This window comes from Chryseobacterium sp. IHB B 17019 (genome assembly GCF_001456155.1).
Lineage (GTDB): Bacteria > Bacteroidota > Bacteroidia > Flavobacteriales > Weeksellaceae > Chryseobacterium.
Genome location: NZ_CP013293.1, coordinates 2532236 through 2589906, shown reverse-complemented (window position 1 = coordinate 2589906; position 57671 = coordinate 2532236). Strand labels below are relative to the sequence as shown.

General features: G+C 34.9%; 58 protein-coding genes and 1 tRNA gene (1 of these 59 cut by a window edge). 42 read left to right on the top strand and 17 right to left on the bottom strand.

What is annotated here, in order from left to right; genetic code table 11:
• Positions 1 to 128 precede the first annotated feature (128 nt).
• Entirely contained in the window at positions 129 to 725 is a 597-nt protein-coding gene (locus tag ATE47_RS11965) for a hypothetical protein (RefSeq protein WP_062162187.1), read from the top strand.
• Positions 726 to 821: 96 nt separating this feature from the next.
• Here the strand turns inward: ATE47_RS11965 and ATE47_RS11960 are convergent, their stop codons facing one another.
• Positions 822 to 3512: a tail fiber domain-containing protein gene (locus ATE47_RS11960; protein WP_082632584.1), complete on the bottom strand. Its 2691-nt coding sequence runs from the start codon at positions 3510 to 3512 to the stop codon at positions 822 to 824.
• A gap of 250 nt (positions 3513 to 3762) precedes the next feature.
• Positions 3763 to 5448, bottom strand: a complete 1686-nt coding sequence (locus ATE47_RS11955; RefSeq protein ID WP_062162185.1) for a tetratricopeptide repeat protein — start codon at positions 5446 to 5448, stop codon at positions 3763 to 3765.
• Between the two features lie 961 nt (positions 5449 to 6409).
• On the opposite strand from ATE47_RS11955, the gene ATE47_RS11950 reads away from it, so the two are divergent.
• Together ATE47_RS11950 and ATE47_RS11945 are read left to right on the top strand one after the other, a co-directional pair.
• Entirely contained in the window at positions 6410 to 6787 is a 378-nt protein-coding gene (locus ATE47_RS11950; RefSeq protein WP_062162184.1) for a hypothetical protein, read from the top strand.
• Between the two features lie 362 nt (positions 6788 to 7149).
• Positions 7150 to 7341 carry a cold-shock protein gene (locus tag ATE47_RS11945; protein WP_062162183.1) on the top strand — a complete coding sequence of 64 codons (192 nt, stop codon included), beginning with the start codon at positions 7150 to 7152 and terminating at the stop codon, positions 7339 to 7341.
• Positions 7342 to 7431: 90 nt separating this feature from the next.
• Here the strand turns inward: ATE47_RS11945 and ATE47_RS19535 are convergent, their stop codons facing one another.
• Positions 7432 to 7584 carry a helix-turn-helix domain-containing protein gene (locus ATE47_RS19535; protein ID WP_442857067.1) on the bottom strand — a complete coding sequence of 51 codons (153 nt, stop codon included), beginning with the start codon at positions 7582 to 7584 and terminating at the stop codon, positions 7432 to 7434.
• Between the two features lie 448 nt (positions 7585 to 8032).
• Between ATE47_RS19535 and ATE47_RS11940 the strand changes: the two genes are divergently transcribed.
• The 17 genes from ATE47_RS11940 to ATE47_RS19255 all read left to right on the top strand — a co-directional run bounded on the left by ATE47_RS11940 (position 8033) and on the right by ATE47_RS19255 (position 23489).
• Positions 8033 to 9625: a T9SS type A sorting domain-containing protein gene (locus tag ATE47_RS11940; protein ID WP_062162182.1), complete on the top strand. Its 1593-nt coding sequence runs from the start codon at positions 8033 to 8035 to the stop codon at positions 9623 to 9625.
• A 10-nt stretch (positions 9626 to 9635) separates the two neighbouring features.
• Positions 9636 to 12452 carry an RHS repeat protein gene (locus tag ATE47_RS11935; protein ID WP_062162181.1) on the top strand — a complete coding sequence of 939 codons (2817 nt, stop codon included), beginning with the start codon at positions 9636 to 9638 and terminating at the stop codon, positions 12450 to 12452.
• A gap of 5 nt (positions 12453 to 12457) precedes the next feature.
• Entirely contained in the window at positions 12458 to 16270 is a 3813-nt protein-coding gene (locus tag ATE47_RS11930; RefSeq protein WP_082632581.1) for a DUF6443 domain-containing protein, read from the top strand.
• Between the two features lie 7 nt (positions 16271 to 16277).
• Positions 16278 to 16643, top strand: coding sequence for a hypothetical protein (locus ATE47_RS11925; protein ID WP_062162179.1), 366 nt, complete (start codon positions 16278 to 16280; stop codon positions 16641 to 16643).
• 83 nt (positions 16644 to 16726) lie between these two features.
• Entirely contained in the window at positions 16727 to 17248 is a 522-nt protein-coding gene (locus tag ATE47_RS11920; RefSeq protein ID WP_062162178.1) for a hypothetical protein, read from the top strand.
• Positions 17249 to 17260: 12 nt separating this feature from the next.
• On the top strand, positions 17261 to 17608 hold the full coding sequence (locus ATE47_RS11915) for a hypothetical protein (RefSeq protein WP_062162177.1): 348 nt from the start codon (positions 17261 to 17263) through the stop codon (positions 17606 to 17608).
• A 223-nt stretch (positions 17609 to 17831) separates the two neighbouring features.
• Complete coding sequence (locus ATE47_RS11910) at positions 17832 to 18263, top strand: hypothetical protein (RefSeq protein WP_062162176.1); 432 nt, start codon at positions 17832 to 17834, stop codon at positions 18261 to 18263.
• On the top strand, positions 18230 to 18859 hold the full coding sequence (locus ATE47_RS11905; RefSeq protein ID WP_062162175.1) for a hypothetical protein: 630 nt from the start codon (positions 18230 to 18232) through the stop codon (positions 18857 to 18859). The genes ATE47_RS11910 and ATE47_RS11905 overlap by 34 nt, the downstream gene beginning before the upstream one ends.
• Positions 18860 to 18877: 18 nt before the next feature.
• Positions 18878 to 19339, top strand: a complete 462-nt coding sequence (locus ATE47_RS11900) for a hypothetical protein (protein WP_062162174.1) — start codon at positions 18878 to 18880, stop codon at positions 19337 to 19339.
• Positions 19340 to 19381: 42 nt separating this feature from the next.
• A complete protein-coding gene (locus ATE47_RS11895; protein WP_062162173.1) occupies positions 19382 to 19843 on the top strand; it encodes a hypothetical protein in 462 nt (153 codons plus the stop codon).
• Positions 19844 to 20219: 376 nt separating this feature from the next.
• A complete protein-coding gene (locus ATE47_RS11890; protein WP_062162172.1) occupies positions 20220 to 20633 on the top strand; it encodes a hypothetical protein in 414 nt (137 codons plus the stop codon).
• A gap of 37 nt (positions 20634 to 20670) precedes the next feature.
• The gene (locus tag ATE47_RS11885; RefSeq protein WP_062162171.1) at positions 20671 to 21150 is read left to right on the top strand and encodes a hypothetical protein; all 480 of its coding nucleotides are present in this window, start codon (positions 20671 to 20673) and stop codon (positions 21148 to 21150) included.
• Between the two features lie 10 nt (positions 21151 to 21160).
• The gene (locus tag ATE47_RS11880; RefSeq protein WP_150114826.1) at positions 21161 to 21622 is read left to right on the top strand and encodes a hypothetical protein; all 462 of its coding nucleotides are present in this window, start codon (positions 21161 to 21163) and stop codon (positions 21620 to 21622) included.
• A 474-nt stretch (positions 21623 to 22096) separates the two neighbouring features.
• Positions 22097 to 22441: an RHS repeat-associated core domain-containing protein gene (locus tag ATE47_RS11875; protein WP_062162169.1), complete on the top strand. Its 345-nt coding sequence runs from the start codon at positions 22097 to 22099 to the stop codon at positions 22439 to 22441.
• Between the two features lie 116 nt (positions 22442 to 22557).
• Complete coding sequence (locus tag ATE47_RS19265; RefSeq protein ID WP_185097091.1) at positions 22558 to 22719, top strand: hypothetical protein; 162 nt, start codon at positions 22558 to 22560, stop codon at positions 22717 to 22719.
• 26 nt (positions 22720 to 22745) lie between these two features.
• Complete coding sequence (locus tag ATE47_RS19260; protein ID WP_185097090.1) at positions 22746 to 22922, top strand: hypothetical protein; 177 nt, start codon at positions 22746 to 22748, stop codon at positions 22920 to 22922.
• Between the two features lie 420 nt (positions 22923 to 23342).
• The gene (locus tag ATE47_RS19255) at positions 23343 to 23489 is read left to right on the top strand and encodes a hypothetical protein (RefSeq protein WP_185097089.1); all 147 of its coding nucleotides are present in this window, start codon (positions 23343 to 23345) and stop codon (positions 23487 to 23489) included.
• A 164-nt stretch (positions 23490 to 23653) separates the two neighbouring features.
• Here ATE47_RS19255 and ATE47_RS11870 read toward each other — a convergent pair whose 3' ends face one another.
• Complete coding sequence (locus ATE47_RS11870; protein WP_062162168.1) at positions 23654 to 24751, bottom strand: S41 family peptidase; 1098 nt, start codon at positions 24749 to 24751, stop codon at positions 23654 to 23656.
• Positions 24752 to 25502: 751 nt separating this feature from the next.
• Positions 25503 to 25573 (bottom strand) — tRNA-Gln (locus ATE47_RS11865).
• A gap of 284 nt (positions 25574 to 25857) precedes the next feature.
• Between ATE47_RS11865 and der the strand changes: the two genes are divergently transcribed.
• Both der and upp read left to right on the top strand, forming a co-directional pair.
• Positions 25858 to 27168, top strand: coding sequence for a ribosome biogenesis GTPase Der (gene der, locus ATE47_RS11860; protein ID WP_062162167.1), 1311 nt, complete (start codon positions 25858 to 25860; stop codon positions 27166 to 27168).
• Positions 27169 to 27401: 233 nt separating this feature from the next.
• The gene (upp, locus tag ATE47_RS11855) at positions 27402 to 28055 is read left to right on the top strand and encodes a uracil phosphoribosyltransferase (protein WP_062162166.1); all 654 of its coding nucleotides are present in this window, start codon (positions 27402 to 27404) and stop codon (positions 28053 to 28055) included.
• 67 nt (positions 28056 to 28122) lie between these two features.
• Here the strand turns inward: upp and ATE47_RS11850 are convergent, their stop codons facing one another.
• Positions 28123 to 28809 carry an alpha/beta fold hydrolase gene (locus ATE47_RS11850; protein ID WP_062162165.1) on the bottom strand — a complete coding sequence of 229 codons (687 nt, stop codon included), beginning with the start codon at positions 28807 to 28809 and terminating at the stop codon, positions 28123 to 28125.
• Positions 28810 to 28951: 142 nt separating this feature from the next.
• Entirely contained in the window at positions 28952 to 29605 is a 654-nt protein-coding gene (locus tag ATE47_RS11845) for a ComF family protein (RefSeq protein ID WP_062163541.1), read from the bottom strand.
• Positions 29606 to 29722: 117 nt separating this feature from the next.
• Between ATE47_RS11845 and ATE47_RS11840 the strand changes: the two genes are divergently transcribed.
• From ATE47_RS11840 to ATE47_RS11820, 5 genes are all read left to right on the top strand, one after another.
• Entirely contained in the window at positions 29723 to 30112 is a 390-nt protein-coding gene (locus tag ATE47_RS11840) for an acyl-CoA thioesterase (RefSeq protein ID WP_062163540.1), read from the top strand.
• An 80-nt stretch (positions 30113 to 30192) separates the two neighbouring features.
• Positions 30193 to 30639 carry a 6-carboxytetrahydropterin synthase QueD gene (gene queD, locus ATE47_RS11835; RefSeq protein WP_062162164.1) on the top strand — a complete coding sequence of 149 codons (447 nt, stop codon included), beginning with the start codon at positions 30193 to 30195 and terminating at the stop codon, positions 30637 to 30639.
• A gap of 18 nt (positions 30640 to 30657) precedes the next feature.
• On the top strand, positions 30658 to 31449 hold the full coding sequence (locus ATE47_RS11830) for a UDP-2,3-diacylglucosamine diphosphatase (RefSeq protein WP_082632577.1): 792 nt from the start codon (positions 30658 to 30660) through the stop codon (positions 31447 to 31449).
• Positions 31450 to 31623: 174 nt separating this feature from the next.
• Positions 31624 to 32604, top strand: coding sequence for a LuxE/PaaK family acyltransferase (locus tag ATE47_RS11825; RefSeq protein ID WP_062162163.1), 981 nt, complete (start codon positions 31624 to 31626; stop codon positions 32602 to 32604).
• Positions 32605 to 32754: 150 nt separating this feature from the next.
• Positions 32755 to 33300: a hypothetical protein gene (locus tag ATE47_RS11820; protein WP_062162162.1), complete on the top strand. Its 546-nt coding sequence runs from the start codon at positions 32755 to 32757 to the stop codon at positions 33298 to 33300.
• 97 nt (positions 33301 to 33397) lie between these two features.
• Here ATE47_RS11820 and aqpZ read toward each other — a convergent pair whose 3' ends face one another.
• Positions 33398 to 34132, bottom strand: a complete 735-nt coding sequence (gene aqpZ, locus ATE47_RS11815) for an aquaporin Z (RefSeq protein WP_062163538.1) — start codon at positions 34130 to 34132, stop codon at positions 33398 to 33400.
• Positions 34133 to 34348: 216 nt separating this feature from the next.
• On the opposite strand from aqpZ, the gene ATE47_RS11810 reads away from it, so the two are divergent.
• From ATE47_RS11810 to ATE47_RS11760, 11 genes are all read left to right on the top strand, one after another.
• Positions 34349 to 34969 (top strand): DUF5715 family protein, encoded by a 621-nt coding sequence (locus ATE47_RS11810; protein WP_062162161.1) that lies wholly within the window; start codon positions 34349 to 34351, stop codon positions 34967 to 34969.
• A gap of 80 nt (positions 34970 to 35049) precedes the next feature.
• The gene (locus tag ATE47_RS11805; protein ID WP_062163537.1) at positions 35050 to 35778 is read left to right on the top strand and encodes a hypothetical protein; all 729 of its coding nucleotides are present in this window, start codon (positions 35050 to 35052) and stop codon (positions 35776 to 35778) included.
• 20 nt (positions 35779 to 35798) lie between these two features.
• Positions 35799 to 36413 carry a hypothetical protein gene (locus ATE47_RS11800; protein ID WP_062162160.1) on the top strand — a complete coding sequence of 205 codons (615 nt, stop codon included), beginning with the start codon at positions 35799 to 35801 and terminating at the stop codon, positions 36411 to 36413.
• The gene (locus ATE47_RS11795) at positions 36359 to 37192 is read left to right on the top strand and encodes a sensor histidine kinase (RefSeq protein WP_228376271.1); all 834 of its coding nucleotides are present in this window, start codon (positions 36359 to 36361) and stop codon (positions 37190 to 37192) included. Before ATE47_RS11800 ends, ATE47_RS11795 begins: the two co-directional genes overlap by 55 nt.
• The gene (locus tag ATE47_RS11790; protein WP_062162159.1) at positions 37161 to 37838 is read left to right on the top strand and encodes a response regulator transcription factor; all 678 of its coding nucleotides are present in this window, start codon (positions 37161 to 37163) and stop codon (positions 37836 to 37838) included. The genes ATE47_RS11795 and ATE47_RS11790 overlap by 32 nt, the downstream gene beginning before the upstream one ends.
• A gap of 138 nt (positions 37839 to 37976) precedes the next feature.
• Positions 37977 to 39320 carry a T6SS phospholipase effector Tle1-like catalytic domain-containing protein gene (locus tag ATE47_RS11785; RefSeq protein WP_062162158.1) on the top strand — a complete coding sequence of 448 codons (1344 nt, stop codon included), beginning with the start codon at positions 37977 to 37979 and terminating at the stop codon, positions 39318 to 39320.
• A gap of 214 nt (positions 39321 to 39534) precedes the next feature.
• The gene (locus tag ATE47_RS11780; protein ID WP_062162157.1) at positions 39535 to 40044 is read left to right on the top strand and encodes a hypothetical protein; all 510 of its coding nucleotides are present in this window, start codon (positions 39535 to 39537) and stop codon (positions 40042 to 40044) included.
• A 131-nt stretch (positions 40045 to 40175) separates the two neighbouring features.
• Positions 40176 to 42110, top strand: a complete 1935-nt coding sequence (locus tag ATE47_RS11775) for an ABC-F family ATP-binding cassette domain-containing protein (RefSeq protein ID WP_062162156.1) — start codon at positions 40176 to 40178, stop codon at positions 42108 to 42110.
• A 231-nt stretch (positions 42111 to 42341) separates the two neighbouring features.
• A complete protein-coding gene (locus tag ATE47_RS11770; protein WP_062162155.1) occupies positions 42342 to 42698 on the top strand; it encodes a hypothetical protein in 357 nt (118 codons plus the stop codon).
• Positions 42699 to 42912: 214 nt separating this feature from the next.
• Positions 42913 to 45297 (top strand): TonB-dependent receptor, encoded by a 2385-nt coding sequence (locus ATE47_RS11765; protein WP_062162154.1) that lies wholly within the window; start codon positions 42913 to 42915, stop codon positions 45295 to 45297.
• 50 nt (positions 45298 to 45347) lie between these two features.
• On the top strand, positions 45348 to 45938 hold the full coding sequence (locus tag ATE47_RS11760; RefSeq protein ID WP_062162153.1) for a hypothetical protein: 591 nt from the start codon (positions 45348 to 45350) through the stop codon (positions 45936 to 45938).
• A 198-nt stretch (positions 45939 to 46136) separates the two neighbouring features.
• On the opposite strand, the gene ATE47_RS11755 is transcribed toward ATE47_RS11760, so the two are convergent.
• Positions 46137 to 46676: a hypothetical protein gene (locus ATE47_RS11755; protein ID WP_062162152.1), complete on the bottom strand. Its 540-nt coding sequence runs from the start codon at positions 46674 to 46676 to the stop codon at positions 46137 to 46139.
• Positions 46677 to 46712: 36 nt separating this feature from the next.
• Entirely contained in the window at positions 46713 to 48170 is a 1458-nt protein-coding gene (locus tag ATE47_RS11750) for a hypothetical protein (RefSeq protein ID WP_062162151.1), read from the bottom strand.
• A gap of 497 nt (positions 48171 to 48667) precedes the next feature.
• Here ATE47_RS11750 and ATE47_RS11745 point away from each other — a divergent pair, with 497 nt between their 5' ends.
• Both ATE47_RS11745 and ATE47_RS11740 read left to right on the top strand, forming a co-directional pair.
• The gene (locus ATE47_RS11745; protein ID WP_062162150.1) at positions 48668 to 50002 is read left to right on the top strand and encodes a trigger factor; all 1335 of its coding nucleotides are present in this window, start codon (positions 48668 to 48670) and stop codon (positions 50000 to 50002) included.
• 115 nt (positions 50003 to 50117) lie between these two features.
• On the top strand, positions 50118 to 50810 hold the full coding sequence (locus tag ATE47_RS11740) for a hypothetical protein (protein WP_062162149.1): 693 nt from the start codon (positions 50118 to 50120) through the stop codon (positions 50808 to 50810).
• Between the two features lie 90 nt (positions 50811 to 50900).
• Here the strand turns inward: ATE47_RS11740 and ATE47_RS11735 are convergent, their stop codons facing one another.
• Positions 50901 to 51485 (bottom strand): DUF3109 family protein, encoded by a 585-nt coding sequence (locus tag ATE47_RS11735; RefSeq protein WP_062162148.1) that lies wholly within the window; start codon positions 51483 to 51485, stop codon positions 50901 to 50903.
• Between the two features lie 6 nt (positions 51486 to 51491).
• Positions 51492 to 52397 (bottom strand): DUF6427 family protein, encoded by a 906-nt coding sequence (locus ATE47_RS11730; RefSeq protein WP_062162147.1) that lies wholly within the window; start codon positions 52395 to 52397, stop codon positions 51492 to 51494.
• 42 nt (positions 52398 to 52439) lie between these two features.
• Here ATE47_RS11730 and ATE47_RS11725 point away from each other — a divergent pair, with 42 nt between their 5' ends.
• Positions 52440 to 52673: a DUF6341 family protein gene (locus ATE47_RS11725; protein WP_062162146.1), complete on the top strand. Its 234-nt coding sequence runs from the start codon at positions 52440 to 52442 to the stop codon at positions 52671 to 52673.
• Positions 52674 to 52755: 82 nt separating this feature from the next.
• Here ATE47_RS11725 and ATE47_RS11720 read toward each other — a convergent pair whose 3' ends face one another.
• From ATE47_RS11720 to ATE47_RS11700, 5 genes are all read right to left on the bottom strand, one after another.
• Entirely contained in the window at positions 52756 to 53193 is a 438-nt protein-coding gene (locus ATE47_RS11720; protein WP_062162145.1) for a universal stress protein, read from the bottom strand.
• A 59-nt stretch (positions 53194 to 53252) separates the two neighbouring features.
• Complete coding sequence (locus ATE47_RS11715) at positions 53253 to 53858, bottom strand: fumarylacetoacetate hydrolase family protein (RefSeq protein WP_062162144.1); 606 nt, start codon at positions 53856 to 53858, stop codon at positions 53253 to 53255.
• A 291-nt stretch (positions 53859 to 54149) separates the two neighbouring features.
• Positions 54150 to 54548: a putative signal transducing protein gene (locus ATE47_RS11710; RefSeq protein ID WP_062162143.1), complete on the bottom strand. Its 399-nt coding sequence runs from the start codon at positions 54546 to 54548 to the stop codon at positions 54150 to 54152.
• Position 54549: 1 nt separating this feature from the next.
• Complete coding sequence (locus tag ATE47_RS11705) at positions 54550 to 55314, bottom strand: 3'-5' exonuclease (protein ID WP_062162142.1); 765 nt, start codon at positions 55312 to 55314, stop codon at positions 54550 to 54552.
• A gap of 87 nt (positions 55315 to 55401) precedes the next feature.
• The gene (locus tag ATE47_RS11700) at positions 55402 to 56115 is read right to left on the bottom strand and encodes a CDP-alcohol phosphatidyltransferase family protein (RefSeq protein ID WP_062162141.1); all 714 of its coding nucleotides are present in this window, start codon (positions 56113 to 56115) and stop codon (positions 55402 to 55404) included.
• A 147-nt stretch (positions 56116 to 56262) separates the two neighbouring features.
• Here ATE47_RS11700 and ATE47_RS11695 point away from each other — a divergent pair, with 147 nt between their 5' ends.
• On the top strand, positions 56263 to 57671 hold the 5' portion of the coding sequence (locus ATE47_RS11695; RefSeq protein ID WP_062162140.1) for an LTA synthase family protein. The gene runs 523 nt beyond the window's last position; the window shows 1409 of its 1932 coding nt (coding positions 1-1409); its start codon is at positions 56263 to 56265; its stop codon lies beyond the right edge, outside the window.

Sequence of the window (57671 nt, the reverse complement as noted above, 5' to 3'; positions counted from 1 at the left end):
TTTTAACGAAATATATTAATGAGACAGTAGAGATACTGTCTTTTTTATGTGGTTTTTTCAATTTTTAACCCTTAAAACTAGGGTTAATTTAAATAAAATATATTTTTGTCAGCAAAAACAAATCAAACATGACAAAAAAATTATTCCCTTCCTTATTTCTATTGGTCGGTTCTTTCGCTTTTGCCCAGGTTGGCTTTAATACAAACAGCCCGAATGCTACTTTAGATGTAGTTGGAAATCCTTCAGATACCAGCAAATTTGATGGTATCATTGGCCCGCGAATTTCAGGGGATCAGCTAAGAACGAAAACCTATACTGCGTCTCAAACCGGTGCTTTGGTATTTGTAACAGCAGCGGATTCTGCACCGGCAGGGCAAACGCTGGAAGTAACGACACCTGGATATTATTATTTTAATGGGAGCCGATGGATAAAAGTTGTTGTTTCTGCCGATCAGAAAATCAGGACTTTAGCCTCAGGATCTGTTGCCGGAAATGATTATACGGTTCTTGTCGGAGGAAATATTGCTCTTCCGGCCGCAAATATTTCAAATATGGGAAAAATCTATAATCTGATCAACGATACCAACGGAAATGTGACAATATCAGGTACTTTCAGAATGAATGGCGGTAATTTTTCTAATTACGGTCTGAATAATAATGATCTTGGAAGAGGAGTTGTGGTACAGAGTACTGGTTCTGCTTGGGCTGTGATTTCGAGATATTAATTTAACTGAATTTCAAATACTAAAACCATCCTCAAAAAAGGATGGTTTATTAGTAATCAAAAAAATAGATTAGTTATGAAAGCTGTTGCAGTTGAGTTATTTATTTTTCTTTAATTCTTCAATTTCCTTTTTAAGGGTATTGATCTGTATTTGCTGTTCCTGTATTGCTTTTGTAAGTATCACGGTCATTTCAGCATAATTTACTCCAAGTGTTTTCATATTATCATCCGCAGTAGTAACAAGTTCGGGCATTGCAGCTTTTATTTCCTGAGCTATAAATCCTATTTTTTTGTCTTTACTCAATTCTTCATCTTTATATTTATAGTTAATAGTTCTCAGATTTAAAACTTCTTTTAAGCCATAAGTATTGTCTGTAATATCTTTTTTTATTCTTATATCTGAAGGAGTGATAGTTCCGGATGCCAGAATATTTCCTATAACGTGAAGTTTCTGTGTTGGAGTATTTGTACCCATTCCCACATTTCCACCATTTTTGATAATCATACGATCTACATAAGTCCCACCATTTGATGATTTGAAAATAAAGTCAGCATCTCCAAGCGCGGTGCCATCAAAAAATTGTGAGCCTATTGCCCAATGAGCATACCCTCCTGCTATTGTATTAGGATTAAATCCAACTAAAATATTTTGACCCACGGCCGGAGTTGGGTTATTTCCTGCAAATCTTATTCCCAGGCTCCCAGTATTAACGTTGGAAGTTACCACTTCCAGAGTAGTAGTGGGTGATGCTGTATTTATCCCTACATTTCCATTCTGGTCTATTCTCATTCTTTCTCCTGTTGTCGGCATATTACCGCTGGTAAAAAAACGAAGAGAAGTAAGATTATTGGTTCCATTACCTTCATAAGCAGCATACAAACCTGTTCCATTGTTATAAGGAGAGGCAGTGTTATTGAAATAAGGTGTAAACTCAATAGCTCCAATATGATCTCCGTTTTGAAGATTTGCCGGTGCTGCTACTGTACCACGTGCCTTATGGATACGGAATGCATTGTATTTATTGGTTGTTCCTCCATAATCATCAAAATGATACTCATTCAAGACATCATTGTTTTCTGAAACTACATGGAGTCTTGCTGTAGCTATGTTATTTGTACCGATGCTAAGATTACCCGTGTTAGATATTACGACGTCATTTCCTTGCTGAATCTCAGTAGGAATTCCTGTAATCGGATTGTCTGCCGCGCCGTCCACATGAAATGTCCGTTGCGGGTTAGGTGTTTTAATACCGATATTACCGGTACGGGCTGCGAGAGTTCCATTGATACCGGTTCCAAAAAGGACACTTCCGATATTTAGCTGGTTGTTGCCATTTTGTAAAGAAGCCTGTCTTCCTATTATTATATTTCCATCTCCTGATGTAAGTGACACGCCACCTGTTCCTTCATTTCCTGCATTTTGTCCAATACCAATATTACTAAGCCCAGTGGTTAATCCTATTAACGATGCATATCCAAGTGCTGTGTTAAAATTACCGGTAGCATTATTTAAAGAAAAGTGTCCCACCGCGGTATTACTACCTCCGGAAACCATATTAGCAAGGGCTACTGTACCAACCGCTGTGTTGCTTGCTCCTGTAATATTAGCAACGAGAGCTTGTGCTCCAAATGCAGAATTACTGCTACCTGAAATATTGGCAGAAAGAGCTTGGTGCCCAAAAGCTGATCCGCTTACGCCTCCCGTAGTATTGCCTAAAGCATTGATACCAAAAGCAGTGCTGCCAATTGCAGCAGATGTAGGTGGCAACGAAGAAAGACCGAACGCGGTATTTATAGCGCCTAGAAATCCTGACTGTATATTGTTTCTTTTAAAAGTAAGATTTTGATTATCTAAAGTACCAATAAAATTGGTGGTCTGATTTGTTCCCAAGTTTCCGGCAAGCTGCCAGTTACTATTACTGTTATTGGCAGATGAAAGAATGGCTGTCCATTTTGTCCCATCAAAATAATAATACCCCGTTGAGGTAACATCAATGGCAGTGCCTGCAGCAGTGCCGGTGGAAATATCATTGATGTATACCAATGTGGAATTGGGGACAGCAGTCATGGATTGAGCCCGTTGACGATCTATTCGAGGAATCAGCAAACCTTCCACATTGGTTGTTGTTCCGGTGGGATTTATTGCAGTAATGTCAAGGGATGATGCAGGAACTGATGTACCAATTCCCACTCTCCCCTGTATGATTGCCCCATTTGTTGGTGCAACTATTCCTACATAAGCATTACCTACTGATGCATTACCGTTTACAGTAAGGTTATTTGCTGCATTATATATATTATTTATTCCTAATTTTCCGGAACGTGCAAGAACCATTGCAGCACCTCCAGCATCAGCACCGGCATTATCTGTGACTCTTTGAAAGTTTAAAATAGGCTCAGTACTGTTCATAGAATAATTAATTTTCAAAAGTCTACTGCCAACGGGAGCATTAACATTTTCAAGGTAAAAACCGGGTCCTGTTGCTCCGCCAGCAGCGCTACCACTTCCTGTAATTGCAATTCCTGAAATAAAGCTGTTGGTAATAGCACTTACTATATTGGGCTCGATAATATGCAGCTGCTGTTTGGGCAGTATAGTCCCTATCCCGACATAGCCTGAACTAAGTACTGTAAGGTCATTAGATTCCTGTGCACCATTAGGAATGCCTGTAACTGGATTGTCTTTGGCTCCGTCAATATGGAATATACCTTGTGGATTGGGCGTATTTATCCCTACTTGAGCCATAGCAAAATTGCTCATTAATAAGAGTAAAAAAAATTTTTTCATGATTTAATTATTTGGTGTTATTTGGTGTTATCTAAATAGCATTTTTATTTGGATACATCATTTTAGGTGAACTAAATTATAGTATTAGTTTTTGCTTTTTTTAACGTAATACAAAAATAATTTAATTCAAAACGCTTATTTTATTTAAAAATATTTACTAATAAAAAATTAAAATTAAATTTGATTAATTTGTTATAAATCAATAACTTATTGATTTTGTAATTAATGTTTTTAGATACCTAACATTACATTAAATGGTTTTCAAATAAGTATCCAGGCTTGTTTCCCTGTCTAATCCAATTTTGGTTTTGATTTTTGTTTTATACACTCTAATGGTATTTGGAGTCGTATTTTCAAATGAAGAAATTTCTTTTGAAGAAAGGTTTAATCTGAAGTACATACAGAGCTTAAGTTCCAGATTCGTCAGGTTCGGAACCTTTTCGGATAATTGATTGACGAAATATTCGTTTTGTAATGTACATTCACTTATTAAGTCATAATTTCTCTTGTCTACCTGAATCAGATTATTTACTTTGAGGAGAAGATCTTTCAACACCTCTTCGGTTTGGAAGTTGTTTTGTTTTTTTATGTTTTTAAGGCTGTTGAGGAAAGCTTTTTCGGTTTCGATTTTCAGGTTGAGACTGTGATAAAGGCTTTTAATTTTTTCATTTTGAAGTTTAATATCTTTTTCCAGCATTTTTTTATTGTTTTCTAAAATCATTTTTTGCCTTTCGAGGCTGTCGTGTTTCCTTTTATTTCGGTTCTTGATATTCAGAATAAAAAATGCAAAAGTTATGATTGCCAAGAAGATAACAGATGTTAATAATATATTTTTTCTTTTTTGATAAGCATATTGCTGGTTTATATTTTTAATGATAAAATTATTCAGACGGTCTGATGTTTCGCTTAATTCATGTGTTGTTTTGCTCGTATTTTCATCGTTCAGTTGACTGAGTCTTTCGGAATAAATTTTTAAATTTTCCAGATTATTGATGCCGGCATAATATTTCTGAAATATCTTATTTATTTCAATTCTGTCCGTTGTTTTTGAACGAGATTCGGCTTCCTTTAAAAAATTGATCAGCTTTTTCAAATGTTCTTTGTCATTTGTGATTGTATAAAGCTCAAATAATTGTTTTGAAGGATTAATCATTTCACTTGAATAATTCTCAGTAATGTAAAATTTAAGCTCTTGGGATAACAGCTTTTCTGCTGAACTATAATCTTTTAGCTTAAAAAAATACCCACCCAGATTTCCTTTGATAAAATACAGAAAAAGTCTTTCTTCTTTAGTTTTGGAAGGCTTATTTTCCAATATATTAATTGCCTTTCGTGTCTTCTCAATTGCTAGTTTGGTATTATTCATTTTATCAAAGCATAACCCAAAATTATTGTGCATTGAAGCGACGTAGAGTGTTTCTTTCCTATTTAAATTCTTTAAGCATTCATTAAAATAGAAAAGTGCTTTTCTATAATTTTTCTTATTGTAGTACCATCTCCCTTTTTGATGATATAGATGTGGCAGGAAATATTTTTCGCCTGATCTTTCATCCAGCTGAATAGCTTTGTTCAGAAATTGTAAAGCCAGTTCCGGTGATGAAAATTCAAACTGTAACGCCAGGTTATAATTACATGCAATTGAAACGTAATCATATTTATCATTATTCAGTTTTAGAAGTTCATATACTAATATATGCTTGTCTTTTTTGCGGAGGGAAAGCTCAACATACTTACTGCTTATGAGATATTTTTTGGTTCGGTATTTTTTGTATTTCTGAAGCTCGCGGGTATAAATTTTTTTAACTTCCTCAGGCTCATCCACTACAGCAGAGACCTCTTTATTGATGGCACAAAAATAATCATCAGGCTTTTCCACAGTTGGAAAGCACGAATTTGTCAGAAAAAAGAGAAATAAAAAAAGTATAAAATTTTTCATGTAGTTAATTTGTGTTTTGTTGTTTGAAAAATTAATACTAATAATAGTAGATATATTGTAATTTCTTTTATCAATTAATAATTACTATGTAAAATTTGAATCGTTTATTCAATGAGCAAAAATATCTTAATAAAATTACCACTAATATGTGAGATAATATTCCCTTTACCGAAAAAAATTCATAGAGTAAATGTTACTAATGCAAATTACTAATGTTTAAATATTTGCATGATATTGATTAACAGGCTTTTATTGACTTATTGCTAATATTTTTTATTTATAAATTCATGAAAATATTAATTTTTTTATGAATTTTCTTCCAAAAATAAAAGATGTTTTTATAAGGAATACAGATTCTTCAGCGACTATAATATTGATTTTTTCAATTGAATTTTTTTAATAAACATATTAAAATTCAATAAAGTGAAAAAAACTAATGGAGTTTCTTTTGATTCACTTTTAGGTGATTTTATTTACTGTTTTTAACCTGTTTTAAACAAAATTTTTTGTAAAAAGCATTAGTAAAAGAATAATTCTTGTTCGTTTTAATGGCCCTGTTTAAGCCGGGACTTATTATTTCTTATGATGATTTCATGTTTTTTTTATTAGTGATCTTCCATGAGTGACTTATAGACTTAAAAAACATTTATTTTTGACATGTAAGCAAAACGATTCTAGACACAAAAAAGAAAAATTATTTTATGAAAATTACCTGTTCCCATTTCAATCATTCCTTGAAATTATTATCGGATAGGAATAATTCAAAGTGATGAGCCAAAAATTAATGTAGACAGTCTGTGATATTAACCGTCAGTTTCCCAACCTATTTTATCGGCTGATTTTATCTACACTGCTGCATGAATACTGATCTGAAAACAGCTCCAACTGAACCGATTGGATGAGCTGTTGTATTCGAAATATTCTGAACCAATACCTATGATCAACTTAAAAATGACGTATTATGAAACTTTTTTTATCAACTATTTCAGGGTTTCTTGCCCTTTCAGTAACAGCATGTAAACATCCGGAAAAAGAAAATAATACTACGGCTGGAAAATCTGTAAAAGCCGACAATATTGTAAAGGAAGTATTTTCCAATGAGCTCGGGGAAGAGATGGAGGTGGCTATTAATAACTCCAAAAATACGGCAATTGTACATCTGGATGGTAAAACATACGAACTGGAAAGAGATTCCGGATTATCGAGCTACACAACTTTTGATGACGAATATGAATATTCTAACGTAAAAGGCGAAATAACTTTTCTAAAAAAAGATTACAACATGGTGCTCTTTTATTATAAGCCAAAATCAAAATATTCCTATTTAAGTTCAAAGTAACTTTTTATTATTAATTATTGGTGAGCTTTTATTAGAGTATATGCTGCGTTCAAATCATCAATTAACTGTACTTATTAATGAAAAATAAATAAATAATTGTTTTTCATTAAATTATGTGTATATTTGTAAAATAATCAGGCTCCTGCCGATGCTTTTTCTGAAATTTTTGAGTTCACTCTTTCCTCTCAGTCTTCGCTTTTTCAGCCGCTAAATTTTTGAAATCATTATAGGTATAGTTTTTTTTAAGGCCTTAAGAATACTAATATCAATTTTGAGCTTAAAAAGATTTATTATTGTTTGGTAAATCCATACAGTAATGGCGTAAGCCAAATAATATTACAATAATTTTATAATACATTACAATGCAACAAGGAACAGTAAAATTCTTTAACGATGCTAAAGGATTTGGTTTTATTACACCATCAAACGGTGGTCAGGATGTTTTCGTACATACCTCAGGTTTAATTAATGAGATTCGTGAAAACGATGTCGTAACATTCGACTTAGAAAACGGAAAAAAAGGCGTTAACGCAGTTAACGTACGCGTAGCATAATTTTGAAAAAAGATTAAATCTTTCTTCAATTTAGAAAAGCAGCAGATAGCATTTATGTTATCTGCTTTTTTATTAGCATTCTACTGTAGCCTAAGTGTTTTTATAAAAAAGGATGAGCGCAATAGTAAAAATATTTGATTTTCCTTTTCCTTTTTTGATTTTATAAAGATATTGTCTGTCTTTCCCAATCATTACCGCCAATTCGGTTTGCGAAAGCTTCTTTTTCTCGCGAAACTTTTTCACCTGGTTGCCTACATCAACCGGGATTCTTGCCTTTAATTCATGATTGTATTTTCTTCCAAATTCTTAACTTATATGAAGTGAAATATAAAATACTGCATTTTTTGTAACCTTATATTACTATATTTAAATATTTGTAAAAAAATAAATAGTTTATGGAACCCCATAATGTATTTATTCTAAAGCTTTTTATTTTTGTTTCCAACCAGCAGCAATAAAAAAGCATCAGTAATATAATACGACATGGTTTGTCGTCCTACGTCTATAAATTTGCTACCGCAGGTCAGTGTAATTATTTAATAAAGAAAACATTTTTAACAAAAAAATAATATAGTATGAAACAGTGTATTCGGGCTAATAAGCATCTTCTTACAATCACAATTCATAATATGAGTTTTCTCCATATTAGGATTTAAAAAATAGTATTAAATTCGCGCATTAATAAACAGGTATGAAAAAAAATTACACATTGGCACTGTTCTTAGGTGCATTTCTGGGTATTTCTGCCCAGGAAACAAAAGTCCTTTGGCAGAAAGACATCAAATCCTCGACCCAGGATTTTCTAAGCCAGGTAACCACAACCATTGATCAGCAGTATTTAATTACAGGAAGCTCTATTCAGAGCAATAAACTTCAAGCTTCAGGCAGTAAGCAGAATAATGGCTACGACTATCATTTGGTCAAATTAAACCAGCAGGGAGAAGAAGTCTGGGAAAAATATTTTTCAGGACAAAACCATGATTTTTTATCTGCAACGGTGAATACTCAGGAAGGAGGCTTCCTTCTCTCCGGAACGTCTTATAGTGGAAAATCTTTAGACAAAAAAGAAGAATCCAAAGGCGGTTCAGATATTTGGCTGATTAGACTCAATGAATTCGGTGATGAATTGTGGCAGAAAACAATCGGTACTCAAGCAGATGAAGAAGCAAGAGCTGTAATTCAAACCACGGATTTTGGATTTTTTGTTGCGGGTAATATTCAAAACTCAGCAAAAGGTTACGGCTCCAAAGATGTTTTGATTGTAAGACTGGATAAAAACGGAGGCATAGCCTCTCAAATTATATTAGGTGGAAAAGGGCTCGATGAAGTAGAGAAAATGATTCCTACCAAAGATGGTGGAGCTTTATTGGGAGTGTATTCACGCAGTGGAAAAGCTGCAACCAACAACCTTTCATCTGCAACCTCAAAACAAACAGAAAACTTCGGTGAAGGAGATTACTGGATCATTAAACTTAACAAAGACGGAAAGGTAGAATGGGAAAGGAACTTTGGAGGAAAAAGTGACGATCATTTGCGAACACTCGCTTTAACATCAACAGGCTTTTTAATCGGAGGAGAATCGAGATCGGAGAGATCAGGAAATAAAACCGTGGGAATTGAAGAAGGAACAGACCTTTGGCTTATTTCACTTAATGAAAAAGGGGAAGAAATCTGGCAGAAATCTTATAATTTCAAGAACAGGGATGTTTTGATGGGAATGAGTGTTATTACAAAGAGCCAGGATACAAGAACCAGGAATCAAGATATTACCACAGGGATATTGCTTGGCGGTTACACCCAGGCAGAAGGAAGAATAGAGAATGAAGACGAAACGTTTTGGATGCTTTATGTAGACCAGAATGGAAATGAGCAGTGGAGAAAGCATGTGAAGGGAGAATCCAGAAAAAAAGAGGAAAGGTTATCTGATATTAAATTAAACAGAGATGGTTCCATTATTCTGGCAGGAACCAGTGCAGAAGAGCTTGGAAAAGAAAACTGGAAGATTGTAAAGCTGGGAGATAAGCAAATTGATCAGCTGATCGAAAAGCAGGATATTAAGATTTATCCAAATCCTGTATCGGACTATGCTTATGTAGAAATAGGTTTTGATTTTAAGGAAGCAGATATTTTGTTGTATGATATGTCCGGAAGACAGTTGCAAAGTTTGAAAACCAAAAACAAGGTAACCAAGATCAATACCCAGCCTTTAATCCAGGGAGCTTATCTGATTACCATTAAAACGGATACCAATAAAACAGCTAACGCTAAATTGATTAAAAAATAAAAAAATGCAAATGAAAATAACTAAAATATTGAGCTTGGGAATGGGAATTCTTTTCCTAACTGCTCATGCTCAAAGTGATTTAAATTTCGGAGACTTTCCTAAACCGGTGCCATCTGTTTCCTCTCTTACAACTTACGCCAATACTCCTGTATCCAGTGCTACAGGGCTTCCGGATATTTCATTCCCTTTACTGGGGTTGCCATCGTATAACAGTGGAGTGAGCTTAAATGTGGGATTATCCTACAATCCCATGAATGTTTCACAAAACGAACCCGCCAGTCAATCTGGTACAGGATGGTCAGTTTTTGCAGGAGGAGTGATTTCAAGAAGCATAGAGAATGATATTGACGAAATGTATGATGATACAAGCAACGGCAATTATTATAAAAACGATTTTGATGATATTTATTATTACAGCTTTCCGGGAGGTTCCGGAAAATTTAAATTTAAGAGAAACCCTTCCACCAATACTTTTGAGTTGATTAATCTTTCTTCAAATAAAATTAAGATTGAATATACCCGTACCAGTAATACCGCAACCCTTATCCTCAATTCGTTTACAATAAGCGATACAAGGGGAATTAAATATTATTTTAATGATTACAGCAGAAGCAATCAGGAACGGAATGTAGGTGTATTGGGAGGTAAAATATACAAATCGGCATTCTTTTTAACCCAAATCAAAGACGCCAATAATGTAGAATTAGCTAATTTTATTTATCAGAAAGATGTAAAATATAAGAACAATTCCAGTATAATAGCCTATGAAACCAGTAAACTAAAAACCATTACCTCCCCGGGTTTCGGAAAGATCGAATTTGATTATTCGTATGATACCTCCATGGAAAATACGATGAATGATCCGTATCAAATTCAAAAAATTACTTTAAAAGATAACTACAATCACACCATTTCCGGATATGCTTTTGAGTATATTTTTTACGGGTATAATTATTCTCCTTCGGGAAATCCTTTTGACAACCAAAATAAAAGAATCCTGACAAAACTTAAAAAATTGGATAAAAATTCCGTTGTTTCTGAAACAACGGAATTTGAGTATGGAAGTTCAATCGCCTCTCAGCCTCCTGGCATAAGCCCTGATACTTTTTGCAACCAGTCAGACATTCCTACAATACCGAAGCAGGCTCACGGAATTTTAAGAAAAGTGATCACCCCTACCAAAGGAGTCGTGGAATATAATTTTGAAGCCAATCAATATTATAAAGATCGCAGTGAACCTAGCTACGTCAGTTCCATTTTAAACGGAAGCAGTTTTACAGATCCGGAAGTGCAGTATCTGGCATCATTCAAGGAGCTGGGTTACAATACCAATCAGGGTACCAATTATTTATTTACAATTTCCGGTACACAAACTAAAAAAATATATCTCGTTTTCGGAGTTGATGAATTATTTCCCGTTCCGCCCATATGGGACACCAATACCCCCGCTTTTGTAGATTATATGATTAAAAGTGGTGGAGAGACTATTTCAGGAAATGTCTGCGGGAATTCTCAGTACGGTAATGTAAGGGAATATGATTTGCCTCCCGGAAGTTATACCTTGACGATAATGGGCTCCGGAGGGAAAGGTATCGCTAACTTCTTTGGAATAGAACACATTGCGCAACCTTTTTCAAACAAGGCTACCGGAAAGGGAATCAGGATTGCCAATATTAAATATTATAACAGTGTAGGATCAGCTCCTGCAAAAATTACAAAATTTGAATATGATAATTTTTCAGACAGCAATTCTTCTTCTGGCTTTCAATTTTTTCCGGAAATTGATACCAATGCGGATAGTTATACATTATATAAAAATGTTAAGGTAACCGGGGCCGATGATGGTAATGGCTATGTAAAATATTATTACAAGAATCCGGATGATTATCCTAAAGTTGGAAATTACTGGCCTTACTATGCCTTTTCCAGTGGAGGGATACTGAATAAGAAAGAAGTATATAATTCACAAAATAAACTGCTGGTATCAGAACAAACCAATTATACTTTTGAAGAAATCCCTGGAATACAGGAACATTTACTTTGGGGTGGTGATGTCTATACTTCTAAACTAGCGTGGCTTAAAAAAACAGCTGTTAGTTCCACATCGTATTATGATAATAATCAAAGTGTGGAAGAACAATCGGAAACCAATTTTAATGTTTTCAATTTTCAAGTGGCATCTACAAAAAAAGTACTGGACGACGGTAGTATAGAGAAGTATTATTACTATCCCGAATCAGGCTATCCCAAATTGGCATCATCTTATATATTAAATACCCCTGTCAGGGTTGAAAATAAAACAGGTGGAGCCCTTGTATCAAAAACTGAGACTAAATTTGATAATGCAAACTCGACCCTGCCAACTTCAGTAATGGTAACAAATATTGCAAATGATACCAGGACAAGTACTATCGACCTGTATGATGATAAAGGGAATGCGATTCAGATAACTTCTCCGGTGGGAATACCAACAACCATAATATACGGTTATGATAAAACCAGCCCTATCGCTAAGATAGAAGGTGCAACCTATGCCCAGGTATCACCTTATATTCAAACCATTATTGATGCTTCCAATGCGGATGCCCAGGATCCCTCCAAGGAAGGCTTACTGCTTGGTACATTAGATAATTTCAGGAAAACGGCTGCATTGCAAAATACTCAGATTACAACCTATACTTATGATCCCCTTATAGGTGTTACAACTACAACTCCGCCTGACGGAATCAGAACAATTTACAAGTATGATGCTAATAACAGGTTACAAAAGATAGTAGATATGAATGGAGTAACACTGAAAGAATATCAATACAATTACAAAAACTAAGCACAATGAAGAAAATAATATTACTACTCAATCTGTTATTGGTTAGTTTTACCTACGCACAAACAAACCTCAGCTCAACAGAAAATTATATCTACGAAAAAAACTGCCTGACGGAAGATTGTACTAAAAAAACAGAATCCGTACAATATTTTGACGGGCTTGGAAGATTACAACAAAGTATAGCGGTAAAAGCAACCCCCAGCGGAAAGGATATTGCTGTGCCAATGGAATATGATGCCTATGGCAGGCAGGTAAAAAGCTACCTTCCCGTTCCACAATCAGGGACACAAAACGGAGCTTTATATGTGGATCCGCTAGCCAGCGCTTCTTCCCAGTATGGCGCTGAAAAAATCTATGCCGAAAAAGTGTTGGAGTCTTCTCCTTTAGGAAGGCCTCAAGAGCAAAAACAAATCGGTAACGACTGGGCTTCCCATCCCGTACAGTTTTCGTATGCAGCAAATACCACGGCAGATAATGTAAAAAAATATACAGTTGCAACGAGCTGGGTTGAAGGAAGGACAAACAGTGTTTTGAGCCTTTCGGGAGCTTATGTTGCAAACACTTTGTACAAATCTAGCGTAACGGATGAAGACGGTATTGTGACTGTCCAATTCAAAAACAAAAAGGGGCAAACTGTTTTAACAAGAAAAAAAGATGGTTCCCAAAATGTAGATACTTATTATGTGTATAATGAATATGATCAGCTGGTATACACTATTCCTCCATTGGCTGCAAGCTCACCGACACTCTCAACTTCTCTTTTGGACAATCTTTGTTACCAATACCGGTACGATGGTTGGAACCGCCTGGTGGAAAAGAAAATCCCGGGAAAAGGCTGGGAATATATGTTGTATGACAGACAAAACAGATTGGTTGGTGCTCAGGATGCAGAACTAAAAAAGAAAGGGCAATGGACATACACCAAATATGACCAGTTCGGGAGAGTGGCCATTACAGGAATCAGCACGGGATCTGATAGAAATACAGAGCAAACAGAAATTAATGGTATAAGCCCAAATAATGTCAATAGAATACCTACAGTATTTTTTAACAGACAGGGAATAGATGTTTATTATGATACACCGGATAGTACTTATCCTAATTCAAGTAAATGGGTAACTTTATTATCATTAAACTATTATGATACCTATCCTAGCTATAGCTTTAATCCGGCCGTACCGTCTGCTATTATGGGGAAAAGTATACTTTCCGATAATTCTACAGTCAATGCGGCAAGCACGAAGGGATTACCCGTATTGAGTTTGGTAAAAAACATCGAAGACGATAACTGGACGAAAAACTACGTATACTACGATCTAAAGGGAAGAGTAATCGGTACCTATTCCATCAACCATTTGGGAGGCTATACCAAAACAGAGTCTGACCTTGATTTCATAGGAGCTCCTCAAAAAAGCAATGTATTTCATGTAAGAAAATCTGGCGAATCGGGAGTAACGATTAAGCAACGTTACGTATATGACAGTAAGAACAGGCTGTTGCAGCATTATCATCAGGTAGATGATAAACCAGAACAATTGTTATCAGAAAGCACTTATAATGAGCTTTCCCAGGTCATCAATAAAAAAGTCGGGAACAACCTTCAAAGCATTGATTATACGTACAATATTCGTGGGTGGCTGACCGATGTCAACAAAGACCAGATGGCCCTTGCTGATCTAGGTGGAAAGTTATTTTCTTATGGGATCAAATACAACCAAAAAAACGGAATTGATAATCCGGATCCCGCACAATTTGCAGGAAAGAATGTTACCCCAAAATATAACGGAAGCATTGCGGAAGTGGATTGGAGAGCTATAGAAACTATTGGCGTTAATCCTTCTTCTACCCCAAAAAGATATGGATATGCCTATGATTCGCTAAACAGGTTGACGGCAGGCTATTACCAGAATCCTAATAACCCTTACAGCAAAGAAAGTACGGAATCATTATCATACGACCTCAACGGGAATATTACTAACCTGTACAGAACTTCGGTAGCAGAATACGGAAGCAATACTGCTACGGTGATTGATAATCTGAACTATACCTACACTGGAAATCAGGCAACAAATATTAATGACGCATCACAAAACTTTGCGGGCTATGAAGGTGGTGGAAATACGATCACCTATGACCAGAACGGTAATATGCTTACAATACCGGATAAGGGAATCAATTCTATACAATACAATTATCTGAATCTTCCTAATTCCCTTAATGTAAATAAGTTTGGATATGAAGATGTTACTATTAATACCAAATACAGGGCAGACGGTACAAAATTAAGAAAAGAAAATACTACCGTTACAACAGGAATTAACGGAAGCACAACAGCAATTGGTGTTACAGATTATCTTGACGGATTCCAGTATTTTTATTCAGGTACTCTGACGCCTCCGGGTGGGGGCTTTGAAATGTTTTCCAAAAGAGCAATGGAACCACAGGCTTTTACCCCGATAACAGTGCAAGACCCAACTATCCAGCCTATCGGAGGAGGTTTTACAGCAACTTTAAAAACTCCTGATCTGAAATTTTTCCCGACAGCAGAAGGGTTTTATGATTACCAGAAAGATCAGTATATTTACAGCTATAAAGACCAGCTGGGAAATGTAAGGGTTTCTTATACAAGAAACAGCACAGGGGCTCTTGAGATTACAGATTCTAATGATTACTATCCATTTGGGATGAATCATTTTAAAACCGGAAATGCTTATTTTGGGCAGGGAAGCTATAAAAACAACAAGTACAACGGTAAGGAATTACAGGAAACAGGCATGTACAGCTATGGCTGGAGAGACTATATGCCGGATATTGCAAGATGGAACGGTATCGACCAGTTAGCTGAAAATTATCTTTCAACAAGTACGTATGCGTATGTTGCGAATAATCCTGTCTCTTACTCGGATGTAGACGGAAGGTGGTTTGATCAGGATGGAAATATTATAGATACTTCGGGTCAGACTTACGGTTTCCTTAATTCATCGGTTAAACCTCATTATGCAAGTAACTATCTTGGGGTAAATCCAAGTGATGGCGGAGGAAGCGGAACATCTGCTCAGGCACTTATTGCTCAGATGTACAGTTTAGGTGGTGATTGGTACAATACAGGAAATGGTTTCACCAGCTCCGAAAATATAGGGCTAGCTTATGATGGAAGCTATACGAGCCTTAACACAGCATTAGATATTCTTATTCCTGAAGTAACAATAAGTGGTAATAGCTTTTTCTGGGGAATGCAGGTACAAGATCAAGTTAATTCTTATGTAGGAAGGTGGAATTCTAGCAATTCAACTTTATGGGCAAAAAATGATGGTCCTGTAAAAATGATAGGGGGAATGGGTGATCCCGTAGGTGCTTTTGATGTTGGGGCTCAGGTAATGAGCAATTGGGAGCCTAAAAACCAATATCTTGCAATGGCTGTGGGAATTATTGGTGCTGTAGCTTTTAAGAAACCAAGTCTAGCTAAAGCTGAAGGAAAAATAATTGGCTTAGGACTGGATGCTGATTTAGTTTTACATAGAGGAACGGGGGCAATAATCTGGAAAGAAGCAAAATGGCAAAAAGAAGGATTAACTTCTGTAGATTGGGGAAAAGCCGTTATTGATAAGTATCACTTTAAATCTTCATTTAAAGAAGCTGCTGAAAATGCAGCAGGAATAAGGTTTGAAGTAACAAATTTTAATCCATTATATCCAAAACCAGGGATGACAAATTTTGAATTTAACCATATACTTAATAATCCTTCACTACTACAAAAAACAACATTTATACAAAATGGAAGTCAGGTTTTTTGGAATGGAACACAATTCATGAAATAAAAATATTATGGAAATAGTAACGGACTTAAGTCAAATAAATAGAATTTTAAATAAATTAAATGGGAGTAAAGCACAATTATGGCTATACGATATTACTCATAAAAGATTGGCAATTAGAATATCAATTAATATGAGTGATGAAGTTGCTTATATAGTAATGGCTAGTTGTGAATATATTCGAGGTAATTTTTCTTGGAATAATCCGAATTTTTCGGTAAATAAATATTACAACGGAAAAAGAATGGAAAATATATATAGTTTAATAGATAATGATACTGATTTTCTTCTAGAAGGTTCATCGGGGATCGTTTTAGCAAAAGGTGTAGAGTCTGAATTTGGAGATTCTTTTGAGAATTTTTTTCAAGAACAATAAAAATAAATAATAACAATGGATGATCTAAAGGATTATCCGTTTTAGTGGAAGCAGCTTCTTTTGGGGAGCACAGATGCAGAGCCATGTTAATTCTTTTGTGGGAGCATGGAATGGTACAGCCGTTACCCACAGGTGGCGGTGCTTCAGCCGGAATTTGGACATCAATTAGAGGTGTATTAGGGGAATTAGCTGGAGGTTTAAGAGCTGGTGTATGGTCTTTACCTTTACTATTAGAAGGTGATATATCACGAAGAGAGCAAAGAATTACGTTGTATAGAGGTGTATATAAAGGACACCCAGATTATAGAAATGCATTAAAAGGTCAAGCTTGGCCATATGATTTAAATGGACATAGTAATCCTGAAGCTCATAATGGAGGTAATTTTAAAAGTAAATTTACATCTTGGACAATGAGTCCTGCTGTTGCAAATTATCATGCAAATAAAAGTGGACAACAAGGTGTAGTTTTGAAAAAAACCTTCCCAATAATAAATACTGTCCCTAGTCCAGATGCTTATGATGAAATGGAAGTATTGGTTCCTGGTATAGTTACAGGTGCAACAGTAACAACACCAACAGGCCCAGGTTCTCCAACTGCTTATTAATAAACTAACAATATGGATTATCAAAATTTAAAATGGCATATTATAAATGAAAAGCCTATTCTTAATAGTATTTTTGAAAATTTTTTTGAAGAGGATAGGTTAATAAAATTATCTGAACCTATTATATTAGAGGCACAGCATGCCCTTAATGTATACTACGATAGATATATGATTCAAAAAAACGTTACAAAAGCCAATGTAATAGGTTACGAGAAGCTGCTCGAAAATTTAAAAAATAGAAAAGATAAAATTTTTATTTATCAGATTAATACAGAAATAGGTTTTATATCTTGTTTTTTTGATAACAAAGAAAAAACATTGTTGGGAGTATTATGGAATCCTAATAAAAAAGGCATATAATTTCAAAATATGTACTTTTAGATTATTGGAGTTGCTAGCTTTTTTGAGACAAAAGGCTTATCCTTTTTATACTCTTAATTAAGATGTTAAATAATTCAGGGTGTTGAAATCAATGCCCTGATTTTTAATTTAGAAAAGTCTTGAAAAAAAACGGAGAAGGCGTTCTTGAAATCGTCTACTACCCATTTGGGATGAATCATTTCAAAACAGGGGAATTCCTACTTTGGGCAGGGAAGTTATAAAAACAACAAGTACAACGGTAAGGAATTACAGGAAACAGGCATGTACAGCTATGGCTGGAGAGACTATATGCCGGATATTGCAAGATGGAACGGTATCGACCAGTTTAGCTGAAAATTATCTTTCAACAAGTACGTATGCGTATGTAGCTAATAATCCTGTCTCTTACTCGGATGTAGACGGAAGATGGTTTGATCAGGATGGACATATTATAGATACCTCCGGACAAACGTATGGTTTCCTTAATTCATCGGTTAAACCTCATTATGCTACCAATTACCTTGGGGTAAATCCAAGTGATGGCGGTGGAGGAAGCGGTTACACTTTTACAGGAAATGCTGCTGCATCCGTTTTCAATTATTTTGCAAATGGGGGGGGGCTATGGACGGAATTTCTTTTGACAACGGATATATGAGTTGGTGGACAAATGTTACGGAGGATTCCGGAACTTTGACTAGTCATATGTTGAAATTTGCTTGGGGAAGTATTGGTGATTTTTTTCAGGATCATTTTGTATTAAAAGGAGAGCTTTCAGGCAGTTTGGGTGTACAAGTTGGAGCAAAATTGGGAGGCCCTTTACAGGCAAATGCAGAAGCTGGTATATTTTCTACTGAGATAGGTAAATTAGGATGGAGTTATGGTGATGGGTTTTATGCAAATTATGGTGATGGAAAGGGTCATAATTTTGCTGCTGCTGGGATAAAAATATTATCAAAACAATTGAGTGTTGGTGGTAAAGTTGATTATGTAACAAACCATGCAATTCCAACTACTGGGGATTTGTTAAAATATTATCCAAATAATGGGCATCTTGAATGGGAAGGGAATATTGGTCCGGGTAAATCCCATTTGTCACCACAAAAAGGTTCAGATGCAGATATTTTAAATATAGGACTTAAAAGTAAATTAAGAGGTAGTAATAAAGAATCCTGTACTTATTGTGCTGATTTAGGAGTTGGATTTAAAGCACTTTTAGGAATAGATGTAAAATTAATAATAGGTTTTAAATAAAGATTTAATGACTAAATAATGAAATATTATGTAGCTTTTTCAAAAAAGTCTATTGACATTAATAGTGACCAAGGCTTAGTTTTTCGTACAATTTGTAAAAACTATTTTTTCAAAAGAAAATATTTTATATATGATAATAAAAATGATTTATTATGTGTTTTTGAAAAGAATGATTTTTTATTGTTTTTTACCAAAACTAAAATTATCACGAACAATCTGAATTACGACTTTTCATATTTTAAAAAAGGGCAAATTAATTTTTTAAAATTAAAAAATGATACTATCTCCTATAAAGAGAATTTTATAGGGTACTTGAAGTCTGAGTTTATGCTTAATAACCAAGTAATAGGTAGTATTAATGAAGAATATGAGTTTCCTAATAATAGAATGAGTTTTAATTTTTATGAAAATAATATAATCAACTATAGTTGTTTGATACTGTTTATAATATCAAGTACTGCTTATTGGGATCCGAACTAGAGTTTATAACAAAAAATATAGAGAATAAATAATTTTATAATAATGAATGATTTTAGTAATTTTGAAATTATACCTATTAAACGAAGATCTCTTTTGCCATGGTGGATAAGGGGCTTTTGCTGGTTATTTATAGCAACTGCTTTTATAGCGATTTTAAGGATGGTTTTATTACTGTTTGACATAAATACTGAATTTGAATTTTACGGGTTAAATGCAAAAGACAATACACTTATTTATGGGATGATTGTTTTTCTCGTATTTATATTACACGGTTTCACAGCATATAGCTTATGGTTTGAAAAGGATTATGCGATAAAATTAGGTGTACTAGATGCTATAATTGGTATTGTCTTATGCTTATTTTCAATGACTGTAAGTTTTTATTATAGTCATTTTACAATAAGATTAGAAATGATACTATTGATACTTTTTTTATTTAAATTGTTGAAAATTAGAGCGAAATGGGATTCAGCTGTTCCTTCCCACGAGCAGAAGTTGGGATGAAAACATCTATGCATAAGAAAATTCATTTGTTGCATAAAGTTTATGAGTTTGATATGTTTCAAAGTATTGTTAGAGTTCCTTTATTAATCAAATTACGAAGTAAGCTTTGAATAAAATAATTAAAAAACAGGTAATCTAAATGGTTACCTGTTTTAGTTTTGCCATCAGAAAGATCAGTATATTTACAGCTACACAGATCAGCTGGGAAATGTAAGGGTTTCTTATGGAAGAAACAGCGCAGGGGGCTCTTGAAATTACAGATTCCAATGATTATATCCATTTGGGATGAATCATTTCAAAACAGGGGAATTCCTACTTTGGGCAGGGAAGTTATAAAAACAACAAGTTCAACGGTAGGGAATTACAGGAAACAGGCATGTACAGCTATGGCTGGAGAGACTATATGCCGGATATTGCAAGATGGAACGGTATCCACCAGTTAGCTGAAAATTATCTTTCAACAAGTACGTATGCGTATGTTGCTAATAATCCTATCTCTTACTCAGATGTAGACGGAAGATGGTTTGATCAGGATGGAAATATTATAGATACCTCCGGACAGACCTATGGTTTCCTTAATTCATCGGTTAAACCTCATTATGCCAGCAATTACCTTGGGGTAAATGCAAGTGATGGTGGCGGAGGTTATACTCTTACTGGAAATGCAGCCTCCTCGATGTTTAAATATCTTGCGAATGGAGGAACTATAGACGATATTTCGTTTACTAAAGAATATGCAACTTGGTGGACAGACGGAGATCAGTTAAGTTACAGTCAAGTTAGATGGTGAAATAGATGTATATGCGCAAGAAAAGATAATTCATAAAATGAAGTTGTATGAAAGGGAAAAGCTGTGGGACGGAGTGACAAAAAAAATGAGTGCTTTAGGTTTTGCTAATGATGTAAAAATACAATTATTTGAAGCTGGTATCAGAAAAAGTGCTGGTTTAACAATAAGCGAGTTTAATGCTCTAAATAAAACGGCACAAGAATTGAGAACTCTGGGAGCACTAGGTTATACTGGAACTAAATATCTTAGTGCGTTTAAAAATTTAGGTGTTGCTGCATCAATTGTCACAACAGCTTATTCGGCTAGTAAGGTTTATAATCAATACCAAGAAGGTGGAGCCAGTGAAGTTTTTAGTCATAGAGATGTTGTTGATACTACTGTCGGATTAGTTGGATTAGGTACTACTGCTTTAGTAGCTGTTGGGCTTATATCAAATCCTGTTGGATGGGCTATTGGTATTGGTGTTTTAGTTTATGGTACTGGAACAATGATTTATGATTTGACAAATGAACCTTAATTCTCAAATAATGCAAGAATATAATATCACAATTTTTAGACAATCAAGAGTTGTATTAAGTCTCTTTTTATTACCTATACTCTTTGTATTGACAATTTTTATAAGTGTTGAAACTCATTCAATTATTATTGCTATTTTATTTATAACTATCTGGATTTTGCTATTTTATTATTTTAGTCTAGGAAGTCTCAAAATAACCATCAGAAATGATGAGCTGTTTTTTGAATGGAAAAAGAAATTCATTTTTAATTATGAGCCAATTAAATCTATAAAAATCAATGATATAAAAGTTATTGTTGTAGATAATGGTGAATTTTTAAAGAAAATTAAAACTAATAATAATACCATATATATTAATAATTCTAGATTTAATGCGAAGGATGCACATAATTTTATAGAAAAATTAGTTAAAAATAATATTAAAGTTATAGATAGTTGGGATGAGTTTGCTGAAAAAGGGTATATTAAATAGCTTATATAATTAATTCAATTTTATTAATTGTCTCAATAATAGTTGTTATACTTTTCACAATTTTAAAAGGTTTTAACCCTGTGTCATTATCTATTCTGTTGTTATTTATCCCGCAAATAATTTTATATCAAAAACAAATTAAAAGTAAAATAAATTATAAAGATTAATTAGTAATATTTTCAGAATTGTTTTATTACTAATAATGAAAATTAACATAAACTATCAAAATGGATAATCTAAATGGTTATTCGTTTTATTTTGTTGGTAAAAAGATCAGTATATTTATAGCTACAAAGACCAGCTGGGAAATGTAAGGTTTCTTATACAAGAAAAAGCACAGGGACTCTTGAAATTACAGATTCCAATGATTATTATCCATTTGGGATGAATCATTTCAAAACAAGGAATTCCTACTTTGGGCAGGGAAGTTATAAAAACAACAAGTACAACGGTAAGGAATTATAGGAAACAGGCATGTACAGCTATGGCTGGAGAGACTATATGCCGGATATTGCAAGATGGAACGGTAACGACCAGTTAGCTGAAAATTATTTTTCAACAAGTACGTATGCGTATGTTGCGAATAATCCTGTCTCTTACTCGGATGTAGACGGAAGATGGTTTGATCAGGATGGAAATATTATAGATACTTCGGGTCAGACGTATGGTTTCCTTAATTCATCGGTTAAACCTCATTATGCCACCAACTTTCTTGGGGTAAATCCTAGCGATGGCGGTGGAGGCGGTGGAAATGGTTACACCTTTATTGGCAATGCGGCAGCATCGTATTCAATTATTTCGCAAATGGAGGAAACATAAACGGAATTTCATTTGATGATGGATGGCAAAATGGTGGTCAGATTTAGGACATGAAAATGAAGGGTACTTGGGGATTTAATATTTGGAGAATGTAGTCTTATGAATATGGTTCGGAAATGCATAAAACTTCACAAGATCTTAGAAAATGGGCGGGATATGCTTTTTCAGCCAATAAGTTTGTTTTTCAACCTGCTGCTGACAGAGCTGTTTTATATGGAGCAGGCGAAGCTTATTCTACTACCAATTTGGTTTTGAAAAAGCATTACCAAAGATATTAGGCTCTAGAAAAATATATGTTCCAATAATGGAAGTAAGTGTTAAGAATGCACAAAGGTTAGCCGCTGGAACTAAAATTGTAGGAAGAGTTTTAGGAGGTGTTGGAATAGGTTTAGCAACCGTTGATATTAGTCAAAATGAGGTAACTACATCTAACTCATTAGATCTTGTAATGTCTGTATTAGCTGTTTCACCAACAGGTTAGGGGCAAGCTATAGCAGGAACTTATTTTATTGCCAATGGGATTACTATGTGAGTAATGGGAAAAGATATAGGGTAGCATATTGAAGGCACTGTGAATAAATACTATAATGATGTTGTAAGAGCAGAAGAACAAAGAAAATTTAACGCAGCCATGGGCTATTAAAAAATAATATGATACTTATTGATTATATATACTATCAGATAACTAATTTTTATCATCATTTTGAAAAAGATGGTACACATAAAGCTTCAGGGATTATAGGAGCTTGTTCCTTACTTTCATTTAATTTGATATTTGTATTGATGTTTTTAGATCATTTTTATGAGATGAACACCTTACCTTCGAATAAATACATAGTAATAATCTATTGTTTACCAATTATTTCACTAATGAGCTTAAGATATTGGAAATTTACTTCCTATGAAAGAGATTAATGAGAAAGTGAAAGGTTTTAGTAAAACAACAAAAATAATAGCTGACATTTTAGTAATTAGCTATGCTATCATTTCATTTTTTGGATTACTTATTTTAAGTCTTTATGTAGGCACATTAAAAAATACATTTTAATTATTATTAAGTTACAATTAGGGCATTGATATTCAATGCCCTAATTAATTTGTAATCCAAACTAGTAAATACTAAAACGACGGAATAAGATTAGAAGAATAGAAAAAATTTAATACAGCCTAGGCTATTAAATTTATATATAATATGTTTTTCCTTGATGAAAACTATCTTTTCATATCTTTTATGATATAATTTATTTTATCCCCTTCCTCCTCATCAATTTTTATGTTGGGTTTCACGCCAATATTATCGATTGGGTTTTCAGGAAGGCGTTTCGAACGTCCAATAGGTATTACCAAGTTGAAATCTTTGCATGGAATATCAAAGTATTGAGCGTTATTGTAGTCTAACATTCCAGCTGAATTTTCTCCGTAAACTTTCACCTTGCTGCTCTGCATCGCGGTTAACAGAAATGATTCTGCAGAACTCGCTGTATTTCTATCAATCAGTATAGCTACTTTACTTGGATATTGATATACAGTATCAAGCCTAATTTCGAAGCTATCTTTTCCGGAAGGATTGACAAACTGATTTGGGTATTGATTCATCAGCTTAATTAAATTAGCTATTAGATCTTTTCCAGCCTGTGGTAGTTCATTATCTTTAAGATTTTTACTTAAGATCTTAATGTTCTCCTTCGAGGAGAGAAATTCATCAGGCTTGATCTTTATTGGATTAGTATAGATGTAAGGTATTAGTCCGCTGAAAGCATAATCAGTTCCTCCATCATTACCCCTTAAATCGATAATCCAGTTCGGCAATTTCTTCAGTCTCTGATCGTAAGCTTGCAGTAAACTATCAATGTTTTTTTTCTCACCCCATTCAAAAGACGGAAATCTTAATAGAACAGTTTCATCATCAAGTATTTTGATATTAGTCCTTGATTCTAACTTTCCTATTGAAATTGAAATGTTCTTTGGTTTAGTAAATCGTCCGTTCAACAACTTTACTGCTTCTGGATACTTCTTTCTATATCTCCAATCAAGCTGGATTCGAAGGTGATTATCTCTGAAATAATTGGTCCATGTTCTAAGGATAACATAGCATGAATCGACATTCTTAGCTTCGATTGATTTTTTTCTTAATGAGGTTGTAAAACTTTCGAAGACATTTTTATTGCCAATTTTAATTTTATCTTTAAAACCTGCGTAATCAGTTTTAACGTGACCAACCATGTAATCAAAATTCAGTAAACAATCGCATTGTTGCGCTGATGATGTAAAAGGAAGAAGTAAAATCAGAATAGGAAGAATTTTTTTCATGTAATTGAGTATATAGTTAATGGCTCATAAATGCAATTTTTGGTTGCATGATTGCTATGTCCTGTCGTTTTAAGGTTTTTATAATTTTTTACTATCCTGTGTTCTAGCTCATCTATACTACAAAGATAGTATGAAAATTTTACCTGACCTTATCACCGATTTTAAAAGCATTCGAGACGTTTACTTTTCCAAGCACAATTGAACTTTTCAGAATGTCATACCTGTCCAACTTTCCATTTACAAAGGCATGCAAAGACTTTTGCCAGGTCAGGAGTAATCAAATGTATCTGGTGATAAAGTATGAAACAAACGCGAATAACGTATTAGATAAAATTGTTCAAAGCGAAATTTTAGAATATATTTAGATTGAAAGAAATTCTAAATTTAAAAAATTATTAAGTTTATAACTTTTGTTAACTAAAAATATTTTTTGTGAGTCTCTGAAAGTTTACAGTGTATAAAACACAGTCTGATGAGGTTTCTGTAATAAGGTAAATATCTTTCTGTTTATGTCCTGTAATAAACATGATTTGAGGTGTTATAAATCATTTGATACCATAAAAGTTAGTGTAAAAATGTGTCACATAATATGAGAGCAACCTGTATCTTGAGTTTCTACAATCTCATTTGTTTAATCATTATTTAGGCATTAATAATATCATTAAATTATTTAAAAATAAACTTATTGGCTAACGATTAACTAGAAAAAAAACAAAACCACTTGAAAATCAAGTGGTTTGTTGTTAAATTGTAGACCCACAGGGATTCGAACCCCAGATGACTGAACCAAAATCAGTAGTGTTACCGCTACACCATGGGTCTGTTTCTATGACGCGAAATTATAGAATTTATTTTAAAAATAAAAATCTAAATTGAAAATTAATTGTATAAAAAAGTCGGGATAAGCCCTTTGTTATTGATAGACAAAGTTTTATTTATAATGTGGAATTCGTGTTCAAATAAAGGTTCATAATGAAGTAATTTTCTGTTCAACTTAAGGCTAATTATTAATTTCCGGGTCATTAAATAAAAACCCTTATCTTTGCAAAAAATTGGGCTCCAAGAGTTGGAGAAACCCATTAATAATTAAATTATTAAACATTTTTATGTCGAATATTGTTGCAATCGTTGGGCGTCCCAACGTAGGAAAATCCACACTTTTTAATCGTTTACTGGAAAGAAGAGAAGCTATTGTAGATTCTACTGCAGGAGTTACCAGAGACCGTCATTACGGAAAATCTGACTGGAACGGAGTAGATTTTACCGTTATCGATACAGGTGGATATGATGTGAATAACGATGACGTTTTTCAGGAAGAAATCTCAAAACAAGTTCAGTTAGCAATCGATGAAGCTACTTCTATCATCTTTATGATGAACGTGGAAGAAGGTCTAACGGACACGGATTACGAAATTTACGAACTTTTAAGAAGAGCAAACAAACCCGTTTATATCGTTATCAATAAAGTAGATTCTGCTAAGGAAGAAATTGATGCTACTGAGTTCTATCAGTTAGGAATTGACAAATATTACACTTTATCGTCTGCAACAGGTTCCGGAACAGGAGAGGTTTTAGATGATATCGTAAGAGATTTCCCGACTACAGATTATAAAGATCCATTTGAGGGGCTGCCTAAAATTACCATTGCAGGCCGTCCTAATGTAGGAAAATCTACATTAACGAATGCCTTATTAGATGCAGACAGAAATATTGTAACGGATGTTGCTGGAACTACAAGAGATAGTATTCAGACTCTTTACAACAAATTCGGACATGAGTTTGTATTGGTAGATACTGCCGGAATGAGAAGGAAATCTAAGGTTTCTGAGGATCTTGAATTCTATTCTGTGATGAGATCTATACGTTCTATTGAATATTCCGATGTAGTAATCATTATGGTGGATGCTACTTTAGGATGGGAATCTCAGGATATGAATATCTTTGGTTTAGCACAGAAAAACAGAAAAGGTATTGTAATCGTGGTGAATAAATGGGATCTTATTGAAGATAAGAAAACCAATACGGTACGTGATTTCGAGCAATCAATTAAAGATAAGATCGGTCAGTTCAGTGATGTTCCAATTCTTTTTGTTTCAGCTTTAACGAAGCAGAGAATTCTAAAAGCCGTTGAAGTAGCGATGGAGGTTTATGAAGCCCGTAAGAAAAAGATCAAAACTTCAAAATTGAATGAAGTAATGCTTCCGATTTTTGAAGGAACTCCACCACCGGCGAATAAAGGAAAATTCATTAAAATCAAATATTGTGTACAGCTTCCAACGCCGTCACCACAGTTTGTATTCTTCTGTAACTTACCGCAATACGTAAAAGAACCTTATAAAAGATTTACTGAAAATCAATTGAGAAAAGAATTCGGGTTTACCGGAGTTCCGATCGAAGTATATTTCAGACAGAAATAAATTACAATCCCTTTTAGATTTTCTAAGAGGGATTTTTTTTTGGCAGCTATTTCCGCCTTCCGTTCCCGCAATTTTATAGTTTTGCCAATGCTTTTCCCCTTCCAAAAACTACAAAATGTGCTCCACTCAAGTCGGGCTGTGCCTTTCAACATGTTTTAAAAAATGCATCACTACTTATTTCTACTACTTATTCAGATTAAAATTTATAAATTAGATTAAAATTTTTTCAAACAATGAACACAGTTGTATTATCAACACAGTTTTCTTTAGTTAATTCCTGGATCAATGAACTCAGAAACGTTGAAATCCAGCACGACCGAATGAGATTTCGCAGAAATATGGAAAGAATCGGGGAAATTGCTGCTTTTGAAATCAGTAAAAGTTTAGAACAAAAAGAAATCGAAATTCAGACTCCTTTGGATACAATCAGGAGTAAAGAAATTGCTGTTCAGCCCGTTATTACAACTATTTTAAGAGCTGGAGTGCCTCTTTTTCAGGGGATTTTAAATTATTTTGATAAAGCGGATTGCGGATTTGTAGCAGCATACAGAAAACATGACGCGAATGATTATTTCTCAATTAAACAGGACTATCTGACCTGCCCGAACATCGACGGAAGGCCACTAATTGTTGCAGATCCCATGTTGGCAACCGGTGCATCCTTAATTGAAGCGATAAAAGATTTATTAACCAACGGAACCCCAACCCAACTCCACATTGTTGCAGCTATTGCTTCAAAACAAGGCGTTGAAACCATCGAAAAAGCATATCCAAACGCAAAAATATGGGTAGGAGCAATTGATGAAAATTTAACGTCAAAAGGCTACATCACACCAGGATTAGGCGATGCCGGAGATTTAAGCTACGGAGAAAAACTTCAGAGATGAGTGAAACCTTTGAGTTCTTAGCTGAGTGTTAACGCCTTTGAACTTTGCGTTAAATTAATCTCAAACATTAATGTAGATTCCAGAAATCCTTCATTAAATTCAACAATAAATTACCCCTTACTTTATCCATCGGATGTTTCGTATTGGGAAGTACGGCCAATTTTGCGTTGGGAAGACTTCTGTAAACCTCCATGCTTTCTTCAAGAGTCACCATATTGTCTTGATCTCCAACCATAATCTGAACCGGAATATTGATTGTTGTTAAGTTATTTTTCAACGGCGGATTCTTACCCAGAGAAATCATCATTTCTGCAATAGCGGGAAGCAGTTGTCGCCATTTTTCACCATGTTGATTTTCCAAAAGAGCAGCATATTTCGGGACTTTTTCAGCAATAACATCCGGATTAAGCATTTTACTTTCTTTTAAAGCCTGTTCCTCCGTCCAGTCGAATTTTGTACCCAAAGTCATGATGGAATTTACATTTTCAGGATGTTGATTGGCATAGCAAAGCGCAACATAACCACCCATGCTGTGCCCGAAAATATAAACATCTTTTAAGTTTTCTTTTTTAATGTATTCTGCCAGTTCTTCAGTATATTTTTCAATAGTTATCCCATTTTCAGGAAGGTCAATATTTCCGTGTCCGGAAAATAAAGGCGTATGAATAATAAAATATTTTGAAAGTTCTTCTATAAAAGGTTCAAAAATTTCGCTGTGACCCAAAGCTCCATGTAGTAAAATAAGATGTAGCATAATCATTAGTTTGTCCCGGAAAATTAAGAAAAAGAATCGGAATTAAAAACATGAAAGCAATGATGGTAGAAGTTTCAACTCATAACTCATAATTCATAACTCATAATTCATAACTCATAATTCATAACTCAAAATTATAACCTTAAACATCCATCGCCATTACCAGAACACTTATTTTATTGTCTCCGGCCTTCAAAATTTCCCATGCAATGGTAGACAAAGTGTTTCCTGTTGTAAAAACATCATCAATCAGCAAAACATGTTTTCCGGATATATTTTTGGTGATGGAAAAATCATTTTTTGTTTCCAGCCGGTGCTGCTTATCTTTTAAAGCTTGAGCTTTGGAATAATGATTTCTTGTAATTAAATCATGATCGAAAGGAATTTTATAAAAATCAGACAACGTTTCGGTGAATAGATGCAATTGATTATAGCCTCTTTCCTTCAATTTTTTTGGGTGAAGCGGAACGGAAACCATCAGATCAGGCTTTTGATCTTCAAAATCCAACTGTTCAGTTACCCAATCAGCTATAATTTTTCCGGTCTTTTCGCGGTTTCTGTATTTTAATTCGTGAATGATTTTCCGGCTCAAATTTTCTTCTTCAAATTGCATCAGGGAAAAAGTATTTTCAACAGGAAAAAGCAGTTTACATTTTTCTTTTACCGGATTATCTTTAAAATAATTAAAATGTGTAAAATGAATTTGCTCAAAGCAAAGACTGCAGACCAACAGGTCGGCATCAATAATCCGGTTGCAATGGATACAACGGTTCGGAAAGAAAGTATCTAAAATCATTTGTGTGTGTTGTACCGCGAAGATAATATAATTGTTGGAAATGGAAACAGCGAAATTATTCATGTTAAAATAACGGTAATTGGAAAAAGAAAATTTAAAAAGTCCCTATCTTTGGATATGAGTTTGATTTACGAAAAAGAATTACAAGTAACAGAAAAGCATATCGATCAGAATAATCACGTAAATAACGTTCAATATGTACATTGGGTGGAAGAAATTGCTGTGGAACATTGGAATTCTGTAAAGCATACTACCGATTATCCCAATGACATTTGGATGCTTCTGGATCATCATATTCAATACAAAAAGCAGGTGTACTTAGGAGATACCATCACGATAAAAACATATCCGAAAACTCCTGAAGGAATTCGGCAGCCCAGAAAAGTTGAGTTTTACTGTAAGGATCAGCTTGTGGTAGATTCGCTTACACTTTGGGTTTTGGTGGATAAAGAAACACAGAAAATTAAAAGGCTGGAAAGTGACTGGCTGGAGAAACTTAATTTTTAAATTCCTTTCTGATTAATCTCACTTTCCAAATCTTTTAATTAATAATTTAATCAAAAGATCGGATTCCTTATCTTTGCAACATGATACGTATTACAAAAATTTTTACATTCGAGACGGCTCATGTGCTGTATAATTATGATGGAAAATGTAAAAATATGCACGGGCATTCTTACAAGCTGTTTGTGACGGTGAAGGGAAAACCTGTCAATGATTTGGAAAATCCTAAAAATGGGATGGTGGTGGATTTTGGTGATATTAAAACGATCGTAAAATCTGAGATTGTAGATGTTTGGGACCATGCAGTTTTGGTCAATGCGCTTTCTCCTCATAAGGATTTGGGTGAAGATCTTGAGCAGAAAGGTCATAAAGTGATTTATTGTACTTTTCAGCCGACCTGCGAAAATATGTTATACGCCATCGCAGCAAAAATAAAATCAAGGCTTCCGGAAGGAATTTCTTTAGCTTACCTTAAACTTCACGAAACCGAAAACTCTTATGGAGAATGGTTTGCAGAAGATAATCAATAATTTTAGAAAACTCAGACGGTGTTAAAAACGATCATCAATTTAGAATCCGGAAAAAAAGTGTACTTCGCTTCAGATCAGCACTTCGGTGCGCCCAATCCGAAGGAAAGCAAAGTGCGTGAAGAGCGGTTTATCCGTTGGATGGATGAGATCAAGCATGATGCACAGGTTTTGTTTCTGATGGGTGATTTATTTGATTTTTGGCATGAATGGAAGCATGTGATTCCCAAAGGATACGTCCGGGTTTTAGGGAAAATTGCAGAATTGAAGGATCGTGGAATTCATATTTATTTTTTTGTAGGGAACCATGATCTTTGGATGAAAGACTATTTGGAAGAAGAAATAGGCTGTACGGTTTTTTATCAGAAACAATATTTTGAGATGGGTGGAAAGCAGTTTCTATTGGCTCATGGTGATGGATTAGGGCCCGGAGATAAAGGGTATAAAAGGATGAAAAAGCTCTTTACCAATCCTATTGCTCAGTGGTTTTTCAAATGGCTGCATCCTGATATTGCCATGAAAATCGCGTTGTATATGTCTCAAAAAAACAAAATGATTTCCGGCGATGAAGACAAAGAGTTTTTGGGCGAGGATAAAGAATTTTTAATTATTTATTCTAAAGAAAAGTTGAAAACGCAGAAGATAGACTATTTTATTTACGGACATCGCCACCTGCCGATGGTGCTTGATTTGGAAGGAAAAGCAAAATATATCAATCTTGGAGACTGGATTTCATATTTCACATATGGTGTTTTTGAACATGATTTTGAATTAAAAATGTTTGAAGAAAACACAAAAAAAATTACCCCATAAGAGGTAATTCTCCGAATGAACCGAAATTCACTCTTGTTTTTAATCCATATTCCGCATTTCTTATTGCAAGAATTCGACCAAAGATTGTTTTAAAAGATTAAAAAAAAATTAAAACTGCATTTTTCTTGTTAACTTATTTGAAATGAGATAGTAAGAATTTAAAATATTTTTGAAGTGGAAAATATATTCGACATATTGACAGAAGAGGACTTTTTGAGCATGTCATTAAAAACATTTCGTTACCAATACGAAAATGTTGAGATCTACAGGCGTTTTGTGGATTATCTGAACATTAATCCGGACAAAGTGGACACTCTGACAAAAATTCCGTTTCTGCCAATTGAGATGTTCAAAAATCATCAAATCCTGGATAAAAATGTAACTGCTGATCTGTTTTTTCAAAGTTCCGGAACGACACAGATGAATTTGTCTAAACATTTCATTGCGGATGAAAACATATATCAGGAAAGCATCTATAAAAGCTTTGAACAGTTTATCGGGAAGCCGGAGGAATATATTTTTCTGGGTCTTTTGCCAAGCTATTTGGAAAAACAACATTCATCGTTAATTTACATGGTAGATTACCTGATGAAAAAATCGGGCAAACCTGAAAACGGATATTTCCTCTACAATCATTCGGATTTATTTGAATTATTAAATGCTTTAAAAGATAAAAAAGTCATTCTCTTCGGTGTTTCATTTGCGCTTTTGGATTTTTTGGATTTTTGTAACATTAATACTCAAACTCTTTCACTCTCTCAGTCTCTCACAGTAATCGAGACCGGCGGAATGAAAGGCAGAAAAGAAGAAATGACAAAAGATGAATTGTTGAAAATTTTACAGCAAGGTTTTAAAACTGATAAAATTTATTCAGAATATTCCATGACGGAATTGCTTTCCCAGGCATATTCTTTAGGAAATAACGAATATCAATGTCCGAATTGGATGAAAATTATGGTAAGAAATGCCGAAGATCCTTTTAATTATGAAAAAGAAGGAAGGACCGGCGCGATAAACATTATTGATCTGGCAAATATTCATTCCTGTTCGTTCATTGCAACGCAGGATTTGGGGAAAATTACAGGCGATAAATCTCAAGTATTAGGAAGAATCGACCACTCCGATATTCGCGGCTGCAGCCTTTTGGTGAGCTAATGAGTGGAGAGTTTTAGGTTTTAAGTTTAATGATTAATGAACTTTGCTTAGTGAAATGAAATATACAGAGGGTTTTAAAACAAGCTTTGAGATCCTTGCGTTTAAAATTAGAGTTAATTTAAAATCCAAAATTTAAATTTAAAATTTAAGGTGTTAAAAATAGAAGAACTTGTTCACGCATTCATTCATTCTCAATGTGATTTTGAGAAGGAAGTTGTGTTGACCAACCACTTTCAGGCAGATTGGGAAGCGGATCTGTTGATTATTGATTTTGACGGATTTAGTCATGAAATTGAAATTAAGCTATCAAAAAGCGATTTTAAAAATGACTTTAAAAAATCCTACACAAATATAAATACAGGTGAAAAATTTTTAAAGCACGACAAAATTTCCTGTGGGGATTATGTCTGTAATGCCTTTAGTTTTTTGCTTCCGATGGGAATGGTTGAGCACTCAGTAATTCCCGAACATTGCGGAATTATTGAATTTTACCATAATGTTGATTCCTGGGAAACAGAGTTTTACCTGATCAGGAAACCAAAAAGAGTGCATGAAGATCCTTATTGGAAGCTGAATGACAAAGATCTTTTTATCCGGAAAATGGCCCTGAATTTATTACAGAGAAAAATGGAAATCAAAGGAAAACATGAAGAGCTTATTTTTAAAAATCCTTTTGATATTAAAAAATTCAAATAGCCATTTAATTTGTCATTTTAAGTTTTAAAGATTGCTAATTATTATGCATAAAAAAATCCCGTCAAACGACAGGATTTTATTTTTTATTTATTGAAGCTTAGTCAGCAACAATTTCATCTGAATCTCTTTGCAGTAAAAATTTGTAGATTAATCCTCCTACAACACCTCCAAGAATTGGTGCTACCCAGAACAGCCAAAGCTGCGACATTGCATTTCCTCCTACGAAAACTGCTTGTGAAAGTGATCTGGCAGGATTCACAGAAGTATTTGTAATAGGAATTGAAATTAAATGGATTAATGTTAAGGCTAAACCAATTGCGATTCCGGCAAATTTTCCGTTGGCGTACTTGTCAGTTGCTCCCATGATGATGATCAGGAAGAAAGCTGTCAATAAAAATTCCGCCAAAAATGCTGCACCCATCGAATAGCCTTTCCCAAAATAGACGGCATCACCATAAAAATTGGTGGCAAAAGCTCCCGGCCCCGAAAAATCCGGAGTACCTGAACCGCTCAAAATGACATATAAAGCTCCCGCTGCTACAACAGCTCCTAAACACTGGGCTACAATGTAAGGGATAAGATCTTTAGCCGGAAATCTTCCTCCTGCCAACAGCCCGAAGGAAACAGCAGGGTTGAAATGTCCTCCCGAAATATGTCCCACGGCATAAGCCATCGTAAGGACAGTAAGCCCGAAAGCCAAAGCAACTCCTATCAACAGAATTCCCAATTGCCCATTCGCTGAGGGGGCGATCTGTGAGGCGAAAATAGCACTTCCACAACCGCCGAAAACAAGCCAAAATGTGCCGAAAAATTCAGCAAAAAGTTTTTTTATCATATTGTTTATTTTAAAATGTTAACCAAATTTAAAATTAAAATCTCAAACTAAGTATATAATTAGTGAAAATATTTCTACAGGTTGTGAAGGATGATTGTGAATTTAATAATTGTGTTTATGTTTAGCAAAGAAAGTATTTTATTAATATTGGTATTATAGTTGATTTTTATAACATAAATTATTATTTTTCGTTTAAATCCTAAAGCCTCATTAATGAAAAAGTTTTTGTTTGTGATTTTTGTGTCTTTTATTTATACTTCTCATTATTCTCAGATGGCAAAAAAAATACTGCCATGCTATGATCTCACGGAGGTTTTAAAAGTTGAGCCAACTGCTCTTTACAAGCCACATCTGGATGCTTCCAAAAGTTTCGGAGTGAAGCTGCTGAAAGATTCTAAGACCGTTCAGAAATATATTAACAGCGGGAAATTTCATAAAATAAAAAAGTCAGGAAAAGGGTATCGTGTCCAAAAGCTTGATTACAGCAGAGGATGGATGGTTTCCAAGGGAAAACTGATGCTGGAAAAAATGGGCGCACGTTTCAGTAAGGAAACAAAAGGGCATACATTCACGGTTTCTTCGATTACCAGGACGCTGGAAGATCAGTGTAGATTACGAAAAATTAATTCTAATGCAGCTTTGGGAATCAGCTCACATAATTACGGCAATTCATTTGATATTTCCTATGTCCGTTTTAATGATGTTTTAAAGTATAATCCTAAGATGGAGGCTGCTCTGGAAAAAGTCCTCAAATATTATTACAATGCAGGGAGAATCTATTACATTAAAGAAAAACAGCAGAGCTGCTATCATGTTACGGTAAGAAATTATTAACAAATTTTCAATTATCGGTGAGATACTTGCACAGGTAGTTTAGTTTATATAATTTTATGGGACTAAAATACCGTGAAAATATGAATACATTCAATACAGAGCAGTGCGAAGTTGCCATTGCAGAGTGGATCAACTGTTGTGGAAACTATACCGCAATTCAAAATCTAATCCCTACCAATTACGTTTTTAATTTTGATGCTGCCCAGATTGGCTGGTTGAAATTACGAAATAAATACAGCAGTTTCTGTGCAGAAATAGGAATTTATGAAGATCAGCTTGTGGCTATTCTTTATCCATTAGACGCTGCAGGTCAGAAAGTGGCTGCTGAAGAATACCCTTATAGTTTTCTGAAAGAATTGGAGCAGGACTTGGTATTGGTGGAAACTGCGGTTTATACGCTCATAAAAAATGCTGTTCTGTCTAGAGATCTTAGAAAAATTGACAATAACTCTGATATGAATTTTCCGGTTTCCAATGCACCAATGATGGAGCAGGATCAAGCCGTAGCAGCTATTGAATCCTGGAGAAATGATGGGATGACGTGGTTTTACAGAGAGTGTGATGAGTTTGCAGGAAACAGGATTTTCAAGAAATTTTATGTGCCCGCAGAGGACCTTACCTTGTCGAAACCGGGACTTACAAACATAATCTGCTCTTTCGGGATGAAGTTTTCTGAAGTATATCAGAGGGTTTTACCTACTTTGATTTTTATTTCTTTCTATGTTGATATTGAAAATACGGGCAGTATTGAAAAAGTTTCAAATACATACGACTGGTCACAGCCTTGTCCGCCGATTTGTAATATTTAATTTTTAAAAATACTCATTAAATGGAGGATGCTTTTAAAGTAATACTTTATTTTAATAACGGTTTTCTTTTTATCAGTGCTCTTATCGGACTTTTAAAATTTAAACGCCTGAAAGATATTGAAAAATGGTATGTTTATTATATCATTTTTCTTTTTTTCATAGAAGCCGCTATTAAAATTTCGATCTATGTTTTAAAATTAAAAAGTATAGATTTCCTGTATCCTCTGTATGTGTCGGGAGAGCTTCTTTTGTTGGGAAGCCTGTTTATAAGGAAGTCAAACCTCTCCAAATATTGGTATATCCCGATTTTTATTCTGGTGGGCTATTTTTTCTTTGTTAATAAAATAGAAACCAATGAGTTTAAAAAAGTATTCTCCAATATAGTAGTTATCAGTTTTACAGGCTATTCACTTTTAATGGAAATCAGGAAAAATGAGACCAATAAGGACAGGTTTATCCTTGTTGATGCGTTTATTTTCCTTTATTATGCTGTTTCTGTGTTTATATTTTTCATGCTGAAACAGTTGAAAACGTTTTCCAATGATGAGGTGTATATGATCTGGAGTATGAATAATATATTGTGCTCATTCCTTTATTTATCAATTATTTATACCTTTTTAAAATTAAAGAAATAACCTTAAATATCAGCTTTTTCATTACACTGATTGTCGTTTTGGTAATCATTGTATCCTTTATTCTGCTTGCCTACAGAAGTTTTATTTTAAGAATTGTTAAAGAAAAAAACGCACAGCACGAAGCGGAAGTTTTACATCAGAAAAGGCTTGTTTTAGAAAATATTAAAGCCCAGGAATCGGAAAGGAAAAGAATTGCCGTAATGATCCATGATGACATCGGAAACCGGCTGAATATCCTTTCATTATGGCTGAATAATCTGGACACGAAAGGCGACGATATTATTAAGAAAAATATCTCAACGCAGATGGGTTCATTGATAGATTCTGCAAGAAGTATCTCACATTCATTATATCCTGTCAATCTGGAATCTGTGGGTTTGGTGTTGTACATCGAAGAGCTGATCGCCAATCTGTCAGGAAGAGTCAATATTTCATTGAATGTAAGCCCGAAATTTCAGAAAAAAGATATTTTCATTGAAGTTCAGTTGTACAGGATCATTCAGGAATTTACCACCAATGTTCTCAAGCATTCGGAAGCATCAAGAGTCTGGATTTATATTAAAGATAACAAGACAAACCTTGCTGTTGTAATCTCGGATAACGGAGAAAGTTTTGAATATGAAGAAGTAAAAAAAGGAATGGGTATCAAAAATATCGAGTCCAGAATAAAATCAATGAACGCGGCGCACAAATGGAAAAATGTATTGAATAAAGGCAGCCGTTTAATTATTAAAATTCCATATAACAATGAATTTCCAAATCAAAATAGCATTAATTGATGATGAACAGCTGATCCTTGAAGGAGTGAAAATGTTATTGTCCTCCGAACAGAATATTTCAGTCGTCTCAACATCAAACAACGGACCCGGCTTTTTGGAAACCTTAGAGAAGACTTCAGGAGAAGATTTTCCGGATATTGCTTTGGTAGACGTTCAGATGCAGCCAATGAACGGTTTTGAGCTTGTAGAGATACTCAAGGAAAAGTATCCCGATCTTAAGATTATCATCCTTTCTTCGCACTACAAAACTACAATTTTAGGGTATATGGTGAAGCTGGGAGTTTCTGCATTTTTGCCTAAAAATTCAAATAGAGAGGCTTTTATAGAGGCGATTACGATGGTTTATAAAAACGGAATTTTCTTCACGCCGGAAGATCACCAGATGATTTTTTCCTACATGAACAGTCCCACGAAAAAAAGAACCCTTTTCGAAATGGACGATGAACTTTCCGATCGTGAAAAAGATGTTGTAAAGCTTATTTGCCAGGAATTTACCAACAACGAAATCGCTGAAAAGCTTTTCATTAGCCCAAGAACGGTAGAAAGCCACAGGCAACGGATTGCTGAGAAAATTGGTGCTAAAAACACCGTTGGAATTGTGATTTATGCCATTATCAACAATATTCATCCCTTAGAAAGAATTTGATTCCGTAGAAATACGGAATTTTTTATTTGGTACTTTTTACTCTATCATCCGGATTTTTTTCATCGTTACTTTGAGGAAGTTCATTCACTTTGTCGAAGTTGAATCTTTGACAAAGTTTAAAAAAAACCACAAAGTGAAATGAAAAACAATATAATCTCTGTCGGAGTTTTTTTCGACGGAACAGGAAATAACGGGATGAACGCCACATCCCCCAAAAAGCCTCAGAAAAACAATGAAAGTTATTATAGCAATACCACAAACATTTTTAAGCTGTTTGAGTTATTTAATGGTGATGAAAAAATTTATATCGAAGGAATAGGAACGGTAACAGGAGCGGAAGACAGCGATTTTGCAATGGCAACCTGCCAGAATCCTGCCGGATATAGCGGATATTCTTCTGATGACAAATTGGAAAAGGCTTTTTCTTTTATTAAAAGTAAAATGTATGACCAGACAAAAGAATATCATTTCTACATTTATGGTTTCAGCAGGGGCTCCATGTTGGCAAGAAATTTCTGTTACGAAATATTGAAGCCGGACTCGGCTTGGGGAGCGGTCAAAGTTAAGTTTTTGGGAGTTTTTGATACAGTGGAATCTGCACCTTTCAATGACTACAATGTGACGGTTTTGCCTGCAACGGAGAGAGCGCTTCATATTTGTGCAGTGAATGAATGCAGATATTTTTTTCCTCTTACAGGTATTTTTGATGACTCTAAAGAAATGGAAGACACAAAATCTGAAACCGAAACCTCCGTCTGGAAAGAAATTTTCGTTCCCGGAGCGCATGCAGATGTAGGAGGTGGATATTTGGAAGGATCGCAATCAGTCTATGTTTCCCCGAATTTTATGAGGAATGATCATCTTAATTCTTATATGGAAAATGCAAAAACGTCAGCCAAAGATGCTGAAGGAAATAAAATCTGGAATTACCTTTTGCAAAATTATAAATTAGATCAGGGTGATGTCTTTTCGCAGGCTTATGTGGCGAGAGATTGGGTGTACAGCGAGCTTTCGAAAGTGTATGGAAAGTTAATGTTGATGGAAACCAATGCCCAAAAACCTATTTTTAAAACCAGTTTTAGTGAATCTGATTTTAAAATCGAAGGAGATGCACATCCGTATGTGGCTGAGCTCTCAAAAGCGTTGGAAAAATATTGCAAAAACCTTTCTCCGGAACAAAAGCCGAATTATAATTATCAGAAATTGGCGGATTACACTCATATTTCAGCAAATTTTGGCTTGTATCATCCTGCCATCCTGCGAAATTCAAAGTCAGATGCCAATGCAGAATTTATTAATAACGGACTGAACGTGCCCAGCAATTCAGATGATCAGTTCAGTGTTAATCAGTCAAAATTAAAATCAGAAATACATCACGTAGAAAATTCTGTGGTGGATTATGCATACGGAACAAACATTCCGAATAACGACAATTGGAACCGTACAATATTAGTTAAAGAGAATTTTTATAATAAATGTTAGTACTTTTTCAGTTTTAAATTTAGGTGTAGGGCTGTCTTGATAAGGCAGCTCTTTTTTATGGTTATCGATTGATTTCCAATTACGTAGAATTACTTAAATCTTAATTTGGTGATTTATACTGTAGGTTTAAAGTTTTTATTGCCGTTACTTTGGGTTGTTAATTCAATGAAGCTTCTGAATAACAAATCATTAACCATAATCAAAATATCAAGTCATGGAATACAGAGATAATGAAGTTTTCTTTGCAGTTACTTCAAACAATTTATCAAAAGGATCATTCACCGTAAATGAATTTTCCATTACAGACGGACAGGATCCTAACGGACACATCTACAAGGGATTTACCGCAAGCTGCGGGAGCGACGGGAAGTTTATCTTTTCAATAGGAAGGAAAGGCTCAAAAAGCGTTGCAGAATGGTTTTCAGCAAGGGTACCGGCCAACAGAACTACCTTCGATCATGACCCCGGAGAATTGAATTTCGCAATGATCGGAACATTAGTGTTGGAAATCGGAAATAAAGTCTGCACATTCTACAATGTGGCGCTTGCACAGGGACACAGCGGAGCCAGCAACAACTGGTGGTTTGGCGGACAGCAGGCAATGTACAACGGCGGCGATACCGTGATCAACGGAGCTTCAAGCAACGGAATCATAGAATTGGTCGAGTTTATGAGAGGAGGCAACACCGTAGATCAGGTGAAGGTTACGCCTAAAACATTTTAAAATAATATAAGTTTTTAATACAATAAAAGCTGTTCTTTTTTAGGGACAGCTTTCTTATTATCCATTCATTCATTTCTTTTCCGTATTTTTGCACCCGAAAATTCATTATTCACAATTAATCATTATTCAACATGCTTTCGGTTCAAGGTTTAGGGTTACATCATTCAGGAAATTATCTTTTTCAAAACGTGAGTTTCACGATAAAAAAGGATGATAAAATTGGTTTGGTAGGTAAAAATGGTGCGGGGAAATCCACTTTATTAAAAATGCTTTCGGGAGAAATTAATTTCTACGAAGGAAACGTGGTTCCGGAAGGAAATATCACAATTGGTTTCCTGAAGCAGGATCTTGATTTTGTGAAGGGAAGAACGGTTTGGGATGAAACCATGCAGGCTTTTGAACAGATCAATGCCTGGAAAAATGAACTTGAGGAAGTAAATCATCAGTTGGCTGTAAGAACCGACTACGAAAGCGATTCTTACACTGATTTGATTAATAAAATGACCGAGCTGAATGATCTCTTAATGAACCACGATGCTTACAATCTGGAAGGCGACATAGAAAAAGTGTTGTTCGGTTTAGGGTTCAGAGCTGATGATTTCCAGAAAATCACCGATGAGTTTTCAGGAGGCTGGAGAATGAGAATCGAGCTGGCAAAGCTGCTTCTTCAGAAAAACGACATCATGCTTCTCGATGAGCCTACCAATCACCTGGACATGGAATCTATCATCTGGCTGGAAAATTTCCTTAAAGATTACCCGGGAGCCATCGTTTTGGTAAGTCACGACAAACAGTTCATGACCGCAGTCTGCAACCGTACGTTTGATATCAATAATAGAAAAGTAGACGATTATAAAGCCAATTATACCAAATATCTCGAATTAAGAAAAGACAGGAAAGAAAAGCTGATTCAGGCAAAAAAGAACCAGGATGCCGAGATAAAACATACTGAAGAGCTGATCAATAAATTCCGTGCAAGTGCTTCCAAAGCGTCTTTTGCACAGTCATTAATCAAAAAGCTTGAAAAAGTAGAGCGTATTGAGGTTGAAAATGAAGATGTTTCTAAATTTAATATCCGTTTCGTGCAGTCTGTTGTTCCCGGAAAAGTAATTTTCGAGGCTGAGAACTTAGGTAAAGCTTATGGGCAGAAACAGATCTTCGATAATGTAGATTTCATTGTTCAGAGAGGTGACAGAATTGCGCTTCTTGGGCAAAACGGACAGGGAAAAACAACGCTGGCTAAAATTCTTGCTGGAGATATTCAGGATTATTCAGGTTCGTGGAATCTTGGGCACAACGTAAACATCGGATATTTTGCACAAAATCAGGAAGAAGTTTTAACACCAAATAAAACGGTTCTGGAAGAAGCGGAAGATGCCGCAACCGAAGAAACGAGACCAAGAGTAAGAGATTTATTAGGATCTTTCCTTTTCCAGGGTGAAGCAGTTACGAAAAAGACAAAAGTGCTTTCCGGGGGAGAAAGAAACCGTCTGGCGCTTTGTAAATTGTTGCTGCGTCCGTTCAACACGTTGATCATGGACGAACCTACCAACCACTTGGATATCCAGTCTAAAGAAATTATCAAGCTGGCTCTTCAGAAATTTGAAGGGACATTAATTGTAATCTCTCACGACAGGGAGTTCCTTCAGGGTCTTTGTGATAAAATCTATGAGTTCCGTGACGGGAAAATGAAAGAATTCTTGGGTGATATCAATGAATATCTGGAATACAGACAAAAGGAAACCATCAGAGAAATTTCAGCTGAGAAAGCGAAACTTCACAGCGATGAGCCGAAAGTTGAGGTTAAGGCTAAGATTGAGGAAAAACCGGCAGCCAACAATAACCAATCTAATGTTATTCTAAGTAAGGAGCAAAAAAACATTCAGAATAAAATCAAAAAAGTAGAAGAAAAAATTTCCGAGCTTGAAAATAAGATTGAGGAATTTGAATCATCTTTTACCAAAGAAAATCCTTCTGATGAGACTTTAGATATCTATAATAAAACTAAGGAAGAATTAGAGCTTGCTTTGCAGGAATGGGAATATCTGGGTTCTCAATTGGGCTAATTTGGGATTAAAAATATAAATAAGATACTTCGACTCCGCTCAGCATGACACAGTTAATAAAGCAGGTTATAATAACAGTTAGTATTAGCGCTGTCATGCTGAGCCTGTCGAAGCATCTCAAATATAATTTGAAATATTGTAACAAAACGACAATCGTTTCTACCAATTCCTCAAAAGCATTTTAATAAAACTTTAATCTAAAACTTAAGATTATTTTCATAATTTTGACAGATGATTTTTAAAGAAAGCAGAAATCTGAAGAATTTTATCTCCAAATTATTGTTTGGGATATATTTTCTTGCGCTGTTTTCTCAAAATTTCCATAATCACAGTTCTGAAGAAGTTTTTAAAAACTTCAGCTTTAAAAAAACAGAAAATACCATTTCCAAAAACGCAGTTAAGGAAAAAGCGGGAGACTGTCTGGCCTGTCATTTCATGGCTACAGGCAGCACCTTAGTTCCTGAAGAATTCAGTTTTTCTTTTGAAAGCTATACTCATGAAGTAGAGCAGATTCTTGCTGTTCAGGAAAAAATATGGTCTCAAACCAAATTTACTTTTCAACTTCGGGGTCCTCCCACAATTTCATAATTTTTAGACTTTTCGGATTTTTAGCTTAAACTTTTTAAGATTTAAATATTTTCTCAAATGGAAAAAAATTAACCATTTAGTAATAATAAGTTTTAGAAAATAGTTTGACGTTTGATTGCAACTATCATTATGTAATTGAATTGTCTAAAAATCCAATCAACAAATTTTTACGAAAAATGTACTTTATAAAGTACACAAATCAATCTATTTAACAATGAAATTGATATATAGCTTAATGCTTATCCTTTGCGGATTTGTATTTACCAATGCACAACGGACTTACACCGTAGAAGGGATCGTTCAGGATTTTCACGATAAAACCATGCTGGAAAATGCAGTTGTAAAAATTGGAGAATTTTCTTCAAAAACGGGTAAAGACGGTAAATTTTCATTCAATAAAATTCCCGCTGGGAAATATATACTCATTGCTAAACATCCTGATTGTAATGATTATACTGAAAATGTAGGAGTTACACAGGATTTGCATTTGACGATCACCCTTGAGCATCACATTCAGGATATTGAAACGGTAACGATTCATGGAAGCCACAAAAGCAATGGTTCTTTGGTAATCAAAACGCTTGATAAGTCTGAAATTGAGAGGAATTCTACCGATAACCTTGGTAATTTATTATCAAAGATTTCAGGAGTTTCTACTTTAAAAACAGGAAATAATATTTCAAAACCCATTATTCATGGGCTTTACGGAAGCAGAATTGCTATTTTAAATAATGGCGTAAAGCTTGCCGAACAGGAGTGGGGAGTAGAACATGCTCCCAATGTTGATATTAATAATTTTCAACATATTGATGTTATCAAAGGAGCGTCTGCTTTGAAGTATGGAAGCGATGCGATTGGCGGAGTTGTCGTAATGGAATCCGAAATTTTTCCTAAAAAAGATACCATTAAAGGATCTGTGAATCTTTCGGGAATTTCTAATGGAAGAGGCTTAGGAGTGGATGTCGACATTGCGAAAGTCTGGAAAAACGGGTGGGCTGTAAAATCCGGTGGAAGCATCAAAAAATTGGGCGATCAGCACGCTCCCGATTATAATCTGATGAATACGGGAATGGATTTCTCATCCTTTAATTTTACGGTTCAGAATAATACTTACGAAAGAGGAATTTCTTTTGATTATTATTTAACGAACCAGAATATTGGGATTTATAGAGGTTCTCACGTTGGAAACAATGAAGATTTTTATAATGCAATCACATCAAGTATTCCAGTATATACGGGAAATTTCAGTTATGATATTAATAATCCAAGACAGGTTATTGAGCATCATATCGCCAAAGTTTCTGCATTCAAAAGGTTTGAAAATATTGGAAAGCTTTCTGCAACATACAGCTATCAGTACAATCACAGACAGGAATATGACATCAGAAGAGGTGATCTGGCTGATACTCCATCGTTGGATTTAGAATTAATGACTCACCAGTTTAACATTAATGATTTATTGGAAAGAGGAAAATGGTCTTTAGAAACAGGAATTGATGCGAGTTTTCAAAATAATTATTCAGATCCGGCAACGAAGGCAAGACGTCTGATTCCGAATTATGATAAATATTCAGCAGGAATTTATTCTGTTTTTAAATATAAAATTTCGCATAATTTCAACGTAGAAGCAGGCGCAAGATATGATTTTAACCGATATGACGTGACCAAATGGTACGATAAAAACGATTGGGAAAGATTGTATGCAGATGCTTATCCTCAGTTTTATGTAAGAGATAAGGAAAACAGAACTTTGACGCGTCCAAAATTGAACTATGGAAATATTTCATTCAATGCGGGATTGGAATATCGTCCGAATGCTAATTTTGATATTAAATTTAATTATGCAAAAGTAGGAAGAACCCCGAATATTGCGGAATTATTTTCAGACGGCCTGCACCATTCTGCGGCGGTAATTGAAATCGGAGACCTTGGCTTGAAAAATGAACAGGGGCATCAGTTTAATTTAACTGTCGATACAAAATTCAATGTATTGAAAGGATTGAATATCTCCGTGAATCCATACTTTTTTATGACTAAAAATTTCATCAACGAGGTTCCTACAGGAGTTCAGAATACGATCAGGGGCGTTTTTCCCGTTTGGTCGTATCAGCAGATTGATGCGAAAATGTATGGGGTAGATTTGGATGTCAACTGGAAACTTACAGACGATCTTACGTATGTAGGAAGGGGAAGTTATGTTTACGGACAGGATGATACCCACAACGTTCCGTTGATATTAATGATGCCTCCGAATTTTTCCAACGCATTGCAGTTCAGTAAAGAAAACTGGAATCATTTCTATCTTACGCTAGAAAATCAAACGTTTTTGAAACAAGACAGATTTCCTGTTTATAATGCTACCGTCCCAATTTATATAAATGGGGAAGAGGTGGTAAAAACAGTGGATTTTAGTACCCCGCCAAACGGCTATTCTCTATGGAATATCCAAACGGGAATCAACATCAGCAAAAATCTTTCTGCAGGGCTTATCGTGAATAATCTTTTTGACGTTTCGTACAGAGATTATCTTAATCGTATGAGATTTTTCGCAGATGAGGCAGGAAGAAATTTTATTTTAAACTTTAGATACAGATTCTAAAGGATTCAAAATTATTTTAAAACAAATTTTACAATCTTAATTTAAAAAAAATGAACAAATTATTTAATACTAAAAATATCATCAAATTATTAGCTGTTTTATTCATCACTATTACTGTTGTTTCTTGTCAGAGAGATGGCTCGTCGGAGGAAGATGATATTCCACAGGAAGATCTTACGAATATTATTCTCAATGTAAAAGATGTGGCAGCAGGAACCACAGCAACATACAATTATAGTATGGGAGCCGGTGGAGCGCAGCCGATTCAATTACAGGATGGTAAAACCTACGAAGTTACTGCAGAGTTCAAAAACGGAAATGACGATGCTACAGGAGAAATAGAAGATGCAAAAGACGAACATTTTTTAGTTTTTAATTTCCCTAATTCTGATATTGTTTTAACCCGAACAGATGGACCTAGTTCTACAAGAGCAGACGGAAAGCGTGTTGGTCTGAAAACAGAATGGGTTGTAAACAAGGCTATTAAAAATCCATCTGCAACAAGCCAGTTGATTTTCACGCTTTATCATGAGCCGTCAAGCGTTACGGAAGATTCTCAGGTAAGCGGAAATGGAGTGATTTACGGAACCCAGGTAGGAGGTGAAACCGATGCTCAGGCAAACTATACTATTATAAACTAATATATTTTTATCTTGTTGAAAAAACCACTGAAATATTTCGGTGGTTTTTTATTTTTTATTAATTATTTTTTATTTTTTATTTTATTAAATTAAAGCTCAAGGCCTCTGAAACAATAAAACCTCCCGGGACAGGAGGTTTTTGGAACAAGTTTTTTATGTTTTTAGAATATATCCGATATCTATTTTGGTTTTATTTAATTATGGCTTCCAATATGACCATTTGCTGCCGTTGAATACAGCCAGGCGTTTTGCCCCTTCTTTGTTGATGTACACCATCATTCCGGCAGACGGGCTGGGAATATTCTGAACATCCTGTACGGTGGGAAGCACCATTGCTTTGGTGGTAGATTCTAAGACCAAAACACCATTGGCCGCACTGGACGCTGCTCCGATGATTACTTTTTCACCAGCTCCTTCCGCTATTTGTGAAACCGTTGGCTGAGTGGCTAAAGCAGCACTTACATCAGCATCCTGACCACTCAGATCAATCCATGCACCGTTGTAATATTTTACACGGGCTTTGGTAGCATCAGTGGCATCAAGAATCAACGTTCCTTCTGCCGGTGCAGTGGGTAATGTTCTTACGTAAGGCAAGATGATTCCTTTATTTTCGTTGGGTGCAAAATCCAGTAAAACAGAGGTTTTTACGGCTGCCGTACCTACAGCATCCCCTACGATAACCTGGGCATTTGAACATACTGCTGTACCTATTAATAATATGGTTAATATATTTTTCATTTTATAATTTTTAAACAGGATTAAATTTTAAAATAATTATGGACAAGTTGGGGTACTGAAGCAGCTCCACTCGGTTCCAATGTATATTTTTAAACATTTTGCAATAGTATCATACACCATCATTCCTTCCTGGGGAGAAACTATGGCTGTTATCTGTGCTGTCGTCATTCTGGAAATGACAAAACCTTTATTGTTGGATTCTAATACGATATGGGCAGATTTCCTGCTCGCGGGCCAGCTTCCGTCATTTGGGATTATTTTTTGAAGGTTAGAAAAACCTACCTTGCTGTCAATCCCTGCTGTTGCTGTATTGGCATCATCGTAGCAGACACATCTTTGTATAGTATAATTATTGGTTTGAGGATAGTAAGTATCTCCGTAAATTGGGGATGAGGTTGAAACAAAATTATTGGTTGAGCCATTGGTTCCCTGTTGTTTGATTTCAAATTTAAAGGTTTCATTGGGCTCATAAACCGTATCATTTAAAGAAGAAATGTTGATTGCAATTCCGTCTTCATCATTATTCGGGCTGGAATATCCGGGAGTTACCCCGCCGTCATAATTTCCTGTAGGTATTGTTACTAAATAAATACTGCTTCCCGGAGTATGGGTGACCACCGGTGTCCCTCTTGAATTGGTAACACCTGTTAAAGTAATATCGCTGTCTGAGGCGAAAGCTGTACCATTATTTGGATTGATAAGCTCGACAGCTACTGTAGTTGCAGTTGTCACCGCACCACTGACTCTCAGAAATAAAGTACCATCACTTAATCCTTCACAAGCCGACAGAGCGTTGGAAAACTTCAAGTCAATAAGAGGATTAAGCGTGATTCTGATATCATCCAATAAGTTACCTGCACCGGGATTGGTTGTATTAATTGCCCTGAAACCTACCCTGTACACACCGGAAGTTCCCGTAAAAGTATAAGATCCTGCATTGGTAGACCAAACTGTCGTACTTGAAGGTAACACAGTCTGTCTTACGGTAGCTATATTTACCTGGTTTTGATTTTCAATCACCATGGCAGCACGTTCGGATGTATCTAATCTGGCCCTGTGTCTGAAGCTAAAATTGATGATATCCCCATTGGCCAAATACATATTCTGATAGATCATGGAACTTACATAGGCATTCAGTTCAACAAAATTGGTTCCCTGTGCAGCAGGAACTCCACCAAAACCACTTCCCCAGACTTCAACAGGGTGACACGCTCCGACAACGCCGACGGAACAAGCACCTGCCTGAGTGGGATGCGAAGTATACCAGGGTGAACTGACTGGTAAACCGGCATCTAAAGTTGCTCCAAATCCGAAGTTGGTATCAGTTTGTTGTACCGTTCCGGCAGCAACTCCAAATTCTAATCCGGGGTTGACAATTACCCTGGTTTGGGCAAAGCTATTTTGTGAAATAATCAGAAGTAGGAACGAAATTAGAGCAAATCCAAAATTGGTTTTACACCACGGATATACTACAATTCGAGTAGTTGTTGTCATAAATTATTCTTTATATTAATGTTTTTTTTTAATTAAAAAGCCTTATCCATTTAAGAAGTTTTAAGCATTAGTTTTCTAAGCACAATATTTATTATTTGTGTTTTAAAATATTATATATGTTAATTTATTTCGGATTAAATTTAATTTAGGTGAATATTAAACTTAGTTTTTAACTATTTGATTTAAAAATAGTTTTATAATGGCAAAAATAATTAAAAAAATAACTTTTTATATGTATTTTTTGTTAATTTCACATTTTTGTGGTAGATTTATTTCTATATAAATAATTTGTTTTTTTACTACCATTCAATATACTTTAGTTATTTTATAAGAATACAAGAGAAAACAGATTTAAAAATTACTTATATGGTTGCTTTAGAAGAAGTACAATAATTATCTTATTTACCTTTTAACAATATTTGGCTTTTTAAGTTGGTTTTAATTGAGTGATTTTCATAAAATTTTCATATTTTTGCAACCTAAAATTTTAATCAATAATGAAGGTTACCGCACAAAACCATGATGATGTAAGTGCATTGCTTACAGTGACATTGGAGAAATCTGACTATAAAGAAAAAGTTGAGAAACAATTGATTAATTATGCTAAAAATGCGCAAGTTCCTGGTTTCAGAAAAGGAAAAGTGCCTTTAAGTATGGTTAGAAAGCAATATGAAGCAGGTATTGCATTCGAAGAAATCAACAAACAGGTTTCTGATGCTTTGAACAGCTATGTTAATGACAACAAATTAAGATTAGTTGGTCAGCCAGTTCCTCAGCCTGTAAACGAATTCGATTACAACGCTGATCAATTGGAAGTTGCTTTTGAAGTAGGATACGAGCCTGAATTCACAATAGATCTTGCTAAATATGAAGCGCCTCACTACAAAGTAGAAGCTTCTGAAAAAGAAATCAACAAGAGCATTGAAAACATGCAGAAGCGTTTCGCTGAGCAGGTTCCTCAAGATAAAATCACTAAAGATTCTTACATCGCTTTAGAAATTTCTCAGGTTGTAGAAGAAAATGCAGAAGGAGAGCATCACCACCATCCAAAGAACGTTACCATTACTGCTGAAAACAAAGAAGCTTTCAAATTGGTAAAATCTTTGAAAATGGACGGTACTGTAAGAGTATCCAAAGAAACTCTTGCCGGTGATGAAGAACTAGCTAAAGAATTAGGATTCTCTAAAGAAGAAGCTGAGCATTTACACCACAATGAAGTTGAGGTAAAAGTAAAAGATTTCTATTCTTTGAACTTGGCTGAGCTTAACCAGGAACTTTTTGATAAAGTATATGGTGAAGGAAACATCAAGTCTGAAGAAGAATTGAAGGAAAAAGTAAAATCTGAATTGGATGAATACTTCCAGCAAAATGCTGATGTTCACTTTGTGAATAAAGTATTGGAGCAGGTTTCTGAAAAAGAAGAAGTAAAACTTCCTGAAGAATTTTTGGTAAAATGGTTGGTATTCTCAAACCAAAATATCCAGTCTGAAGCTCAGGCTAAGGAAATCCTTGAAGCTGAGAAAAACCAATTGAAATACCAGATCATCGAAGGAAAATTGATGACGGACAACGAAATCCAGTTGGATTATGCAGATGTTTTGGCGCAGGCTGAGCAGTTGGTGAGAAACCAATTGGCGATCTACGGAATCCACCACTTAGGTGATGAGGAAATCCAGAAATATGCTGTTGAAATGTTGAAAGACCAGGAGCAGGTAAGACAAATTTCTTCTGAAGTTGCCATGACGAAGCTTAAAGATGTTATTCTTGAAAAAGCAACTAAAAAAGAGACTAAAATTTCTCACGACGAATTTTTAGAAGAACTTAAAAAATAATTTATTTTATTATAAATAATGTAAAACCTCCGGAAATTTCGGAGGTTTTTTTTGATGCTTTAACTCATAATATATTTCACACAATATTCATATATTTACGCCCTAAACTTTATATATGAAAAAGATCATCATTCCGTTTTTCTGTGCCGTACTTTTTTCCACATCAGTAGCTGCGCAGCAGACCACTTCTACTTCCGCGAAAACGGAAGCCGTAAAGTCGAAACTAACCCCTAAAGAAGTGATAGACAGCTATCTGAAAGCTCTTGGAGGAAAAGATAAATTGGAAGCCATCAAAACTACCGTTATTGAAAATACCCTTACTGTACCGGGATTACCTGCTGAAGTAATGATGGTAACTAAGAAAATGGGGAACAAATTCAAATCTGAGCAGTCTGTAATGGGACAGAAAATGGTTCAGTTTTTTGATGGAGAAAAAGGATATTTTGACCAAATGGGACAAAAGCACGATATTCCGGCTGATAAAATTGCAGAATTAAAGAAAAGTAAGGTGATTGACGCCCTGTCTTACGATCCTGCAAGCTATTCCAGCGTAACAGTTGAAAAAATAGATGGAAAAGATTACAACGTCCTGAATTCTGATAAAGGAAAATTCTATTTTGACGCTTCCACAGGATTGCTGTATAAATCTTCTGCTACAGAAGGAAATGCAACTGTAAAAAGCTACATGACTGTTGACGGAATCAAATTCCCTGCGGAGATTGAAGCTGAAGGAAACGGACAAAAAGTAACAATTAAAACAACAAAAGTTACTATCAATTCCGGAGTTACAGACGCAGATTTTAAATAAATAATGATTTGTCTTTAAAATATAAAACCGTAGAAATGTTTTCTACGGTTTTTGTTATTTTAATTTAAAAGTTATTTAATTTCCTTTGGTTTAAGACCCATATTCCTTTTTCCATTCTTCGGCAACTCCGCTCAGGACATCATAGAACTCTTCGCCGTATTTTCTGATCAGAGGATTTTTCAGGAATTTATAAACGGGAACCTGCAGTTCTTTTCCTAATGCACAGGCATCGCTGCAGACATTCCATTCATGATAATTCAAGGCTGTAAAAGCAGAATATTCCGTCACGCGGATCGGGTAAAGGTGGCATGAAATAGGCTTTTGCCAGTCAATAGCGCCGTCTTCATAGGCCTTTTCGATTCCACATTTTGTAATTCCTTTTTCATCAAAAGTTACATAAGCACACTCGCGATTTTCCACCATCGGCGTTACATACATTCCGTCCTGCGGGTCAGTGGTCCAGGTTCCCTGTTCTTCAAGGGCTTTGATACCTTCCTGAGTAAGATAAGGCTTGATTTTATCGAAAATACTATCTAAAATTTCCAGTTCGTTCTTATCCAACGGAGCACCCACATCTCCTTCCACACAACATGCACCTTTACATTTCGAAAGGTTGCAGACAAACTCTTCAGAAAAAATTTCTTCGGAGATCAATTTATCATCTATCTGAATCATAATCTTTTAAAATAAATCAAAATAAGTTCCGGCCTTAAAGCCAATTAAACTAAAAATAATCAACCATACACTTACTTCCTGCATCCAGTATTTAGGTAAAAACTTCAACATCCTACTAATAATGATGGTTGAAGGAAAGGCAAGAAGCAATAAATATTCATAACTTTTATTCATATAAAGAATAATCGTAATCAGCTGAGCCACAGAAAATACCAGTAGAAATGTATATTTGTAGCGGCTTACAGGGCTCTTTTTATTATAATTTTTAAAATGGTCATAAACGGCGTAAATCAGCATTAAAACAATAGGAATCAAAGGAAATAATGCTACATAATCCGTCACCAGCTTTATCTTCCCGAAAGGAAAATAATCGATATTCCAAGTTGTAAAATTCATAAAAATCATAACCGAAAAATATCCAAGCCCTATCAAAATAACTCCCAGCAAAAACCTGAAAAGATTCAAGCTGACTCTCGCTGAAGTCGCAATGACGTGAATGATCACAAAAACTGCCATTGGCCACGTGGTAGGAAGGAAAATAAAATTCAATGCTATAATGGAACCAACCAAAACATACGACTTCTTTCTGATGTCTTCATTGGTACTCATTAAAAGTAACAAAAGAAAGGAATTCGTAAGCAGTGAAACGGCAATTCCGATGTCCAAATTACCGGGATAAAGTCCAAAAACAAAAAATGTATACAAAAATAAAGGCAGATGAGTCTGATAATTCAGGGCAATGCTATGAAAACAGAAATATCCCAAAGCAATTCCCAAGAAGGTAATTCCGGCAATAATTGCTTCATAAGTATTGAAATTCAGTATGTTAAAAAATATTACTATTAAAAGAAGAAAACCAATATAAACAGGAATTGAAAAAATATTGCTTTCTTTTGAAAGTAATTTAAACATTTTTTATAAATTTGTACAAAGTTAATTTAAAAAAGGAAAATAATGACGTCTTTCTTTCTATTCTTAAGCAAAGTTTTCAAATGGTCTTTCGGTTTCTTTGATGCTTTCGGTAATGTTTTAAACTGGATTCTGTTTATAGTTTGCTGTGCATTGTTCACTTACTGGTGCTACGTTTTGGTGGCTAAGCTGGGAGGTGATAAAGATAAAGACTACTATTCTCCAACGGAGGGTAATCACCCGTATTACGATCCGAACATCTATAAAAAAGAAGGTTAATTAATTGGTTATATAGTAAAAAGCCGATCAAATTGTTAATTTGGTCGGCTTTTTTATTATTAACGATTAAAATTTGGCTTTATCAGTCGTGAATCGGCAACACCAACACCGGAACGTGAGAATCTTTTGTGATTCCTTTCGTCAGGCTTCCTACAAAAACATCATAGATTCCGCTTCTTCCGTGCGAGCCCATTACGATGAAATCTGCGTGCTTCACTTTCGCATATTCAAGAATAATATCTTTAGCGATACCTTGTTTCAAAAGATGTTCACAATTTACATCATGAGCAAGAATTCTCTGCTCGATTTTATTAAGCTGAATAAGCTCTTCTCTGATCTCATTTTCTTCGACCTCCGGAAAATATTGAAATCCCATATCACCAATGGCAAAACCAATATCCGAAGGGGCAACATGGATCAGGAAAATCTTGCCATTTACTTGTTTTGCGAATTTTATTGCTCCGTCTACAAGCTGTTCTGTTTTGTCCCCAAAATCTACGGGTAATACAATATTTATCATAACCTTGAATTTTGTTATTTAAAGATAAGAAAATTATGCCAAAGGTTATATTAAATTACTTATAATATTCGGATATCAAGAATTTTTTCATTCTCAAGGTAAGCTTCAAGAATATCATTCTCTTCCACTTTTCCAACTCCTTTCGGGGTTCCTGTGAAAATCAGATCACCCACTCGCAAAGTGAAATATTGAGAAACAAAAGCAATGATATCATCAATCGTATACATCATATCTTTCGTGTTTCCGTCCTGTACTTTTTCTTTGTTTTTTAGTAATGAAAAGTTCAAGGAATCAAGATTATAGCTCTCTTTTTTGAAGAAATTGCTTACTACCGCCGAACCGTCAAAACCTTTGGCCAGTTCCCAGGGCAACCCTTTAGATTTCAGCTCACCCTGAAGATCTCTCGCCGTAAAATCAATTCCCAGACCGATCTCCTCATAATGTTTGTGAACAACCTCTTTTTGGATGTATTTTCCGCCTTTTGAAATCTTCACAACTACTTCCAATTCATAATGCACATCATCCGAAAACTCAGGAATATAAAAATCATTCCCCTTCAAAACGGCTGTATCCGGCTTCATAAAAATGACAGGCTTTTCAGGGATTTCGTTTCCTAATTCTTTCGCATGTTCGCTGTAATTTCTTCCTATGCAGATTATTTTCATAATTTTTTATTTAATTTTTATTGAAGTTTTAAATGTTCAATAAATTTATTCTCAATCAAAACAACTCCCATTCTCCACCTTCTGGCTTCCATTCTTTTTTTGTAGCTATTTCCCGCTTTCCGCTATATCTTTTGTTTCGCTGCGCTCCACAAAAGGATGCCGCTGCAATCGGGGCTAGGAAATGAATGCTGTTGAAAACCACCCCGTCAAAAATTCTCTGAATTTTCGCCACCCTCCAAAGGAGGGGAATTCTTACCGCAAAAACATAATTAGTCTTTGCGTCCTTATTATTTAATGCACAAAATCATTCCCACAATAATAACAAACAAACTTATGGCTCGTCAAAATAGAAACCCCAAAAAAGCTTGTCGCACTATCATCTCTGTAGATGTGATTGGATCCACATTTCGGGCAAACAAAATCAAACTCAGAATTTTCAATCGTATGTTCTACCTCCAATGAATATTCTTCATTTTCTTTGTAATCCTGCAGCACCTGATTCGCTTTTTCCAGATCTTCTTCAAAAACCTGCAGCTGAATTCCGCCAACAGCCTGAGAAAGCAACCAATCCGACTGGATAAGCTGTTCATTGGCAATGAAGCTGTTGATACCGCTTTCAGCAAGGATTTGTTTGTCCCTGTTAGCCTGAAGTGCAGTTTCGTAAAATTTAAACTTAACTAATTCGCTCATATTAAAATCTGCATGACAGCTGTATTTTTGTGAAAACTTTCTTGGTATACAACGGAAATTCCGCATTCTGAAGCCATCCGAAATAGCCTAGATCTTTCTTGAAAACCACTTTCACACACTGTCCTTTATATTTCCCGAAATTGAAAACTTCTTCCAGCTTTTCGTTATACCCAATAAATCCTGCCAGATCAGCATGCTTATTATGGAAAGTAAACTCGCTTAACGGCCCGATTGCATTCGGAATGTCATCATATTTTCCGACCTGTGCATCCAAAACTTCAAAGGTTGCCATCACATCAGCTTCTGCAGAGTGTGCATTTTCCAATGTTTTCCCACAATAGAACTGATACGCGGCACTGAGATTTCTCGGTTCTTTTTTGTGGTAAATGGTCTGTGCATCCACCAATCTGAATTTACTTAAATCAAAATCAATTCCCACCCTCAACAGTTCTTCAGCCAGTAAAGGAACATCAAAACGGTTGGAATTAAAACCTCCCAAATCACTTCCCGCAAGCATTTCCATAATTTTTGGAGCAATATCCCTGAAGGTTGGAGCATCTTTTATATCTTCATCATAAATCCCGTGAATTTCACTGGATTCTTTTGGAATTGGCATTTCAGGATTTACACGCCATGTTTTGCTTTCTCTTGAAGCATCCGGATTTACTTTTAAAATACAGATTTCTACAATTCTGTCTTTCCCAATATTGGTTCCTGTAGTTTCTAAGTCGAATACACAGAGCGGTTTATGTAGTTTTAAATTCATTTTTCTAAGATATGAGTTATTAGTTATGAATTATGAGTTATTGCGACAGTTAAATTACTTATCACTGATAACTCAAAACTTATAACTTTATTTAAGTTGTTTTTGAAAAATTATTGATATTAAGATATAATAGATAATCACCATGGGAATTCCGACGGTTTTAAAAATAGTCAAAATAATAACTGAGCCTATTAATAAAGCCAGTTTGGGATAGTTATCCTGTAATTTCATTGATTTGAATTTCATCGCAATCATTTTGATAGGACTAATTAAAAGCCACGAACAAACTGCCGTGAATACTAATAAAAACAATGGATTTTCAAATAAAAAGGTAAAACCTCCACTTTCTTTCTGGGCATAATACAATCCGAATATTAAAATTGTATTAGATGGAGTATTTAAGCCTTTAAAATAATATTTCTGATCTTCATCAAGATTAAAGATTGCCAGTCTTAAACAAGAGAAAAGCGTAACAAATAATCCTAAATATTTGATTTCAAAAGGAAGTTCAGTTCCTAAAAATATGTTCCCGAATGGTTCCAGTGCTGCATATAAAGTCAGCCCCGGAAGCAAGCCGAAACTCACCATATCAGCCAAAGAATCAAGCTGGACTCCCAAGTTGGAGTTTGACTTCAACGCCCTCGCCACAAAACCATCAAAAAAATCTAAAATCAAGGACAGAATAATGCAGATCGCAGTCGTCTGGTAATCACCCAAAATCAGATGAATTGCACCTACACAGCCTGAAAAAAGATTCCCCAATGTAATGGCGTTGGCAAGATTATTTTTAATAAAATTCATAGCCACAAAATTAATACAATATATTTAACAATATAGCAATTTATCAATGTAACAGTGTCCCAATTTAACGAAAAACAAATTGTTGTTACATTTTCAGATTGCTAAATTGTTACATTAATTTTATGTGAATTTGGTGTAAATTTGCGCATGAAATTTTTTAAAGAATTTAGAAAACAGGAAGTTCTGGTACTTTTGTACAGGATTTTTTTAGCATATTTTTTCTATCAGATTGCAAGATTTTTGTTTTGGTTTTTCAATAGGGGATTGATAAAAGTTGAATCCATATCAGATTATTTCAGCCTTTCATTCCACGGTATTGCGTTTGATACGACAGCAATTTTATATGTAAATGCTCTATTTATCCTGTTAAGCATCATTCCGATTATCATTAATACAAAAAAAGGATACCAAAAGTTTCTTTTCTGGCTGTATTTTATCACCAACGGGATTACGTATGCCATGAATTTCGGGGATATTGTGTATTTCAAATTTTCTCAGATGAGACTGACTTCCGCAGCGCTTCAGGTTGCACAGCACGAAAACAATATCTTCAAGGTTTTTACGGCTTCAATAATGCAAAATCCTTATGTTTTGATCTGGTTTGTAGTGTTGATGTGGTTTTGGGTTTTCCTTTATAAAAAAGTAAAAGTTACAGAACAAAAACCTGTAAAATTGGTTCCGTATTTCATTTGGTCGGTTCTTACACTTTGTATCGTGGCGGTTTTGGCTGTTGGTGGAATTCGTGGCGATTTTAAGCACAGTACAAGACCGATCAACCTTGTGGATGCGAACCGTTTTGTAAAGCTTCCTTCCCAGGGAAATATGGTTCTGAATAGCACATTTTCGTTTTTCAGGACTTTAAATACGAATAATTTTAAGGAAGTTCATTTTGTTGATGAAAAATTTATTGATGAAAATATTCAGCCTTATAAAATATACGACAGGAAGGTTGAAAACAAACCGAATATTGTCATTTTTATCGTGGAATCCTTTAGCAGAGAGTATTCCGGAGCTTTTAATAAGGATAAAAATATCAAGGATTATGTTTCATACACACCTTTTATCGATAGTTTAGCCAATGAAAGTTTGATTTTCCCGAATACTTTTGCGAACGGACGACAGTCGATCCACGGGATGAGCTCTGTATTGGCCGGAATCCCGAGTTTGACGGATGCATTTACGAGTTCACCTTATTCAAATCAGAAAATACAGTCGATTGTTTCAATTTGTAATGAAATGGGTTATGACACTTCTTTCTATCACGGGGCTCCGAACGGATCGATGGGGTTTTTAGGTTTTGGAAATATTTTAGGTTTTAAACATTATTTCGGGAAAACAGAATATAACAACGATAAAGATTTCGACGGAATGTGGGCCATTTGGGATGAACCGTTTTTACAATATTTTGCTAAAAATACAGGGAAATCCCAACCTTTTATGGCTACAGTTTTCACGGCTTCTTCGCATCACCCTTTTAAAATTCCTGAAAAATACAATGGGAAATTCAAAAAAGGGAAAAATCAAATGCATGAGCCGATGCAATACACGGATTATGC

Excerpts from the sequence above, each read along its gene's own strand:
- ATE47_RS11965 (WP_062162187.1), top strand. The coding sequence starts at position 129 with ATGACAAAAAAATTATTCCCTTCCTTATTTCTATTGGTCGGTTCTTTC.
- ATE47_RS11960 (WP_082632584.1), bottom strand. The coding sequence starts at position 3,512 with ATGAAAAAATTTTTTTTACTCTTATTAATGAGCAATTTTGCTATGGCT.
- ATE47_RS11955 (WP_062162185.1), bottom strand. The coding sequence starts at position 5,448 with ATGAAAAATTTTATACTTTTTTTATTTCTCTTTTTTCTGACAAATTCG.
- ATE47_RS11950 (WP_062162184.1), top strand. The coding sequence starts at position 6,410 with ATGAAACTTTTTTTATCAACTATTTCAGGGTTTCTTGCCCTTTCAGTA.
- ATE47_RS11945 (WP_062162183.1), top strand. The coding sequence starts at position 7,150 with ATGCAACAAGGAACAGTAAAATTCTTTAACGATGCTAAAGGATTTGGT.
- ATE47_RS11940 (WP_062162182.1), top strand. The coding sequence starts at position 8,033 with ATGAAAAAAAATTACACATTGGCACTGTTCTTAGGTGCATTTCTGGGT.
- ATE47_RS11935 (WP_062162181.1), top strand. The coding sequence starts at position 9,636 with ATGAAAATAACTAAAATATTGAGCTTGGGAATGGGAATTCTTTTCCTA.
- ATE47_RS11930 (WP_082632581.1), top strand. The coding sequence starts at position 12,458 with ATGAAGAAAATAATATTACTACTCAATCTGTTATTGGTTAGTTTTACC.
- ATE47_RS11925 (WP_062162179.1), top strand. The coding sequence starts at position 16,278 with ATGGAAATAGTAACGGACTTAAGTCAAATAAATAGAATTTTAAATAAA.
- ATE47_RS11920 (WP_062162178.1), top strand. The coding sequence starts at position 16,727 with ATGTTAATTCTTTTGTGGGAGCATGGAATGGTACAGCCGTTACCCACA.
- ATE47_RS11915 (WP_062162177.1), top strand. The coding sequence starts at position 17,261 with ATGGATTATCAAAATTTAAAATGGCATATTATAAATGAAAAGCCTATT.
- ATE47_RS11905 (WP_062162175.1), top strand. The coding sequence starts at position 18,230 with ATGGACGGAATTTCTTTTGACAACGGATATATGAGTTGGTGGACAAAT.
- ATE47_RS11900 (WP_062162174.1), top strand. The coding sequence starts at position 18,878 with ATGAAATATTATGTAGCTTTTTCAAAAAAGTCTATTGACATTAATAGT.
- ATE47_RS11895 (WP_062162173.1), top strand. The coding sequence starts at position 19,382 with ATGAATGATTTTAGTAATTTTGAAATTATACCTATTAAACGAAGATCT.
- ATE47_RS11890 (WP_062162172.1), top strand. The coding sequence starts at position 20,220 with ATGTACAGCTATGGCTGGAGAGACTATATGCCGGATATTGCAAGATGG.
- ATE47_RS11885 (WP_062162171.1), top strand. The coding sequence starts at position 20,671 with ATGAAGTTGTATGAAAGGGAAAAGCTGTGGGACGGAGTGACAAAAAAA.
- ATE47_RS11880 (WP_150114826.1), top strand. The coding sequence starts at position 21,161 with ATGCAAGAATATAATATCACAATTTTTAGACAATCAAGAGTTGTATTA.
- ATE47_RS11875 (WP_062162169.1), top strand. The coding sequence starts at position 22,097 with ATGTACAGCTATGGCTGGAGAGACTATATGCCGGATATTGCAAGATGG.
- ATE47_RS19265 (WP_185097091.1), top strand. The coding sequence starts at position 22,558 with ATGCATAAAACTTCACAAGATCTTAGAAAATGGGCGGGATATGCTTTT.
- ATE47_RS19260 (WP_185097090.1), top strand. The coding sequence starts at position 22,746 with ATGGAAGTAAGTGTTAAGAATGCACAAAGGTTAGCCGCTGGAACTAAA.
- ATE47_RS19255 (WP_185097089.1), top strand. The coding sequence starts at position 23,343 with ATGAAAGAGATTAATGAGAAAGTGAAAGGTTTTAGTAAAACAACAAAA.
- ATE47_RS11870 (WP_062162168.1), bottom strand. The coding sequence starts at position 24,751 with ATGAAAAAAATTCTTCCTATTCTGATTTTACTTCTTCCTTTTACATCA.
- der (WP_062162167.1), top strand. The coding sequence starts at position 25,858 with ATGTCGAATATTGTTGCAATCGTTGGGCGTCCCAACGTAGGAAAATCC.
- upp (WP_062162166.1), top strand. The coding sequence starts at position 27,402 with ATGAACACAGTTGTATTATCAACACAGTTTTCTTTAGTTAATTCCTGG.
- ATE47_RS11850 (WP_062162165.1), bottom strand. The coding sequence starts at position 28,809 with ATGCTACATCTTATTTTACTACATGGAGCTTTGGGTCACAGCGAAATT.
- ATE47_RS11845 (WP_062163541.1), bottom strand. The coding sequence starts at position 29,605 with ATGATTTTAGATACTTTCTTTCCGAACCGTTGTATCCATTGCAACCGG.
- ATE47_RS11840 (WP_062163540.1), top strand. The coding sequence starts at position 29,723 with ATGAGTTTGATTTACGAAAAAGAATTACAAGTAACAGAAAAGCATATC.
- queD (WP_062162164.1), top strand. The coding sequence starts at position 30,193 with ATGATACGTATTACAAAAATTTTTACATTCGAGACGGCTCATGTGCTG.
- ATE47_RS11810 (WP_062162161.1), top strand. The coding sequence starts at position 34,349 with ATGAAAAAGTTTTTGTTTGTGATTTTTGTGTCTTTTATTTATACTTCT.
- ATE47_RS11805 (WP_062163537.1), top strand. The coding sequence starts at position 35,050 with ATGAATACATTCAATACAGAGCAGTGCGAAGTTGCCATTGCAGAGTGG.
- ATE47_RS11800 (WP_062162160.1), top strand. The coding sequence starts at position 35,799 with ATGGAGGATGCTTTTAAAGTAATACTTTATTTTAATAACGGTTTTCTT.
- ATE47_RS11790 (WP_062162159.1), top strand. The coding sequence starts at position 37,161 with ATGAATTTCCAAATCAAAATAGCATTAATTGATGATGAACAGCTGATC.
- ATE47_RS11785 (WP_062162158.1), top strand. The coding sequence starts at position 37,977 with ATGAAAAACAATATAATCTCTGTCGGAGTTTTTTTCGACGGAACAGGA.
- ATE47_RS11780 (WP_062162157.1), top strand. The coding sequence starts at position 39,535 with ATGGAATACAGAGATAATGAAGTTTTCTTTGCAGTTACTTCAAACAAT.
- ATE47_RS11775 (WP_062162156.1), top strand. The coding sequence starts at position 40,176 with ATGCTTTCGGTTCAAGGTTTAGGGTTACATCATTCAGGAAATTATCTT.
- ATE47_RS11770 (WP_062162155.1), top strand. The coding sequence starts at position 42,342 with ATGATTTTTAAAGAAAGCAGAAATCTGAAGAATTTTATCTCCAAATTA.
- ATE47_RS11765 (WP_062162154.1), top strand. The coding sequence starts at position 42,913 with ATGAAATTGATATATAGCTTAATGCTTATCCTTTGCGGATTTGTATTT.
- ATE47_RS11760 (WP_062162153.1), top strand. The coding sequence starts at position 45,348 with ATGAACAAATTATTTAATACTAAAAATATCATCAAATTATTAGCTGTT.
- ATE47_RS11755 (WP_062162152.1), bottom strand. The coding sequence starts at position 46,676 with ATGAAAAATATATTAACCATATTATTAATAGGTACAGCAGTATGTTCA.
- ATE47_RS11750 (WP_062162151.1), bottom strand. The coding sequence starts at position 48,170 with ATGACAACAACTACTCGAATTGTAGTATATCCGTGGTGTAAAACCAAT.
- ATE47_RS11745 (WP_062162150.1), top strand. The coding sequence starts at position 48,668 with ATGAAGGTTACCGCACAAAACCATGATGATGTAAGTGCATTGCTTACA.
- ATE47_RS11740 (WP_062162149.1), top strand. The coding sequence starts at position 50,118 with ATGAAAAAGATCATCATTCCGTTTTTCTGTGCCGTACTTTTTTCCACA.
- ATE47_RS11735 (WP_062162148.1), bottom strand. The coding sequence starts at position 51,485 with ATGATTCAGATAGATGATAAATTGATCTCCGAAGAAATTTTTTCTGAA.
- ATE47_RS11730 (WP_062162147.1), bottom strand. The coding sequence starts at position 52,397 with ATGTTTAAATTACTTTCAAAAGAAAGCAATATTTTTTCAATTCCTGTT.
- ATE47_RS11725 (WP_062162146.1), top strand. The coding sequence starts at position 52,440 with ATGACGTCTTTCTTTCTATTCTTAAGCAAAGTTTTCAAATGGTCTTTC.
- ATE47_RS11720 (WP_062162145.1), bottom strand. The coding sequence starts at position 53,193 with ATGATAAATATTGTATTACCCGTAGATTTTGGGGACAAAACAGAACAG.
- ATE47_RS11715 (WP_062162144.1), bottom strand. The coding sequence starts at position 53,858 with ATGAAAATAATCTGCATAGGAAGAAATTACAGCGAACATGCGAAAGAA.
- ATE47_RS11710 (WP_062162143.1), bottom strand. The coding sequence starts at position 54,548 with ATGAGCGAATTAGTTAAGTTTAAATTTTACGAAACTGCACTTCAGGCT.
- ATE47_RS11705 (WP_062162142.1), bottom strand. The coding sequence starts at position 55,314 with ATGAATTTAAAACTACATAAACCGCTCTGTGTATTCGACTTAGAAACT.
- ATE47_RS11700 (WP_062162141.1), bottom strand. The coding sequence starts at position 56,115 with ATGAATTTTATTAAAAATAATCTTGCCAACGCCATTACATTGGGGAAT.